The following is a 55,050-nucleotide window of genomic DNA, read 5'->3' as shown; positions in this document are numbered from 1 at the left end:
CTTTCACAACTCGCGCAACAGGGAAACCAAACACTGTTTTGAAAGCAGAAGTTGTAGTATTTGGTGGTATTAAAGATAGTACAGTGGATAACTTCGTGAGAATTCGTCCAAATGATCAAGAAGTAGTCACGCCAACGACCGAAGGCTTCATCAGTGTGCCAACCTTCGACTTCGGCCAAGTGGGCGTTGCAGGAAGTAAGCAACAACACAACTTGAAAAAAGCCGCGGATTACTACGGTAACGGTACACGGAATCCGTATGTCCGAATCAAGAAAACGCAACCGAATTGGAGCCTAACGGCGCAACTGTCGCAACCGAAATCAGCGACAGACAGCTTGCCTACAGCGACCCGCTTATTATTAGGGGCGGCACCTGTCTCTAGCTTCACCAATTACAATCAACCAACCGAGTTGAAAAATGCGGTCGGTACCACGAGTGCCATTAGCTTAACAGCCAACAACACGGCGACAAGTATTATTGCCAACAAGCAATTCACAGGTAGTAATGTTTATCAGTTGGACTTCACCTTCAATAATGTCAAACTTGAAGTGCCAGCCAATCAAGGTGTTAAAGGGCAACAATACAAGGCCGCGGTTACGTGGAATCTTGTGACTGGACCTTAACAAGAATACGTGAATAAAAGCTAAACCGCCCTCAAAAAGTCTAACTTTTTGAGGGCGGTTTATTATTTTTATGGAAAGCCAATTTTATCTAACGGATAATAACGAAAAGTCAAAACACCTTCCACACTCTCTTGTTTAACAAAGCCAAAGTAACGACTGTCATCTGAGCGCGGGCGATTATCCCCCAAGACAAAATACATGCCTTCTGGAACGGTCAGGGATTGGGTGGCTTCTAAGGTCTCTAGCGTAAAATCTTGGGTATAATTTTCATTTTTAGAGACATTTCGTTTAGCACTTGCTAAGTAATCTTCACTGAGTGATACACCATTAATATAAAGGGTATCATCGCGATACTCGACTGTTTCGCCAGGTAAACCAATTAAACGTTTGGCTACTCGTTGGCCGTTGCGAGGACTAGGGAAAGCGATAATATCAAAGCGCTGTGGCTTTTTAATCGAGGTCACCCATAAACGGTCGTTGTTATGAAGTGTTGGTTCCATTGAAGAGCCGTTCACCGCAGCAGGGGAGAAAACATAGTGTCGAATCAGCAAGACAGCGCCGACTAACAAAACCAACTGAACCAATCGTTTTAATAATGAGGACATGGACTTCACTCCTTTGTCCTTTTAGTGTACTACAGACAAGGAAAAGAAAAAAGTTTTCCCCTTAAGAAAGGTGCGCTAAAAAACGTTTCATAAAGCGTTGGCGAATTAAAATACCAACATAAGCAGCTGCGACAGCCTTGATGATACCAGGAATAATAAACGGAGCAAACCCGCCTGCGAAAGCATTTGGCCACGGCAGATTTGCGGAATATTTCAACCAAATCATGCCAAAAACCAAGGTAACTAAGGCGCCGGCAATATTTGCGATAATGGCCCAAGTATAGTTAAAGGTTGTTTTTTCTAAAATATAACCAGTTAATAAGCCGTTGAAGATAAAGCCGATTAAATAGCCGCCAGTTGGTCCAAAGAGTACACCGAACCCGCTAGACATCCCAGCGTAAACGGGTAAACCAATTAATCCTAATAAGAAGTAAATTAAAATAGCGTAGGTCCCTGTTCGTTTGCCCAAAACGGTAGCGGTTAAGCCGATGGCAAATGTTTGTCCAGTTAAGGGGACAATCCCCAATGGAATTGTAAATTGTGAAAGTACAGCAATAATCACAGCGAACTCTGCTGCTAAAATTAAAGAGCGTAACGATGCTTTATTCATAAGAAGCCTCACTTTCTATTGTTAACCAATTATTTTTATTTGGTTAACAATAGTTTAGCGGAAGTAAACAATTTTGTAAAGAGGGCAAAGAAAAAAACCTTGCCAAGAAAGGCAAGGTTTTGAAAGAAGGTAAGAACCGTAGTTCGACCTTTTGAAATCTTAAAGTTTTTGGTTGTAGTATTCAACGACAAGTGCTTCGTCGATTTCTGGGTAAAGTTCATCACGTTCTGGTAAACGAGTGAAGCTACCTTCTAATTTTTCAGTGTCAAAGCTTACGAATGCTGGACGTCCAACAGTTGCTTCAACCGCTTCTTTAATTGTTGAGATGTTTTGAGATTTTTCACGAACACCGATCACTTGACCAACTTCAACGTGGTATGATGGAATATCAACACGTTTGCCGTCTACAGTGATGTGGCCATGGTTAACTAATTGACGTGCTTGACGACGAGTAGTTGCAAGACCTAAACGGTAAACAACGTTATCTAAGCGTTGTTCTAGTAAAACCATGAAGTTAACACCGTGTTTACCTTCTTTGATTTTGCTTGCTTTAATGAACAACGTACGGAATTGACGTTCGTTCATGCCATACATATGACGTAATTTTTGTTTTTCAGTTAATTGCATTCCGTATTCAGAAACTTTACCACGGCTGTTAGGTCCGTGTTGTCCTGGTTTGTAAGGGCGACGAGCTAGTTCTTTACCAGTACCTGATAAAGAGATACCTAGACGACGAGATACTTTCCATGATGGTCCAGTATAACGAGACATTAAAAATTCCTCCAATAAATAAATGTTTTTTTGGAGTAAAATAATTAGATGAAAAATTCATATTCGTTCAGTTCATTCTTCAACCTTCGCCTTTGCAGCCGCGGTTACGCAGTTGAACCAAGTTTGGCAATGAACTGTTGACGAGTTATTATTCTTCTGCTGCAATTATTTTACACAAAATCTAGTATACTTAATAGGATAGGAAACGTCAAGGTTTTAAAGTGAAATATGAAAAAAAGGTAGACAAAAACACTTTTCCTCATTAGAATAAGGGGAGATGTTTTGAAAATATAAGTTGAAAACGGAATGAAAGGGAGTTTACAATGAAGTCTGGTTCACCATTGTTTGAACAAATTGATAAATCCATCGACAAGAAAGTGAATTTATTCTCAAACAGCTTTTCCCGCTACGCTGTTCGTGCAATGCTTGCTTGTCTATTTTTAACGTTGGGAACAGCCGTTGCTTTTGCAATCGCAATTAAAGGAGAAGGAATTTCTCATGGTTTAGGGAAAATGCTTTACGCCTTCATGTTCAGTTGGTCACTTGTGATGATTTTATATATGAATGCCGAACTTGGTACCTCGAATATGTTGTACATGACTGTTGGGGTCTATCGTAAAAAAGTCAACTTTTCCTTAGCTGCAAAAATTTTATTTACCTGTATCTTATTCAATTTAATTGGTGGCGTCTTGTTTGGTTTCTTGGTATCACTTACGGTGCCGTTCCAAGATTTGCCAAAAGATAGTTTCTTCTTTACATCGATTGCTGGAAAATTAGAAAAAACCACCCTGCAAATTTTAGTTGAAGCTATGTTCGCCAATATTGTAGTTAATACAGCCGTATTAGTGAGTATGCGAATGAAAGATGACGCCGGCAAAGTCGCGGCCATTATTTTCATTATCTTTATCTTTGCTTTCCTTGGTTTTGAACACGTGATTGCCAACTTCCCAGCCTTCAGTTTAGCTTACTTTGCTTCAAACGGCGCAATTGAAGCTTTCACAGCTGGTAATGTTGTTCATAATCTGTTCTGGGCCTTTATCGGTAACTTTATCGGTGGTGGCTTAATTATGGGTCTCGGCTATGCCTGGTTAGATAAAGACAACAAAAACTTAACGTATTTTGATTAATTGATCAACCAACTATACTAAAACATGGTACACTGTTTTAGTATAGTTTTTTTTATTATAAGGAGCGAAGGAATGGACACACTTCAATTTCAGAAGAACCCAGAAACAGCAGCAAAAATGTCTGCTTATATGAAACACCAATTTGTTTTTGCAGGCATCCCCGCCCCAGAACGTCAAGCGTTAAGTAAACAACTTTTAAAAGAAAGTCATACGTGGCCAAAGGAAAAATTATGCCAAGAGATTGAGGCTTATTATCAAAAAACAGAACGAGAATATCAGTATGTCGCTATTGATTTAGCCCTTCAAAATGTTCGGAGATTTTCATTAGAAGAGGTCGTAGCGTTTAAAGCTTATGTTCCACAAAAAGCGTGGTGGGACAGTGTGGATGCTTGGCGAAAATTTTTTGGGTCGTGGGTGGCGTTGCATCTGACTGAATTGCTAACGATTTTTGCCCTTTTTTATGGCGCTGAAAATTTCTGGAATCGGCGTGTTGCGCTGAATTTACAGTTGATGTTGAAAGAAAAGACCAATCAGGACCTGTTGAAAAAGGCGATTATTTATGATAGAACTACAGAGGAGTTCTTCATTCAAAAAGCGATTGGCTGGTCATTACGCCAATATAGTAAAACGAATCCGCAATGGGTCGAGGAATTGATGAAAGAATTAGTGTTGAGTCCTTTGGCACAACGAGAAGGCAGTAAATATTTAGCGAAAGCGAGCGAATAAGGAGAAATGATGGAAAGAAAACTTTTTGCATTTGATATTGATGGGACGTTGTTAAATTCGGAGAAGAAAGCATTGGATAGCACGAGAGAAGCGCTAGCAAAATTGCGAGAGCAAGGACACTTAGTTACGCTGGCAACTGGCAGAAGTCGTTATATGGCGCAAGAGGTGATTTGGGATTTAGATTTTACCAATTACGTATTATGTAATGGCGCCGCGGCTTTTGTGGATCATGAGCAATATTATCAAAATTTATTGCACGCTGAAGCGTTGGAACGTTTGGCACAAGACAGTGATCAACGCGGCTTAGGATTTGCTTGTGTGGGCTTAGATGATATTAAGAAGAGCAACCAGCACCGTGCTGAAAAAATGGAAATTGCGATGAACTCTTTTCATTTTCATTCACCTGCTTATGATGAACACTTTTATCGTCAAAATGATATTTACCAAGCGCTGGCTTTTTATGACGCAGAAGATCAGTGTACGTTTGAAGAAGAATACCCAGAATTTCGCTTTATTCGCTGGCATCAACATAGCGTAGATGTTGTGCCTAAAGATGGCTCAAAATCAGCTACGTTAACGTATTTAGCCAAACGTGTGGGCATTGATGCAAAAAATATCATTGCCTTTGGGGATGGCGAAAATGACCGAGAAATGTTAAGTCATGCAGGAATTGGCGTTGCAATGGGCAATGCGAGTCCTTCCATTCAAAAAGTGGCTACGATGGTCACAGATACAAATGATAATGATGGGATTTGGAAAGCCTTAAAAGAAATGAAGGCCATTTAAAAAAAACTGCGCCGTTTGTCTGAAAACAAACGGCGCAGTTTTTTTCTTTATTCGATGACTAAAACGCCCTCTTTTAAAGCAAATGGATTTTCTTTGTTAATATGATCGTAGAACATAATGCCATTAATATGATCAATTTCATGTTGAACCACAATCGCTTCGTAGTTTTTTAAACGAACTTTGTGTTTTTCGCCAGCCATGTCAAAATAACTGACGGTAATTTTGTTATGGCGAACGACATACCCAGGTACATCCCGATCGACAGATAAACAGCCTTCCCCTTCACCTAAACATACATCTTGCACAGAATGGCTCAAAATTTTAGGGTTGTACATCACCGTACTTAATGAAGGCGTTTCGTTTTCTGGGTCGTTGCTAGGAACATGGACAGCAATAATTCGTTTAGAAATGTCTAATTGTGGTGCAGCTAAACCAACGCCACCACGTAATTGTAATTCTTCAGCTTTGACTGGATCTTGACTATTTTTTAAGAAAGTCAACATGTCTTCGCCTAATTGTCGGTCTTCCTCAGTGATAGGGACAGGCACTTCTTCTGCCACAGCACGAAGTGTGGGATTCCCTTCACGAATAATATCTTTCATTGTAATCATTCAATGGTTCCTCCTTTGAAACATAAAAAAATTCTTCTTTTATTTATTCATGCGCTGAAATAATCAGTTGTTTACCACCATTTAGTGTATCACAAAATCACCAAAAAAGGGGCTAGATTGTTTAAAAAAACTATCGAATAATAGAGATTAAGCTTGCATTTTAGCGGTGTTTCCTGTAAAGTAAGCTTGTGTGGAAACACACCATCTATCACTTGGTTTAGCGAGTCACCAACGCTTCACTCAGTGATCAGACGAATAATAGAGAAAGAGGTGGAACAAATGGCAATTTCACAAGAAAGAAAAAACGAAATCATTAAAGAATACGCACGTCATGAAGGAGATACTGGTTCTCCAGAAGTACAAATTGCTGTCTTAACTGAAGACATTAACCAATTGAACGAACATGCGCGTACACACAAAAAAGATCACCATTCTTACCGTGGTTTAATGAAAAAAATCGGTCACCGTCGTAACTTGTTAGCTTACTTACGTAAAACTGACATCCAACGTTACCGCGAATTGATCCAACGTTTAGGATTACGTCGTTAATCATTACGTATAAAGCGAGGTTCAATCAGAATCTCGCTTTTTATCTTATTGTCACTATTGAAGGTCCTCTTTGGAAAGTTTTTAGGAACTACTAACCAAATGAAAGAGCAGCAACGACTTGTTACTTTTTCATTTGTTTAGTAGCCGTCTGACTTTTCCAAAGAGCAAGAGTAAAGGAGAAGAATTATGACAGAAAAACAAGTCTTTAAAACAACTTGGGGCGGCCGCCCACTAGAAGTAGAAATCGGCCAATTAGCCAAACAAGCCAATGGAGCTGTCTTAGTACGTTACGGCGATACGGTCGTTTTAAGTGCTGCTGTTGCCTCTAAAGAAGCAAAAGATGTAGACTTTTTCCCATTAACTGTAAACTATGAAGAAAAAATGTATGCGGTAGGAAAAATTCCTGGCGGCTTCATTAAACGTGAAGGTCGTCCAAGTGAACGTGCGACATTAACCGCTCGTTTAATCGATCGTCCCATTCGTCCAATGTTCTCAGAAGGCTTCCGTAACGAAGTCCAAATCACAAACATCGTTATGAGTGTGGATCAAGATTGTACACCAGAAATGGCTGCAATGTTTGGGTCTTCCTTAGCGTTAGCAATTTCAGATATTCCGTTTGATGGACCAATTGCTGGTGTTGACGTTGGTCGTATTAATGGCGAATATGTTTTAAACCCAACGGTAGAACAAGCGGAACAAACAGATATTGAATTAACTGTTGCTGGAACAAAAGAAGCCATCAACATGGTTGAAAGTGGTGCTAAAGAAGTATCAGAAGAAGATATGTTAGGTGCCTTACTTTTCGGTTTTGATGCCATTAAAGAACTAGTGGCGTTCCAAGAAGAAATCGTTGCCGCTGTAGGTAAACCAAAAATGGACGTGGACTTATTACAAGTGGACGCTGATCTTAAAAAAGAAATTTTTGATGCGTACTACAATACAATGAAAACAGCCGTAATGACGGAAGAAAAATTAGCACGTGAAGTTGAAATTGACAAAGTAAAAGATACAGTCAAAGAAGTTTACGCTGAAAAATTTGCGGAACACGAAGAAGAAGCGCAATTACTAAAAGAAGTGAAACAAATTGCGGAAGATCTTGAAAAAGATGTCGTACGTGAGTTAATCACGATCGATAAGATTCGCCCGGATGGCCGTAAATTAGACGAAATTCGTCATTTATCATCAGAAGTAAGTATTTTACCACGTGTGCATGGTTCTGGCTTATTTACTCGGGGTCAAACACAAGCTTTATCCGTTTGTACATTAGCGCCTTTAGGGGAACATCAAATTATCGATGGGTTGGGTGTCCAAGATAGCAAACGTTTCATCCATCATTATAACTTCCCACAATTCTCTGTTGGTTCAACAGGACGCGCGGGCTCACCAGGTCGTCGTGAAATCGGTCACGGTGCGTTAGGTGAACGTGCCTTAGCACAAATTATTCCATCAGAAGAAGACTTCCCTTACACAATCCGCTTAGTAGCAGAAGTGTTAGAATCAAATGGTTCTTCTTCACAAGCAAGTATTTGCGCGGGAACATTAGCATTAATGGATGCGGGTGTGCCAATTAAAGCACCAGTTGCAGGTATTGCAATGGGTCTTGTTAGTGATGGTGAAAACTATACAATCTTAACAGATATTCAAGGTTTAGAAGACCACCTTGGCGATATGGACTTTAAAGTAGCGGGAACGAAAGACGGAATCACTGCTTTACAAATGGACATCAAAATCCAAGGAATTACAGAACAAATTTTAACGGAAGCATTAGACCAAGCGAAGAAAGCACGGATGGAAATTCTAGAAGAATTAACAACAACGATTGCTGCTCCTCGTGAAGAATTAAGTCAATATGCACCGAAAATTGAAATGATTCAAATTAAACCAGCGAAAATTAAAGATGTCATTGGTAAAGGTGGCGAAACAATCAACAGCATTATTGATGAAACCGGCGTTAAGATTGATATCGATCAAGACGGTAACGTAAGTATTGCTTCATCAGATGCTGAAATGATTAAAAAAGCCATCAAGATTATTGAAGAATTAACCAAAGAAGTTGAAGTCGGTCAAGTTTACTTAGCAAAAGTTGTCCGCATTGAAAAATTTGGTGCGTTTGTTAACCTAATTAAAGGCAAAGATGGCTTGATCCATATTTCTCAATTAGCAAACGAACGTGTGAACAACGTTGAAGATGTCGTGAAATTAGGCGACGAAGTCCTTGTCAAAGTAACTGAAATTGACAAACAAGGCCGTGTCAACGTGTCAAGAAAAGCATTATTAAACGAAGAAAACAAAGAAAAATAATTTCTTTTTAAACCAACGAAAACCAAGGAAGCTTCCTTTCTTTTCGTTGGTTTTTTCGTTGAAAACAAGCCCTAAAAAAGAAATGATAAAAAAAGCTAAAGACGATCGCCAACTCTTTTGTTTATAGTCAATTAGTGGTAAAATTAATACTATCAGTCTGAAGAATATCTGGGGTGTCTTTGTGAAAAAATTTAATCCAAATAAAAATATAATCATTACCTTAATTTTAGTCATTATTTTAGTAACCATTATTAGTTTAACTGCTGCGCAACGTTCTGAAAAAGGCAAAACCAATGTCGTTCAAGGTGGCGTCAATAATAGCGTTAGTATGGTGGATCGTGTGATTTCTTTTCCAGCTCGTGTGGTGGAAAACGGCTTGTCTTCAATGGGCAATTTAATTAACACGTTTAAAGAAAACGAACGTCTAAAAGAAAAAATTGATAGCTATAATGAATTAGCTGTCCAAAACAATAACTATAAACGTGAAATTGATAGTTTAAAACAAGAATTGAATCTGAACGAAACGTTGGCCAACTATGAAAAAGTAACTGCGAATGTCATTACGCGTTCGCCGGATACTTGGCAAGACTTATTAATTATCGATAAAGGAACCAATGACGGCATTGAAGCGGGCATGGCGGTCATGGCGCAAAAAGGGTTAGTGGGGCGTGTCATTGAAGTCAATGCAACGACTGCAAAAGTGGAACTACTAACGTCTAAAAATGTCAACTCGAACCATTTCCCTGTGCGAGTAACTTCCGCAAATGGCGAATCGTTTGGTTTACTTAAAAATTACGACAATAAGACAAATGCATTAATTGTGTCACAATTAACTGGCGATGCCACTCTGAAAGAAGGCGATGTCGTTCAGACTTCTGGCTTAGGTGGTAATTCCCCAGCCGATTTAGCGGTAGGGACAGTTATTAAAGTGAAACCAGATAGTTTTGGTTTAGATCGTGAAGTGTATGTGAAACCTTATGCGGATGTCTATGGTATCTCTGTTGTGACGGTCGTGAAAAGATCGGCAGGGGAAAGCGAATGATTCGGAAAGAGTATTTAAAATACGTCACACCTATTCTCTTGTTTTTCTTAATGTTAATTGATGCTCATTTAACAAAGTCTTTTGAAACGTGGACAAGTAATGTTTACTTTGCCAGTTCTCATCTGTTATTACTTGCGTTTATGTTTGCCGTTCCTAATTTTTCTAAACGTTATTTATTAATTACTTCGTTAATTTTAGGCTTCATTTGCGATAGCTACTACATTGGCATTATCGGGATTTATACAGTTGCACTGACGCTTTCGGTTATGTTGATGTATACATTTAAAGAAGTAATTCAAACAAATTTACTAACTGGTTTTTTTGGGATCGTCATTTTTACCACGTTGTATGAACTGATTGCGGTACTGATTCAAGTGGCCTTTCATTTAGCAGATGTCAGCCCGATTTTATTTATTACGCGTGTGTTGGGCCCTACATTGCTATTGAACATGGTGTGGTATGTTATTTTATCTTATCCACTGAAAAAACTGTTTTCCGTAAAATAAAAATTGAAAATTTTGTTCGTTTGCGAAAAATGCTCATTTGTTAGCATTTTTCGCTTTTTTTATTTTCTTTAAATAACAAAACGATGAGAAGCTTACCCTGGAGACTTGAAGAAAGTTGTGAAAAAAGTGAAGCTTTTTTTTGTCATTTACAAGAAGAAAATTGAAATATTACTGTAACATCCATATTATCTCAGTGACATACAGCTATGCTACAATTGCTCTATCGTTGAAAAAGAGAAATTTATTCAAATTTTAATAAATAATAAAAAAGCTTAACAAAAAAGGATTTTCGGAGGACAACAGATTGAAGAAAAGTGTATTATCGGCTCTAATGGTATGTTCCATTACCTTAACAAGCGTAGCGTTGCCATCCGCAGCATTTGCAGATGAATACGATACAAAGATTCAACAACAAGATCAAAAAATTAATGCGTTAACTAGCCAAATGTCAGATGCAGAAGCAAAAGTTGCCGCGATTGAAAATGATATGGTTGAAACGGCCAAACAAATCGATACATTAACAGCTAAAAAGAACAAGCTATCATCAGAAGTATCTAAATTATATAGTGAAATTTCTGATTTGAATGTCCGTATTCAAAAACGTGAAGTACAAATGACAAAACAAGCACGCGATGTCCAAGTGAATGGTCAAAGTGATTCAATTATTGATGCTGTCTTAGATGCAGATTCAGTAGCAGATGCAATTGGTCGCGTTCAAGCGGTCTCAACAATGATGAGCGCCAATAATGAATTACTAGAACAACAAAAAGAAGATAAAGCGACTGTTGAAAAGAAAACAAAGAATGTTGAAAAACAAATTGCTGAATTAGAAGCAGCAACAAAAGAATTAAATGATAAAACAGAATCATTAAAAACATTGAAGATTCAACAAGAAGTGGCTAAAAATGATTTAGAAGCACAACGTTCTGAAGAACAAGGGAAAAAAGACGGCTTCATTAAACAGAAAAAAGAAGCGGAAAAACGTTTAGCAGAAGAACAAGCACGCCAACGTGCAGCTGCTAAAAAAGCAGAAGAACAAGCGGCAGCGCAAGCACAAGCCGCAGCACAAAAAGCGGCAGCAGAGCAAGCGAAAGCAACAAAAGCAGCCAATGAGGCAGCAGCATCTGCTGCTGAAGAAAAAGCCGCAACACCAGCAGTAGAATCATCAACAACTACTGAAAGTACCACAACGCAAGAAACAACAACTTCAAGTACTGAAACAGAAAGTGTTGTAACAACACCTGCAGCAGCACCTGAAAAAGAAAAAGAAGTTCCTGTAACTAACCCAACAACTCCTGAAAAAGGTAATGAAGCAAAACCAGGGAATGGTGGCGTGACTTCAGGAAAACAAGCCGCAATTAATGCAGCTTTAGCAGATGTTGGTAATTCTTATGCAACAGGTTGGAATCAACCAGGTGAATGTTTAGTATCTGTTCGTCGCTGGCTAGCGGCAGGCGGTATTAACTTCGGTTATGGTGGTCCAAACAGTGGCTATGTTGCTTCTGGCGCAACACAAGTTAGCTGGAGTAACGTGCAACCAGGCGATGTTGTTCAATATGAAAGTGCCTATAGTCCAGATAGCTGGATTGGTGGCGTGCATACTGTCTTAGTTACAGGTGTAAGTGGTGGAAGTGTCCAAATCGTTGAAGCGAACAACCCAGGAGGTTCTGGTTATGTTTCTTCTAACTCTAACTGGTCACCAGCACCACCAGCAGGATTCCGCGCTGTTGTATGGCGTTTTCCAGGCTAAATAGTCATCTATTAATAATTGATAACAAGGAGTGGTAACTAACAAAAATCGTTAGTTGCCGCTTTTTTTATTCATTTAATTTTAAATATATGCATAAAATGTATCTGAAAATATTGTAATCTGGCCATTTTTTTGCAATTATAGAGGTATATACATATTAGGAGCGGAGGAATCAGCATGAGCGGAACGCACGATACAAAACAAGCAATCGCTTCAGCTTTAATAGAATTATGTGAACAAAAGGATTTTCGTAAAATAAGTGTCCAAGATATTACCAAAAAAGTGGGCTTGAATCGCCAAACATTTTATTATCACTTTACAGATAAATATGATTTATTACGTTGGATTTATCGTCACGATGCATTGATTTACTTGGAAACAGATATTTGTTTGGAAAACTGGGAGGAACAAGCCCTGAAGTTATTAAAAGCGATTAAAGAGAAGAGTCATTTTTACTATACAACGGTGACCTCAGATTCAGAAGTTCTTCTTAATGTTTTTTCCGCTTCGACCAATCGCTTATTTATTTCATTATTTGAACAAGTCGATGTTGAGAACCATTTAACAGATAAAGATAAACAATTTTATGCGAATTTCTTTTCTTATGGATGTAGCGGCGTCTTAACGAAATGGATTCTTGAGGAATATCCTCAGACTCCTTTGGAAATGGCGACGCAATTATTCCGTTTAGCGAAAGATACAGAATTTATGGCTTATCATTTGTATGAACAAGAAGCCAATGAGTAATGTGTGAAGGATAAAAAGTTTTATGAAGGAGTGAAACGTTGTGGTAACTGTGTTATTTGTTTGTTTAGGCAATATTTGTCGCTCGCCAATGGCAGAAGCGATTTTTCGTCAGAAAGTCCAACAAGCCGGTTTAGAATCGACTATTCAAGTGTTTTCAGCAGCTACTAGCCACTGGGAAGTTGGCAGTCAGCCACATAAGGGAACCAGAAAAATTTTGGAGCAACAAGGAATTTCCTATCAAGGAATGCGGGCGACACAAATCCAGCCAAGTGATTTTAAAAAATATGATTATATCATTGGGATGGATGCGAATAATGTGGCCGATTTAAAAGCATTAGCTCCTCAAGAAGAGCAACCGCGGATTCATTTATTTATGGAAGTTGTGGCTGGTAAAGAAACCATGGACGTACCTGATCCTTATTATACTGGAGATTTTGAGGAAACTTACCGCTTAGTGGAAGCAGGTACCTCAGAATGGTTGAAAAAAATAAAAGCACAGCTGAAAGATTAGGACTATAGTCCGATAGTACTTTCTGTTTCCCCTTGGTACAATAGTGTTAACAAATTGTTCAGGGAAAAAGAGACAGGAGGGAAGTAAGATGAACAGTAGTTATTTATCCTATGTTTTTGAATTGAGTTTGTATTATTTATTGTTGATAATGAGTCTGCCGCTAGTGTATGCTGTCACGTATCATTTATCTTTTAGTAGTATGTATACAAGTGAATGGTTAATGATCTCTGTTTTCTTATCTCCGTTAGTTTTATTATTTGCAGGTATTCGTTATGGTTTTGCTCGTTTGAAACAGCAAGAACGCCAAGCGATAAAATAAAGCAAAAAATCCTTGAAAAGTGTCAAAACTTTTCAAGGATTTTTTTATTAAGCCACCCAATCGGCTAAAGTTTTTTGCTCCAATTGGAAAGCCTTCAACATATCGTCGTTGGCGTCTTTAATAGGCGTCGTTGCTGCTAATGTTCCTTGAACAGCAATTCGCGTCGTTGCTTGTAAATCGCCACAGGTAATTAAGGTAATCATATTTTGACCAGGAACGTCATCAATTAACTCAACACGGGTTGGTTCGATTTTTTCTACAGAAGTTATTTTGTATGTATAAACAGTAGATAAATCAGTGATATAAATGAGTTCGTCTTTTTTGGTTCTTTCTAAAGGTGAAAATAAGGAAACGCCATCTTCCGTTCGATGACTAGCCAAGGCATAATTGTTTTTCCCCATGACTTGATCTTCTTTCATGGTCCCGGCACCAGTTAATAAAGCGACATTTGACAATCCTTTAAAAATGGGCAAATTAATTTCGACACTTGGTATCGCAATGGCACCAATCACAGGTAAGTTTTTGTTTTCAAATTGGGCTTTCATCACCGCTTCTGTGCTCAAGGACTCAACTGAATCAAAGTCAAACGTTGTTTCACGAGCCATATTTTTCTTCACATCAGCTGGTTTCAACTTGCTAACGGCGTACGAGCGGCTATTTTGTTGAACCACCCAACTACGTATCTGATTGTTAAAAATTAAGGCTAAGCCAATGATAAATAGTAAAACTAATAAACTGTTGATTAACCAATTTTTTCCTCTTTTTTTCTCTTTTGGGCGCATATTCTCCCTCCTTTTAATGTATCAAGTTTACCACAATTTATTTGAAAAACCTATTTATTTTCTTTGGGGAATAGGTAAGCTGGCCGGACCTTGATTTAATAAAAAACAACTGAATCGATTGATTTTTCAAAAAAATCCTCATTTTGTAATGGAATTTTAAAGTAAAAGAAACAAGCTTTTCTTTTGAAAATATTGTAAAATGGTAAGGAGGCTAGTAGAGGGGAGATGGGAATTTGCTTGATTTAATTTATGTACATATAGATGTAACCAGCAACGCGGTTTTATCTAAAGGAATTACCCATTCCGATTTTGTTCGTTCAATTGTGCATCATCCACAGAACTTACTATTATTAGATCCTTCTGCCGAAGCTGGCGAATACGATATGCATTCAGGCTTGAAAATTATTCGCGGAGAAGAAAGCGTCAATCGCTATTTTCAATCGCTACAACGTCGTTGGATGACTGAAGAGATTAAATGGATTGACTTTTCCGATGTGACGATGCTAAAAGAGCTAACGCCATTAGAAATTTCGGAACTTCTTTATTTTGGACACATGAAGAATAGTTTGCATTCGCCTTTCTTTTATAAGCTACAAAATGATTTTGTCTTTTTTGAATTTGCAGATCAGATGACGCGTGTCTATTATCGTTATATTGATGAATTTTATCGAATCTTTGCTGATAAAATTACACGTGTTGTTTTAGAGAAAGTGAATCAGAAAAAGGCCTTCTTTAAACGAAATACGCCTGTCGAAAAATTAAGTCCTGAATTACTTAAAAATATGAAAGGTATCTTGCAAGAAGGTGTTATTTTTTGCTTCCAACAAACGGAAGTGGATAAAGAAGAATATCGGATTCCTATTTACTTGGTGGAAGATTCACTTAGCAAGATGAAAAATACCTCTTACCAAAAAGAAGAAATTTTGGCAACGCTTGTCTATAATAGTGAAAAACGCATTTGGCACATTGAACAAGAGAATGATTTCGGTGAAATTTTTATGTTGGCCCATGAAGGCTGAGAGAGCTCTAACTTTATCAACTAAAGTAGGGCTCTTTTTGTAGCTATGATTTGGATGAGAAATCAAGTATAATAAAATGATAAAAAGGAAAGAAGGTTGTTTAATGAAAAAAATACTTTATGGCGCTCTGACTGGCTTGGCACTCTTTTTGGTAGCTGGCTGTACACCCAAAACGCCTACTACTGTTTCATCAACAAATGAGCAAAAAGAAACAGCAATATCAACTAGTGAAACAAGTACAACCGTACAACAAGAAGCAACGACGACATCAGAGAAGGCAACTGCGGTAGCTGTCTCTTTAGAAAAAGTAACGACAGCATTTGAGAAAAAATATCCAGAAGCTAAAATAACAAGTCTGCAGTTAGATACAGATTTTGGACGTTATTTTTATGAAATAGAAGGCGTGGATCAGCAAAAAGAATATCAAGTTGAAGTGAACGCAGAAACAGGCGAATTCACAAAAGAAAAAGTCGAAACCTTGGATGCCGATGAACAAAATGGCGTTAAAATGCAAGAAGAGGCACTTGATTTAACAAATATCATTTCCAGAGAACAAGCCACAACCTTGGCTGAAAAAGAAGCGAAAGTCGGCCAGGCAACAGATTGGAAGTTAGAGAAAGAATTAGGAATCACCTATTGGGAAGTGAAAGTGAAAGAGGGCCAACAAAAAATAGAGGTAAAAATCGATGCTCATTCTGGTAAAATTTTGACAACTGAGCGGGACGATTAATGGATAAAAAGTAGCTGGCATGCGTTTGAGTAGGAGTTGATTCCCTTAAATGCTGATCAGCTATTTTTTTGCTTGTTCGACAAACGTGTTTTTCTAAAGTCCCTATGGTAAAATAACGATGTATTAGTGGTTGAGAGCGTCAGAACATAGGAGGAAATTTGTTTGGTTAAAAAAATGGATTTACGTATTTGGGTAGAAGGAACAGTCGTCGCAGCAATGGCAATGGCCCTCTCTTTTTTACCGATTGAATTTGCCAATAGTGGCTTGGACCTATCGTTGGGAATGGTCCCATTAGTTCTTTATTCGTTTCGTCGTGGGTTGCTTCCTGGAGTTGCAGCAGGCTTTGTTTGGGGCATGTTAAATATTATTCTCGGTACAGCCATGAAAAATTTTTTGTCCGTTCCACAGATTATTTTTGAATATCCCTTTGCTTTTGCGTTTGGGGGAATGGGGGGCGTATTCGCTAGAAAAATTCAACTGTATTTTCAAGCGAATCGCTTAAAATCAGCCATTCGTACAATTATTTTAGGAAGTGTTGTCGCAGTCTTCGCCCGTTGGTTTTGGCATTTTTGGGCGGGCGTATTGGTTTGGGGCATGTATGCACCAGAAGGGATGAGCCCATACCTCTATTCCTTTGTTCTAAACGGTACAAGTACCGTCGTCAATTGTTTGTATGTGAGTCTAGTTCTAGGCTTATTGGCAAAAGTAGCACCGCAATTATTTGTTCCTAAGAAATAAGTTGAGTCCTAAGTCAGAAGTTTCATGGGATTTTGACTAAAGTCATAAATAAAAGAAACCACCAACCTGCAATCGCCATGGTTGGTGGTTTCCATTTATTTTATAAAGACTTCAATATTCTAGTGAATTTGACGTTGGTGACGATTAGCTAACGTGCTGACTTTCATGACAGAAGCAACAGGAATCATGCGCAACTGTTGTTCATCCGTTTGTAAACGAACGACGATATTGTCCGAAATATTTTTTGAGACAATCCAGCCGATCACCGTTTCGAATTTATGCGCTGTAGGGACTTCTTTCAATTGTAAGACCACTAAGGATTTTTGGGCGGCAGCGACTTGGAGCTCTTGTAAAAGCGCACTGCGTTCCTTTTCTTTATTCTTTTGATCTTGAGAATCTTCTAAAAATGCCGAAAAGAAATGTTGGGAAGAGAGCGTAATCAGTTTAGAAATGCTCTTGATGGTAGCTTTATGTTGATCCATTCTTCTGCCTCCTTTACGAATAAAATAGAATAAAACTCAAATGACTAATTACCTGTATTTTACCTAATTTTGTGATAAAATTCAAGAAAATATGTTCGCCTTCAATAATTATGAGAATTTACCAACGTTTCTGTTTTTCGAAAAAGAAAGTAGTATAATGTGTGAGCATATAAGAAATACATAAGATTATCGGATGTAGTCAATAGATAGAAAAGGATGAATAGTATGTCAAAAAAACCATCAGGTTACCAAAAAAAAGTTCTCACGGTGTTGTTGGTATCGTTTGGCTTTGGCGGGTTGTTAGCGCAGTTTTCGCCGATGAAATCAGGTGGGTTTTCAAGTTGGTTTGATGATTCATATGTCAAAGCTAGTGCTGAATCAAGTAAAACAAAAGAACCAGCACCAGTTAAAATTGAGAAAAAAGTCAAACCTTTAAGCTATGGACAACAGGTCAATCAAGAAATTGAAAAGAAGCAATATGATGGACATCTGGATTTGCCGTTAGAATTGCAGACAGATGCTAAATGGAAAGACACCGCATACGGATTTGGCAATGTGGATAAGCCGAATACAATCGAAATTAATGGCTGTGCGATTGTGTCGCTTGCAATGGTTGGTTCATACATGGATCACCAAGAAGTTACCCCTCTGGATGTGTTAGCTTGGGCAAAAAATGACTTCTTTATGGAAGGACAAGGAACGGCGTGGTCTATTTTTAGTGCATATGCTGAAATGAAAGGCTATAACTGTCAAGAAATTGGGGATATTGAAACAGTGTCAGCTTTCTTGAAGGAAGGTCATCCAGTCATTATTTCTGTAAAACCGGGCTATTTCACTACAACTGGTCACATTATGGTGATGAGTGGTGTGGATGAAAAAGGCGATTTCTGGATTAATGATCCAAACGATTCAGAAGAAAAGGGCCATTCAAAACGGACATTTACAGCCGAAGAAGTGATGAATGAAGCGTTAAACTTCTGGGCATTTTATTAGGAATAAGAAAAGGTGTGGAACAACAGGCAGTACCCTTTGTTCGCATCTTTTTTAGCAAATAAAAGGAGGCAGGACAATGGATCGATGTACTTGGGCAACGAATACAACTGAAGAGATGCAAGCCTATCATGATGATGAATGGGGACGTCCAGTTCATGAAGAGCAACAGTTATTTGAGTTATTGACCTTGGAAAGTATGCAAGCAGGCTTAAGCTGGGCGATTATTTTGAATAAACGAGAAACGCTTAGAGCAGCTTATGATGCGTTTGATTATCGGAAAATTGCGCGATATGATGAGGAAAAAATTTTAGCTTTACTAGCAAATCCTGGTGTGATTCGTCATCGTTTAAAAATTCAAGCGACCATCACGAATGCGCAAGTTTTTCAAGAAGTTCAGGCAGAATTTGGGTCCTTTGATCGCTACCTCTGGAACTTTGTCGATCAGCAACCAATCGTTAATCACTGGCAGCACCCAGAAGAGGTTCCTGCCTCCACGGAATTATCGCAAGAGATTAGTCGAGTGTTAAAAAAACGAGGATTTAAATTTTTAGGTGCCACGACAGTCTATTCCTTTTTACAGGCGGCGGGATTGGTGAATGATCATTTAGAAACGTGTCATTATAAATAATAAAGGTCTCCTTCCAAAATTGAAGGAGACCTTTATTTTATTCTTTATACGCCCACTTGAAGTCGTATTTAGCACCTGTTGGATGATAAATAATTTCTTTCACGTTTGGTGCACGTAAGTGTGATTCTGCTTTTTGGTAAATTGGCACAACACCCATATCAGCAATTACTGTTTTTTCAGCGTTGATTAGATCTTCCCAGCGTTTTTCAGGATCGTTAACATCTGTGGTTTTGGACGCAGCAATGAATTTATCGTATTCAGGATTGCTGTAACGTCCACGGTTATTAGAAGTTGAGCTTTCTAATAAATCTAAGAAGTTAATTGGGTCTGAATAGTCGGCACTCCAACCACGAATAGCGATTTGGAAATCCCCTTTTAAGGTACGATCTAAACGAACGGCCATAGGGACAGGTGTCACAGTTACTTTTAAGCCTTCCAAAGTATCAGATAGTGATCCTTGAAGATATTCGCCCATTTTTTTAGCGCCTTCAGAGTCGTCTACCATTAAATCAACCGTTAAGTTGGAAACACCAAGTTCTTGTTTCGCTTTGTTCCAGTATTCCACAGCTTTTTTCTTGTCGTATTTGACTAATTTGTCGCTGCCGGCTTCTTTAACAAAGTCTTCACCCGTTTTTGGTGATTTCGCGACATCAACAGGGACGAAGCCTTGTGAAGGAAGAGAGCCATTAGCTAAAATATTTTTAGCTAATGAATCGCGATCGATGGCATAAGACATAGCACGACGTAAGTTTGCATTAGTCAATGGTGATTTTTCATCTGCTTGATTCATTTCTAAATAGAAAGAAGAAGCGGCTTTTAATTGGACCAAGTCAGGAGAGTTTTGCATTTGTTGAGCCAGTTCGCCAGATAAATACGTATCATCCACTTCACCAGTTTCATAAAGATTTAAGGCAGTTGGGGCTTCTTTCACCACGTTGATAGCGACTTTATCTAACTTGACAGTCTCTTTGTCCCAATATTCTTCATTTTTAGTTAGAGACCATTTAGTATCTGTTCCGGGACCATCAAACTCAGTTAGCGTAAAGGGACCATTGTAGACTGCTTTATCGCTACTCTTTGTATAATCTTTACCAAAACGTTCAACGATATCTTGACGTTGCGGCAAGAAAGAAGGGAAAGCCAATAAATCATCAAAATATGGTGTTGCTGTTTCTAAAGTGATTTCCAATTCATGATCATTGATTGCTTTAATGCCCAATTCTTCTTTAGGTAGTTCCCCTTTAGAAATTTTTTCAGCATTTTTTACTGGTTCAAACATGTAGGCATATTCTGAAGCAGTGACAGGATCCACTGTTCGTTGCCAACCGTAAACGTAATCTGCAGCAGTAACTGGTTTGCCATCAGACCATTTTGATTCTTCACGTAATTTAACTTTGTAAACTAAACCGTCTTCTGAAACAGTTGCTTTTTCGGCTGCACCAGCAGGCGCGGGTTTATTGTCTTTATCTAAACGATAGATTCCTTCGTAGACATTATTTAAAGTGGTAAAACTCACTTCATCTGTTGCAAGGGACGGATCGGCACTAGGCATTTCTTGGGATTCAACCATTGTGTATACTTGGTTGTCGCTGCCGCCGTTGCTTGCTCCTTTATCGTCACTGCCACCGCCGCAGGCCGCTAAAGCTAAGCTTGATAATACAAGTAATGAAGTAAATAAAACAGATTTCTTCATTTGACACGCTCCTTTTCATTTTTAGCAATACTCTCAGTATAATGTAAAAATGAAAAGGAGAAATTAAAAAATCGTTAGAAATGATTATTCTTTTATCAATTTTTAAAAAATGTCTAATCTTTTTTATGAAAAAAGTGGACAAACGTTGATAAGTAAAGATTTAAGCTGATTTCCATGCAGAAAGCATTCGATTTTAGAGTATTTATTCATCATTGATTTGATTTTTTTGACATAAAATAAACATCCCTTTTACAAAAAACAAATGAGAAGAAAAAAAGATTGTTACAAAAGCAAATAAGTGCTTTTGTAACAATCTTTTTAATCTTTTAATCGTTGGATGTCAATGACAGTTCCTGTGTAGGCATCTGCAGTGAATTCGTATTGAACAATGCCGTCGTCTTCAATGCGGCAAATTCCTCCAGTATATGTTTTGGAGTGGATGGCGAATTTCCGCAAGGGCTTTTTCTCAAACTCAATCCACGAACCTTCAATCGGTCCTTCTTTTAAAAAAGCAGCTTTTACATTTTCTAAGACGAGATCAGCGGAGATTGTTTTTTTCTTATGGTAGAACAAGGTTGAGGCAATGCCGCCTACTAAACCAAGACCAACGCCTAGCGCTAAGCCGCCTTTAAAGTATGTCAACTCATTTTCTTCGTTCATTTGTATGACCTCCCTTGGTCGGTTTCTGCTTACTATTACTTTTGTCAGTATCACTCTTATTTTACCATAGAGAAGGGGCCGCTGAGAAATAAAAAAAGTTTTTCAATCATTCTTTTAGGGCATTCTCATTGTCACGTTTAAAAAGAGAAAGCGATGTGCATTTTCTAGTATTTGCGTTATAATAAGAGTGAAATCATATGAAAGGAGTACCTATTTTTATCGACAGGATAAAGTGACTTTTTAGAGAAAAAGTGACGCTTGGTTGGCGTAATTTCCAACAAATCAAAAGCAATAGGACATACATCTATGGAAGAAAAAACATTTCAACGAATCAAGGAATTAACTGAATTACAAGGAACCAGCGGATTTGAAGACGACATTCGCGCGTACATGAAAGAACATATCACCCCGTTAGTGGACGATGTTCAATATGATGGTTTAGGTGGTATTTTTGGGATTAAACGTTCAAAAGTGGAAGCAGCGCCACGCGTAATGGTAGCAGCCCACATGGACGAAGTTGGCTTCATGTTAACTCAAATTAACGATAATGGTTTATTCCAAGTGGTTCCTTTAGGTGGCTGGAATCCCTATGTTGTTTCAGCACAACGTTTTACGTTAAAAACAAGTAAAGGGAACTATCCATGTATTTCTTCATCTATTCCGCCACACTTGTTGCGTGGTACGAGTGGTCAAAAACAATTAGAAGTCTCTGATGTGTTATTTGATGCAGGATTCTCTTCAAAAGAAGAAGCTGAAAGCTTTGGCGTTCGTCCAGGGGATTCCATTGTTCCACAAACAGAAACGATTAAAACAGCTAATGGCAAAAATATTATCAGTAAATCATGGGATAACCGCTATGGTTGTACGTTGGTATTAGATGCATTGGAAACGTTACAAAATGAAGAATTAGGCCACACATTAATTGCTGGGGCAAACGTACAAGAAGAAGTCGGGTTACGTGGTTCTAAACCATCTGTTCATAAATTTAATCCAGATATCTTCTTTGCGGTGGATTGTTCAGCGGCAGATGATATTCACACGAAAAAAGGAACGTATGGTCATTTAGGTGAAGGGACGTTATTACGGATTTTCGACCCAGGTTTAATCACATTGCCTCGCTTACGTGAATATTTATTGGATACAGCAGCGACACACAATATTCCGTATCAATATTTTGTTTCTAAAGGCGGAACGGATGCTGGGGCAGCGCACACAACTAATAACGGTGTACCAAGTACAGTCATCGGCGTTTGTGGTCGTTACATCCATACGCATCAAACAATGTTTAGTATTGCGGATTATGAAGCAGCGCGGGAAATGTTGTTACAAGCATTACGTGGCTTGGATAAATCAACAGTTAATACAATTGTTTACGGAAAGTAGAGGATGTTTAAATGATTTATCCCAATTCATTAGAAGAACTAGCAACTTATGTTGAAAAAGGTAAAAATGTTTTCTTCTTTACTGCTGATTGGTGCGGAGACTGTCGTTTCATTAAACCAGTCATGCCTGAAATTGAAGAAGCATTTCCAGCTTTTCAATTTATCGAAGTCGACCGCGATCAGTTTATTGACGTGGCTGCCGAGTGGAATATTTTTGGTATTCCGAGTTTTGTCGTAATTGAAAACGGTCAAGAGTTAGGACGCTTAGTAAACAAAGACCGAAAAACAAAAGAAGAAATCAGTGCATTTTTAACTAGCTTAGGCTAATTTTCATGAACCAGAGGAACCATTAAATTAAGAGAGAATCAGCTGGACAAAAGGGCGTTCTGCGCAAGGGTCCTAAATTCATTTTTGACTCTAGTTTCTTAGTCAAAGAAGCCTTTTAGATCAGCCTCCATCGGGAAGGTGACGAAAATGGAAGAACAAATGTATAAAAATATTCTTGTCGGCGTAGACGGTAGTGATCAAGCCAATTTAGCTTATGAACGTGCAATTGAGGTTGCTCGTCGAAACGGAAGCCGAGTCATTGTTGCAAATATTTTAGAAAATCAAGTGTATACAATGATGGGGTATTCGACGTTAAATGATCAATTAATTGATCAAGAAACAGCCGCTGCGGAAGAATTAATGGCCGATTGTAAAAAGTATGCTGAAAGCGTTGATTTTCATAATGTTGAAACAGTTACCATGTTTGGTTCACCCAAAGAAGTCATGAGTCATGAATTACCTGAAAAATACAATGTTGATTTAATTATGGTGGGACAATCAGGATTAAACGCAGTCGAACGTGTGGTCATGGGAAGCGTCAGTAGCTACATTATTCGTCAAGCCCCTTGCGATGTCTTAATTGTTCACTCTGAAGAAAAATAAGCAAAAAAAGTTATTGATTGAATAGAGAGTTGACCCTACGTTTCTTTTGTTTTTTCAAAGGATCAGCGGCTTGTCACTCAAAATTGAGGACTTGGAGAATAAGTCGTAGCGACATATTTTCCAAGTCTTTTAGTTTTTCGACAAAAAAGTATGCACAATGGGTCAATTTTTGATAAGATAAGACAGGAAAACGACAGAGGAGGAACAGAAATGATTTTTGCATATAACAAAGAACACGTTGGCGATGTCTTACTTGTCATCGTTGCGGACGATCAAGGTGCGGAAAACCAAGTAAAACGTGTCGGCGATGTGGCACGTGTAAGTTTAGTTGAGGCGCCAGAAACAGTGGTAGCTTGGAATATTTTCAATGCTTCAGCGCTTCTAGGTGACATTAATGGCACTGGCCAAGTGACTTTAACAGACGAACAAATCAAAAAAGTCAATACAGCGATTAAAGATGCGGGATTTTCAGAAACCCTTGAAAAAGACGACACCCCTAAAATTGTGGTTGGCTTTGTCAAATCATGTAAAAAACACCCAGATTCAGATCATTTATCTATCACACAAACAGAAGTAGACAACGGCGAAATCTTACAAATTGTTTGTGGCGCACCGAACATCAAAGCAGGACAAAAAGTGGTTGTGGCCAAGCCAGGCGCAATGATGCCTGATGGTTTAATGATTTGGCCAGGGGTTTTACGTGGTGAAGAAAGTTTTGGAATGATTTGTTCAGCAAAAGAATTACGTTTACCAAATGCACCTGCTAAAAAAGGAATCTTAGAATTGCCTTTTGATGCAGAAGTTGGTTCTGCATTTGCGGTAGGAGAATAAAAGAAAGAAACGACCTGTTGTTCAAACAACAGGTCGTTTCTTTCTTTTATTGATTGCTGCGATTATTTTGTTGTGTTAAAGCTGATTTATCAATGGTTAAATCGATGGTTGCTTTCATTTCTTTAGAACCACGATAATAAGTCACTTCCATTTTGTCGCCAACTTTTTTCTTGTAAAGCGCGCTTTGTAAATCTGTAGTAGAGCTTACGTCTTGGCCGTCAACTTTCGTGATAACATCGTATTTTTCCAATCCAGCCTTTTCAGCAGGGGTCGCTGCTTCAACACCACGAACCACTACGCCAGTTTTTACAGAAGCTGGAATTTTTAAAATTTGTTCTTGTTGTTGTGAAGAGATACCTGTTAAATCAGACATCGTAATCCCGAGAGCTGGCCGTGTCACTTTACCATCTTTTTCTAATTGGTTGATAATGTTGACTACGTCATTACTTGGAATGGCAAAGCCCATCCCTTCAACGCTCACTTGACTAGTTGATTGCACAATTTTTACTGAGTTAATTCCAATGACTTGCCCTTCAATATTGATTAGTGGACCACCGGAGTTTCCTGGATTGATGGCAGCATCGGTTTGAATGGCATTAATATTGATGGTTTCACCAGACTCGTTTTTATTGGTAATATTTCTATTCACAGAAGAGATGATTCCTTGTGTGACAGAGTTAGCATAATCAGAGCCTAGAGGGGAACCAATCGCAATAGCAGGCTCACCGACTGTGATTTTACTAGAATTCCCAAACTCAGCGACTTGATCAACTTTGTCGGAAGAAATTTTAATCACGGCTAAATCCGTATAAGCATCGGTTCCGACTAATTCGCCTTTCACTTTGGTGCCATCAGATAAAACAACTTCCAATCCTTGCGCTTTATCTACGACGTGGTTATTTGTCACGACATAAGCCGTTTTACCATCTTTCTTATAAATAACCCCACTACCTTCACTGGCTGCTTCTAAATCGTTACCATTGTTGCCGGAAGAGTCTTGAGTACCTTCATTCCCACCGAACAATCCCCCAAAAGGATCATCTGCCGAAGAATTGTTGCTAGCACTTTGCATATTAATGACAGAAACCACAGAATTTTGAACTTTTTTCACGGCTTTTGTGACATCGCTAGAAACATTGTAACTCACATTGCTGACTTTTGTGTCGCCGTGATTAGTGGACGTCGTCGTCGCCGCATTATTTCCGCCGTTGGGTGTGGGAATAATCCCAGAATAAGCGCCTCCTAGAATAAGGGCGCCACCAAGTAAGCCGCCAGCTAAACCAATCCCAAATTTTTGCAATAAACTTTTTTTATCTGAATTAGGTGTAACATCTTTTCGTTGCATAAAATAACCTCCCAATAAGTGCATCTGAATTTTCTATATTAAGTATATCTGTTTCCTACTCCTTTAGTCTATCGAATAGCTTTGAATTTTTTATGAACAACTTAGGGAAAAATTACAGAAAAAATACGAATGAAAAAGTTATACACAGAAAAATGTGAACAAATCGGGAATAACTCTGTGTACAGTTTTTAGAAAAGTTATCCACAGAATGTGGATAATGTGGACAAATCAGTGGCGAATATGTGTTTGTATTGAAAAAGCTGTTAAATAAAGTAATTTTTTAGTTTGTTCTGTGGATAACTCTGTGTATATGTGTATAAGTATGTGGAAACGTTGTGGAAAGTAGCCAAACTTCGTGCTAAAATAAGAAAGAAGAGAAAACGAGAAAGTAGTGGAATAGGTGAAAATTAAACTAGTAACAGTCGGAAAATTGAAAGAAAAATACCTGATTCAAGGCATTAATGAATATCTGAAACGTTTAAATAGCTATGCCAAGATGGAAATCATTGAAGTACCAGATGAAAAAGCCCCAGAAAAACTCAGTGACGCTGAAATGCTTCAAGTCAAAGAAAAAGAAGGCCAACGTATTTTGGGGAAAATTAATGACAACGAATACGTCTTTGTTTTAGCCATTAATGGCAAACAATTATCTAGTGAAGAATTTTCAAAAGAAATTGAACAATTAGGGATTAGTGGTAAAAGTAATCTAACCTTTGTCATTGGTGGCTCCTTAGGTCTCAGTGATTCAGTCCTTCAGCGAAGTAACCAACAAATTTCTTTTGGCCGCTTAACTTATCCACATCAGTTAATGCGTTTGGTATTAGTGGAACAAATTTATCGCGGTTTTCGGATTATGAAAGGGGAACCGTATCATAAATAGGAAGTAGGCTGGTTGCTCAGTAATTTCTATAAATCAAGTCATTGCTTGAAAAATATATGAAGTAAAATATCTTTAGTCTGTTTGTCTGATAGAAAATAAAAAAATTCAATCAAACTGGATTGAGAGAAACGCTACCGTTCAAACAATAAATAAAAATGAGAGGAATGGCAAAAAACAATGGTCATTCCTCTTGTTTTTTCAAAAAAAATGTCCGATTGTTGTGCCTCAGAAACAGGTTCAGCACCCATGATTATTATTTTAAAATGAGAAAAAATTAAGGGATTATCATAAAAATCAATATTTTTAACGTGAAAAGTTGAATAAGCTCTTCAATGAAGAAAACACTATTGACAGTAATTAAAAATTACCTTAAAGTGAAAGCGTAAACATGTATAATATTTCATGTGACTAGGGAAAACTAGGCATGAAAAGTCTGTCTGAAGTAATTACTTTAGGTTGTCTTTTCATGCCTAATTTTTATATAGAATACTTAGTAGAGGAGGAAGTTGATTAAATTATCAGAAAAAAGTGTTTGGAAAAGTCGGATTGGTTGCTTAAAAATAGAAAGATATGGGGAAAAATATGATTAAAAAAATAATAGTCGTTGTTGCTTTCATGCTTACAGGCTTCTCGCTAACTGCGATGAGTGCATCTGCAGAAGAAATAACTGATTTATTTTTACAAAAAGAAGTGACATATTCTGGTGTAGAAGGAGGAAAAATTGGAGAGAATTGGAAATACCCACAATTTGTTGGCGAAAAAGCTGTCGATGGCGATGAAACAACACGCTGGTCCGCTGATAAGCAAGATGAACAATGGTTAATTGTTGATTTGGGTGAAGTAAAAAACATTGGCGAACTCGTTTTACAGTTGCATGCAGAAAGTCCTGTGTATGAAATCTTAGTTTCAACAGATGGTGAAAGCTATCAATCTATCTTTAAAGAAGAGAATGGGCAAAGTGGCCAACCTACCAAAAAATATATTGATGGCAATAATGTACAAGCACGTTTTGTAAAATATCAGCAGATGAAAATGTGGCAACACACAAATAAGCAATTTTACAGTTCAAGTATTATTTCGTTTGAAGCATATGAAAAAAAACGACTGCCAGAAGCGATTAAACTTTTAACAGAGAACCTGACTATTAGTGAAAAAAGAAAGCAACAGCTAGCCTTTGAAGTGTCACCAGCTGGAGTAGACATCACAGAGGATCAGATTGAGTGGTCGAGTAGTGATCCTACCATTGTGACGGTTGATCAAACGGGTAATTTAACAGCAGTTAAGAGTGGTGAAGCGAAGGTAACAGTCAAAATTAAAGGAACAGAAATTAGTGATACAATTCCTGTGACTGTTGTAGCAGAAAATAAACAATATGCGGAAATGCGAGCAAAATGGAAAATGCGATTGTTGGGTACAACGCAGTATGATAACGATGCAGATGTGCAACAGTATCGTGCCCAGATTGCTACGGAGAGTTTAGCATTATGGCAAACGCTTAATCAAGCAGCAGATCGTGGGTATCTGTGGGAACGAAAACCATCGGATACAGTGTCTGCTGATTACACGACTCAATTTACCAATATTAAAAAATTAGCGTTAGGCTACTATGAACCATCAAGTGAGCTTTTTGAAAAACCGGAAGTTTATGATGCGATTGTTAAAGGCATTGAATTTATGATTGATACAAAAAAATACAATGGAACGTATTACACAGGTAACTGGTGGGATTGGCAAATTGGTTCCGCGCAGCCGCTAACAGATACATTGATTTTATTACATGATGAACTATTGAATACAGATGCAGAAAAATTAAATAAATTTACTGCTCCGCTGATGCTGTATGCAAAAGATCCAAACATACAATGGCCAATTTATCGTGCAACAGGGGCTAACTTAACAGATATTTCAATCACCGTTTTAGGTACTGGACTTTTGTTAGAAGATAATCAACGCCTAGTACAAGTACAAGAAGCTGTTCCGTCCGTTTTAAAAAGTGTTTCCTCAGGTGATGGCTTATATCCTGATGGTTCCTTGATTCAACATGGTTATTTTCCGTACAACGGCAGTTACGGGAATGAGTTGCTAAAAGGGTTTGGACGAATTCAGACTATTTTACAAGGTTCCGATTGGGAGATGAATGACCCTAACATTAGTAATTTATTTAATGTTGTTGATAAAGGTTACTAACAATTGATGGTAAATGGAAAAATGCCATCGATGGTTTCTGGTAGAAGTATTTCCAGAGCGCCAGAAACGAATCCTTTTACTACAGAGTTTGAATCGGGTAAAGAAACAATAGCTAATTTAACCTTAATTGCAAAATTTGCACCAGAAAATTTAAGAAATGACATTTATACATCTATCCAAACGTGGCTTCAACAAAGTGGGTCATACTATCATTTCTTTAAAAAACCAAGAGATTTTGAAGCGTTAATTGACTTGAAAAATGTGGTGAATAGTGCGTTACCTGCCCAAGCGACACCAATGCAATCTTTAAATGTATATGGTTCGATGGATCGAGTCCTACAGAAAAATAACGAATATGCGGTGGGTATTAGTATGTATTCACAACGTGTCGGAAACTATGAATTTGGGAATACGGAAAATAAAAAAGGCTGGCATACAGCAGACGGCATGCTTTATTTATACAATCAAGACTTTGCTCAGTTTGATGAAGGATACTGGGCAACGATCGATCCATATCGATTACCAGGAACGACAGTTGACACAAGAGAATTGGCAAATGGTGCTTATACAGGGAAACGCAGTCCCCAGTCATGGGTAGGTGGCTCAAATAATGGACAGGTTGCCTCTATAGGAATGTTTTTAGATAAAAGTAATGAAGGAATGAACTTAGTTGCTAAAAAATCTTGGTTCCTATTAGATGGTCAAATCATTAATTTGGGAAGTGGCATTACTGGTACGACAGATGCTTCGATTGAAACAATCCTCGATAATCGGATGATTCATCCACAGGAAGTGAAGCTTAACCAAGGTTCAGACAAAGATAATTCTTGGATTAGTTTAAGCGCAGCGAATCCATTGAATAACATTGGCTATGTTTTTCCTAATTCAATGAATACGCTTGATGTTCAAATAGAAGAACGCTCTGGTCGCTACGGAGATATTAACGAATACTTTGTTAATGATAAAACCTATACAAATACATTTGCTAAAATTAGTAAAAATTATGGCAAGGCTGTTGAAAATGGTACTTACGAATATTTAACAGTGGTTGGGAAAACGAATGAAGAAATCGCAGCTCTTTCTAAAAACAAAGGCTATACTGTTCTAGAAAATACAGCAAGCTTACAAGCCATTGAAGCAGGTCATTATGTCATGATGAATACATGGAATAATGACCAAGAAATTGCAGGACTGTATGCGTATGATCCAATGTCGGTTATTTCAGAAAAAATTGATAACGGTGTTTATCGCTTAACTCTTGCGAATCCTTTACAAAATAATGCATCCGTTTCTATTGAATTTGATAAGGGCATTCTTGAAGTAGTCGCAGCGGACCCAGAAATTTCTGTTGACCAAAATATTATCACTTTAAATAGTGCGGGGTTAAATGGCAGCTCGCGTTCAATCACAGTTAAAACAACTCCTGAAGTAACGAAAGAAGCGTTAGAAAAATTAATTCAGGAACAAAAAGAACACCAAGAAAAAGACTACACCGCAAGCAGCTGGAAAGTCTACAGCGAAGCATTGCAACAAGCACAAACTGTGGCAGATCAAACAACAGCGACGCAAGCAGAAGTAGACCAAGCAGAAGCAAAACTACGCTCGGCAGTGAAGCAATTGGCAAAAGTACCAACCAAAGAAGTAGATAAAACCAACTTGTTGAAAATCATCAAAGAAAACGAGAAACATCAAGAAAAAGACTACACCGCAAGCAGCTGGAAAGTCTACAGCGAAGCGTTGAAACAAGCACAAACTGTGGCAGATCAAACAACAGCAACGCAAGCAGAAGTAGACCAAGCAGAAGAAAAACTACGTTCGGCGGTGAAGCAATTAACATTGAAAAATAGTGGGGAAAATAAAAAGGAGCAAAAAAATGGGGGGAATAATGGACACTTAAATACTAGTACAGGAGTTGATCAAACTGGTACGAAACAAGTTAAGCCATCAAGCCAAGGTGGTTTCAGAAAAGCTAGCCAATTTTTACCGAGCACAGGAGAAAAGAAATCGATCGCGCTTGTGATTATTGGCCTTCTAGTTATCGCCAGTGGGTGTCTTCTAGTTTTTCGTGAAAGTAAATCGAAGAAGTAAAAAATTACGGAGTCACTAAAAACATAAGAAAAAGCAGACTTCCATACAAGAAGTCTGCTTTTTCATTAATTACTCCGCTTCTGCATTTTGCAAGTCAGCGACATCAGTCAGATAAGTGGCTTCATCCAACAAATCTTCCGAATGTGCGACATAAATCGCAGTGGCGCTATCACCAACCACGTTTAGGCTAGTAACGAGCATTTCGATTGGACGATTAATGGCTAAAATCAATGAATACGTCGCAATCGCAATCTCATTGTTATAGTTTAAACCAGTTAAAATAGTGAAAAGGATAATCCCGCCAGCGCCAGGTGCCGCCGGTGTACCAATGGATGACATTAAAGCTAAAATGGCAATCAAGGCAATATTAGCTGGTGTCACTTCATAACCAGCTACGCCCGCCACAAAAATAGCCGCAATTACTTGCATAATCGCTGTGCCGTTCATATTAATAGTCATTCCTAACGGCAAGACAAAGGCGGCAACATCGCTGTCGACACCTAACTCTTCAACCGTTGTTTTTGTATTTAACGGTAAAGTGGCTGCCGAAGAAGAAGTAGAAAATCCAAAGACCACAACTTTCATAATCTTTTTAATAAAAGGAACAGGATTTAATTTTGTCGCAAATAAGATAAATAATGGGTAACCGATCATCAAAAAGGCTAAGAGCGTCGCTGTCGTGGTTACGACGTAGACTAACGCTGGTTTTAAATAATCAATCCCGTAAGAAGCAAACGTCCGAACTAACAACATAAAGACGGCGATAGGAGCAAATTTAGTAATTACAAACGTTAAAAATAACGTGACCATCGCATTGACTTCTTCAATTAATCTTTTGAAAACACGAATTTTATCCCCTAATGCATTAATACATAAACCAGTAATCACTGCCAACACAACAACGGCTAAAATTGCACCATTGTCGCTAAATGCAGAACCGATATTTTTCGTGACAGCATTGACAATCACCATTAATGGGTTGCCGCTCGTACTTACTTCGACAGGAGCTAGCGTTTCAGATAACGACACATTAAAAGCACCAGTTAAATATACGCTATAGCCCACAATTCCAGCCGTTAATAGAGCAATCAGTGACATCGATAAAAAGCCAAAAATTGTTTTATAAGAAATTCGTCCTAATTTTTGCGTATCGGTAATATGACAAATGGCTAAAGTAATTGAAGTAAAGACCATCGGCACAATCACTAATTGTAGGCCGTTGATAAATAGTTGACCAATAATATAGAAAAGCCCAATCGCAGATTGTCCTTTTTCAGGATCTGAAATATCTTGGAAAAGAATCTGATTGATTGTCTGCCACACAGCGCCTTGATTGCTGCGAATAAGGTGCTCTCTTAAAAATAAAAAGCCGAGCCCAACGATTAATCCTCCCACCAATGAAATCACCATTTTTTTGGTAAATGAGATACCTTTCACTTCACGTTTTTTCTTTTCCACTTTGTTGCCTCCCAAATAAATTGATTAAGCACCGCGCAAAAAAAGCCTTGCACACAAAAAAAGGGCAAGACATCTCGTATCATTCACTATACAAAAATACAGAATTTTACAGAACTTTGCCTTGTTAGCCTCTCGGACTATCTTAAAGGTACTTTTCCACATACTAAGGGAAACTACGAGAATTGTCAATTCTTTTTTACTTAGGGGGGTGTTATTTTTGAAGAAAGAAAGTGATCTTTACCCTTTCCGCAGATACCGCAGCCAAAAAAGAACTACAACGGATTCTTTTGCAGTATAATAGAAAATAGAAACGAAAGAACAGGCACCAACACAAAGGAGGTATTTTTATGAAAGTCACTCAACTTTCTAGTGAAACCCTTGACCGAGCGCACGAACGTTTTGAAGAAACACTTGCGCAAATGACCGTTGCCGAAGCAAACACGATGCCCGCACCATTAATCAAGTCTGTTACTTGGCTGATGTGGCACACAGCCAGAGAATTAGACCTACAAATTTCCGCACTTAATCATAGTGAACCGTTATGGCTTAGCCAACACTGGACAGAAAAATTTGCCTTGGATTTGCCAGATGAGACAGAAGACTGGCATCACACACCAGAAGAAGCGGCGAAAGTCGTGGTGGCAGAAAAGCAATTGCTTAGTGACTATTTGGCTGCCAGTGTGGCACTTACCAAAAGTTATTTAGACCAAATCAAAGAAGAACAATTGTCAGACGTGATTGATAAAAATTGGACCCCGCCGGTGACTAGACAAGTCCGTTTAGTTTCAGCGATTGATGATGCAGTGATGCATTCTGGGCAAGCCGTTTATACACGAAGATTAGTCATTGGAAAATGATAAATAAGCAAAAACAAAAATGCTTCTGCTTAAGCAGGAGCATTTTTTATTGAGAGAAAAATACATAAAAATAATGAACGAAGAACTGTCCACTTTTTCCCTAGTTGAAACGTTGTATAAGTGAAAGGAGAAATCAGATGAAAAAGGAGGCAAATTTTGACGAAGTACTATTTTCTTTGGGGCAAGAAGTCATCCAAGTCTTGATTCGCCGAGGAGCAAGTCTTGAAGATGCACAAGATGCAGTGTCGCAAACGTATACAACGATTTTTTCAATATTACCTGAAATTACATCAGAAAATCTACGCCCGTGGTTTTTCCGAGTAACATTTAATTACTACATTACGATGTATCGAAAAAAGAAACGAGAACGCACTTTTGTGGCAAACAGCCATCCTGTGAAATCAATAGAAAAAATGGAAGGGCAAGAGTTATTATTATTGATCGATTCCTTAAAAGATGAGGAACAAGAACTATTACTTTTGAAATATTATTATCAATTATCGTATGCCGAGATTGCGTTGATTTTAGAATTATCTGTTGAAAATGTTCGCAAAAAATTGTATCGCACACGTCAAAAATTAAAAAAAGAACTGGAGGAATAGAAGTGGATTTAAAAAAAAGTATTCGTAAAGCGAAAAGAAAACAATTTATCGTGATTGGTGCCATAACCGTTGTTAGTTTTGCCGTATTGTTTGTCGGTTTTTTTGTGGGAATGGATAAACTTTCGACGAAAAACTATCATACCCTACTAGAAGTAATTAATGATCAAGAAATGATTGCTTCACCAAACACTCAATTAGATTCCCAAGTAATTGCTAATAGTTCGCCTTTTGGGGGCGAAGTTGTGACCAATCGTTCAAAAAATATTGATGGTTACACGGTGGAGTGGAGTAATTTACGTAGCAGATATAGCTTTTTCAGAAATTCGATTGACTGGAATGAAGTCTATCCTGGTAGCTATTATTCTTCTAAGAATTTTTATGAATACAACCGACAAACCAAGCAGAAAGTAGCATCTTTTTATAACCCAGCGATTACCAATTACTATGGTGGTATCAAAAACGAATTAACTGAATTAGATAAAATGGAAAACCAAGTAGCGGAAGTGGCGATTTCTTTTGATAAACCTTATCCATATGAAGAAGTCCGCAAAATGTTACCGAGCAATGTCAACTTAGTTTGGCTCTATGTTTACTCCGAAACGGTTAATGAAAAAGAGGGGCCTTCTGGTACTCTGCCTTATGGTTTTCAATTAAGCATGGACGATCAAAATGAAATATTTGATCCTGAAAACGACAAGCAACACTTTTTTGAAACCTTAGAAAAATCCCCCATGTTTGCTGACAACCAAGAAGGCCAAAAGTTTATCCAACAAAATAAAAATAAAAAAGTCGAAAAATTACCTATTTGGGGAGTCATGCTCACCGGACAAACTAAAAATTTCAAAGCCTTACAAAATGAACCTTTTGTTCGTGGCGCTTCAATTGGCGTGACCGCACCTATCGTTCCTTATATTCAGCCAGAGAAATAAACGTTCTTCAAAACTCTAAGCCTTCCGACTGATTTTGCTTCAACGATATTGTCAGTAAAAATAGAAAACGTTATAATAGAATGGATCACAGGAAGTGCTTCTACAATGCGTGGGAGCACTTTTTTTACTTATCTATGAGGAGGGCAAGTGAATGTTTTTTAATTTTATTGGGTTAACGTTATTTTTTGGTATCGGGATCTTAGTTGCGAATGGCGCCAAAATTGTAGCGAATAAAGGGAAAAAGAGTAAGGGGACCATTCTGTTAATGGCGATGGAATTGCTCTTGTTAGGTATCTTTTTATTTGTGACTTTGCCAAGTAAAAATCTTTCAACCGTGTTGTGGATTAATTTGATTGGCGCAGTGATTGCTAGTGGGGTGTTATTAAGTACACGCTTAGCTAGTAAAGTCGAAGTTCCTGGTATCCAAAAGGGCCGCAAAGAAGTAGGCAAGAATACCAACAAAACGGCTAACAAAGACTGGTCTGGCAAAATTTTGGGTGTTGCCGTTTTGGCAATGATTTTGTTGACCATTGTCAGTAGTATTACCAGAATTTCTTCTATTGATGAAATTTATCAAACGATTCCTTTAAAAACGGAAGAAAAAGCTGAAGTTTTAACTTCGGCGAAAGAAACACCCATTGCGATTGCACCACAAACGGCGAAACGAAAAATGTTACAGAAATTTTCCGTCATTCCCAATTCCAATATGTTTACTTTGGATGGTATAACAGCACAAGTTGTCAATGGCGAGTATGTTTATGTAGCAACAGTCGAATTTAATGGCTTCTTTAAATGGCTAAAACTGGGGGAAGTACCTGGCTATTTCATCATTAGTGCGACAGATATCAACGCACAGCCAGAATTTGTAGAAAAACCAATCGTTTACACTCCTTCAGCTTACTTTGGCAAAGATGCCGCACGAAAAATTTATTCCGCTTATCCAGGTTATGCAGCAACTGGCACAATCAATTTAGAGCTGGACGACCAAGGGAATCCTTACTATATTCAAACGCTTTACAAAGAGTATGGGGTTTCTGGTCGCATGCACTATAATGAATTTAAAACGGCGGTATTAAATGCTACAACAGGAGAAGTTAACGTTTATGACAGTCAAAAAGCCCCAAGTTTCGTTGATGCGCCGATTACTAGCTCAGCGGCGAATAGCTTAAATGAATTCTTTGGTCGTTACAGTCAAGGCTGGTGGAACCAGACAATGTTTGGTGCCAAAAAAGATGTTAAAATTCCAACTGAAAATGGTATTTATGCATCAGGACAAATTACGCCGATGATGAACAAGGAAGGGAACCAGTTGCTTTATTTTACGGACTTTACAAGTAGTGAAAAAGACCAAGATTCCGCTTTAGGTTACTCCTTAATCAATGCCCGAACAGGCCAAGTTACGTATTATCGTGATACTAAAGTCGGCATTATGGATAGTGATGGCGCCATTTCTATCGCCTCAAAAATTTATCCAGAAAAGAAATGGAAAGCTAGTATGCCAGTCCTTTATAACATTGATGGCGTGCCAACGTGGATTGTTTCGTTAATGGACAGTAAAGGGATTTTCAAAAAATATGTCTATATAAACGCCGTAGATAATGATATTGTGATTGATGCAGACACGGCACAAGGCGCATTAGACGCTTATCGAATTGAGTTAGTAACCAAAGGAAGTAACAATGAAAATACAGACAAAGCCAACTTGAAAACGATGCAAGGGAAAGTAGCTCGTGTCTCAGTAGTAGCTGGGGAAGCGCAAACGGTAGTTTCATTTTTACTAGAAGATGAAAAAACCATTTTTAGCGTAACGACTAATAACAGTCCGCTGGCGCTATTCTTAAAAGAGGGCGACCAAGTGACATTTAAAGCCGTAGTGACTGAAAATGCTAAAGCAGCGAATGTTGAAGAATTGAAAATTGCAGGATTAAACTAAATAAAACACCTCTTTTCTATAGAAAAGAGGTGTTTTATTCTTGGAAAAGAAGAAAAATCCACTTATTTCTGCTATGATAAGAGAGAAAAAGAATACGAAGGAGCTTCGCCCATGCGCAACATAAAATTAACCATTGAATATGATGGTAAAAGATACTCAGGTTGGCAACGACTAGGCAATTCAGAGAAAACGATTCAAGGGAAAATTGAAAGTATTTTAACACAAATGACGGGTGAACCGATTGAAATTATTGGCTCAGGCAGAACGGATGCCGGCACACATGCACGTGGTCAAGTAGCGAATTTTAAAACGACTAGTTCACTAACAACAACCGAAATGTTATCCTTTTTAAATCGATATTTACCTGGCGATATTGTTGTTAAAGAAGTTACAGAAATGCCTGAACGTTTTCATGCACGGTATAACGCCACAGGCAAACAATACAGCTACTATGTTTGGAATAGCCCAATTCCTAATGCCTTTGAACGGTATCATAGTTTTCACTTTCCCAAAGCGTTGGATCAAGAAAAAATGGAACAAGCTTGCCAAAAATTAATAGGGACCCATGATTTTATTGGCTTTTCAGCATTGAAAAAAACCAAAAAATCGACTACTCGAACGATTGAAAAGATTACGATTGAAAGAAACGGCGAAATGTTACAGTTCACTTTTGTGGGCAATGGTTTCTTGCATAAAATGGTCCGCATCCTCGTTGGGACACTTTTAGAAATTGGTGCAGGCACCAAAGAATTAGCGATAATTGATGAATTGTTCGCAACAAAAGTCCGAGAAGGCGCAGGTGAAACGGCTCCTGCACAAGGATTGTTTTTAGATGAAGTGTATTATAAATAAACAACTTTAGAGGTGGGGGAAAAGTGAATAAAGATTGGAAAAAACTAAAAGCGTCTAATGAAGGTATTCCAACATTTGAATCATTAATGCCATATACTTTAGAAGTTTTGAAAGATGGAGATGTACTGAACAGAAAGATCATTTTAAAGCGTATTATTCAGTTCTTAGATATTCCGGATGAAATTGCCTCAATGATGTATCCAAACTACCCTCAAGGAGATGGGATTTTAGCAAATCGTTTCAGCTTTGCTATCAGCGATTTGTATAAAGCTAGAGCTGTTGAACGGATTAAACGAGGTATGTATCAAATAACAGAACTAGGTTTGGATTTATTAAATAATTATGGTGAAAAAATCAATAGAAAACTTTTGGAACAACAACCTGCATATCAAAAATATATGCAAGAATTAGTCGAACGGAATAATCGTGTTGGAACGACTACTATCGAAGCAAGCGCACCAATTGAAAGTGCTAAAATAGACATTGAGGATATGATCAACAATCAAAATAATCAAATTGCGATTGAACTATTAAACAAAGTTCGACAAGTGGAGCCAGTATTTTTTGAAAAGTTAGTTATACATTTATTGGAGACAATGGGATATAGTGGAAAACACGGAACGGCAGTTGTTACATCCAAATCAAATGATGGTGGAATAGATGGCATCATCAATCAGGATCCATTAGGAACTAGTACTGTTTATGTTCAAGCAAAGCGATATCACGAAACTAATACCATTGGTCGCCCTGCTATACAAGGATTTTATGGCGCTTTAGCTGCTGTAAATGCAGATAGAGGAGTTTTTATAACAACTTCTAGTTTTAGTGCTAATGCGCACGAATTTGCCAAAAATCAAGGGATAGTTTTAATAGATGGTATTAAATTAACAGAGCTCATGTTAGAGTTTGGTGTTGGTGTAGAAATAGCCAAGACGTACAAGCTATTTAGAATTGATAATGATTACTTTGAAGATGAGCTTTAGCTTATTATAAATAACAAAAAAATAAATTTTCTTTAACCACACCAATTAAAAAGTTGAACTTCATCTAAAAAGTGCTAACGTTAAGAAGAGATTAACAATAGAAAGAGGTCATTTTTTTGCTATCTTTACTTATTTCTGTCAAAAAATTATTTTCATCTTTTTTAGGTATCTTAAAAAAAGAAGACACTCGTGCCTTGTTCTTTTTACTGGCAACCACGTTGTTGAGTGGGACTATTTTTTATTCAACAGTGGAAAAATTGTCGCCATTAGATTCGTTATATTTAAGTTTCATGACGTTAACCACGATTGGTTATGGAGATGTGCATCCAGTTACTGACTTGGGAAAAATTTTCACCATGATTTATGCTACAGTAGGCTTGGGGATTATGGCTATGTTTATTTCGGTCGTAGCAAAATCCTACTTGTATTCTAAACAAAGTCATCACCACCATCACCATAAAAACAAAGAACATTCAGCGGAAAAGTCTTCAGAAAAATAGACGAAATTGATGAGTTGACCAAGTGTTTCTCGAAAAATGAAAGTTTTTTGAGAAACACTCTTTTTTTATCTTAATAATTATGGTAGTATGTCCCAAACTGTATTTTATTTTAAAGGAGCGTGAAGTGAATGGTCAAAGCGATTCGGAAATTATCGTTAATTCAAAAAATCATGATAGGGATTGTGATTGGAACCACCTTGGGTTTCTTGGTGCCGGAATGGACCTTCATCAGCGTTCTTGGTGAATTGTTTGTGGGCGCCTTAAAAGCAATTGCGCCGATTTTAGTTTTTGTCTTAATTATTGCGTCGCTAGCCCAACAAAAGGCTGGGGCGAAAACATATGTTGGATCAATTTTAGTTGTGTATCTGTTAGCGACATTTTTGGCAGCTGTTGTTGCCGTGACGGCAAGCTATCTGTTTCCCGTTAAGATTGTCTTGGAGGCGGCGCAGGAAGCGCAAGCAGCCCCAACGCAACTTAGTGATGTTTTAAGCAATGTGTTAACAAGCGTTGTCCAAAATCCGATTCAAGCGATGATTGAAGGCAATTATTTATCTGTTTTATTTTGGTCCTCATTAATCGGTATTGGGTTACGTCAAAGTTCGGTCGCTACCAAGGATGTGATTGCCAATCTTTCAACAGGGATTACCACGGTCGTTCAAATGATTATCGGCATTGCGCCAATTGGAATTCTAGGTTTGGTGTTTCATTCGGTGACAACAACAGGCATTGCAGGGTTAGCCAAGTATGGTCAGTTACTATTATTGTTAATTGGTACGATGGCCGTGGTTGCTTTAGTCGTTTATCCAGCGATTGTTTTTTGGAATATTCGGCAAAATCCGTATCCGTTAGTCTTTTTTGTATTAAAGGAAAGTGCGATTCCCGCATTCTTTACACGCAGTTCTGCGGCCAATATTCCCATTAATATGGAATTGGCGAAAGCAATGGATTTAAATGAAGAATCTTATGCGGTCTCTATTCCGCTAGGCGCAACGATTAATATGGGCGGCGCAGCCATTACGATTACCATTATGACATTGGCGGCAGTCCACACATTAGGCATGTCCGTACCAATCTATTTAGCATTATTGTTGAGCATCATCGCCGCTGTTTCTGCTTGTGGGGCTTCAGGAATTGCTGGCGGCTCCTTGTTGTTAATTCCGCTTGCATGTAGTTTGTTTGGCATTTCCAATGACATTGCCATGCAAGTCGTCGGCGTTGGCTTTATCGTCGGCGTAGTCCAAGATTCCATTGAAACAGCGTTGAACTCTTCTAGTGACTTGTTGTTTACCACCTCAGTTGAGTTAGCAGACCGACGTAAAAATGGTGAAATTATTGATGTCAAAGCATTAATTGGCAAAAGTCAATTGGTGGTCGAACAAGAAAATATTTAAAAGAAAGGAACAACCCGCTAAAATGCTGGTTGTTCTTTTCTTTAATAATCTCGGCCCCATTTTTTTCAGGGGCCACTGAAATTATCGACCATTTTGTGAAGAAAATCCTCTCTATAATAAAGGTATCAAGTAAATAGGAGGTACACGAAATGAAATGGTATCAACTTTCCTCAACAAAAGTAATCGAGCAGACTAAGACGAAGCAAACGGGTCTTTCTAGCGAAGAACGTCAGCAACGTTTACAAACGAATGGTCCAAATAAAATTGAAGAAAAACAACAACTGAAAACGTGGCAAAAGCTAGCCAAACATTTTACAGATTTACTAATGATGGTCTTACTCGCTGCCGCAATTCTAAAATTTGCCACAGGCGAAGTGGTCGAAGGAAGTATCATTTTTCTAGTGGTGCTTGTCAATGGCTTTGTCGGTTATTGGCAAGAGCGTAAAGCAGAAGAATCATTAGACGGCCTTAAACAGATGATGGGCCAAGAGGCAGTCGTTCTAATTGATGGACAAAAAACAACCGTTTCTTCTGAAACATTGGTTCTGGGAGATGTAGTCACGTTACAAGCTGGTGATGTAGTCCCAGCAGATTTGCGCTTATATGATGTTCATAATCTGATGATTGAAGAATCAATTTTGACAGGCGAATCAGAAGCCGTGGAGAAAATTACCGGTTCCTTGAATGAAGAATTGCCAACAGGCGATCAAAAGAATTTGGCTTTTTCAGGAACACTTGTCCAAGCGGGCTCAGCCTTAGGCGTTGTAGTAGAAACAGGAGATTCCACTGAAGTTGGAAAAATTAATCACGCGTTGCAGTCAGTAGATCAAAAAACAACGCCTCTCGTGCGGAAAATGCACCAATTAAACAAGCAAATTTTCCAAGGGATTATGGTCTTGATCGTGTTTCTGATTTTCTTTACCACTTTTCGTCATGGCATGGAATGGAGCCTCTTATTTTCTGCGATGATTGCATTAATTGTAGCAATGATTCCAGAAGGCTTACCTGCTGTGTTAACGATGATTTTATCGATGGGTGTTCATGAGATGGCTAGAGAAAATGCGATTATTAAAGGCATGCCTTCCGTTGAAACATTAGGTTCAATGACAGTTATCTGTTCAGACAAAACAGGAACGCTAACTAAAAATGAAATGACGGTAATGGATGTAGTGACTGAAGAAATGACCATTGTCAAAGAGATTATGGCCAACTGTCAAGAATTGAAATTACAAGACCAACAAAAAATTGCCGACTTACAAGGGAATCCTACCGAGTTAGCTTTATTACAATATGTTGATCAGGATCAACTGTCTTTACGCCCTGTAGAAAAGAAAATTCCGTTTAGTTCAAGTTACAAATACATGGCCACTCGCCATCCGCAAGCAGAAGGTTCAATTATTTATGTCAAAGGTGCGCCAGAAGTATTGTTACAACTTTCTACGTTATCTGATAATCAAAAAGGTGCTTGGCAAGCACAAGCTGCGCAATTAGCGCAAAAAGGACAACGGGTATTAGGTTTCGCTTATAAGACAGTTACGTCACAACAGGAACTGACACATGAAACATTGTCAGGATTGACGTTTGCTGGACTGGCAGGCATCATCGATCCGCCAAAAGAAAGTGCCATTCAAGCCGTCAAAGAATCTCAAGAAGCAGGTATTTCCGTCAAAATGATTACCGGAGACCATAAAGATACAGCGCAAGCCATTGGCGAGCAGGTTGGTTTAAAGCATACGAAAAAAGTCCTTGAAGGATTAGAAATTGATGTTATGTCAGATGAAGAATTAGCTCAGCACGTTCAAAAAGTCGATGTATTTGCACGAACGACGCCAGAACATAAATTACGAATTGTCACGGCGTTACAAAACAATGGCGAAATTGTCGGAATGACCGGCGATGGTGTAAACGATGCGCCAGCACTAAAGAAAGCCGATGTCGGAATTGCCATGGGAATTAAAGGAAGTGAAGTAACCAAACAAGCCGCAGATATGGTTTTGGCAGATGATAATTTCCATACGATTGCTAAAGCCGTGAAAGAAGGACGCCGCATTTTTGATAACTTGAAAAAGACGATTACTTTCTTCTTGCCAACTTCTTTGGCACAAGGTTTAATTGTTGTCTGGGCGCTTTTAATGAATCATCCTCTACCGTTGACACCTGTCCAGATATTATGGGTAAACATGGTAACTACGATTACTTTGTCTTATGCATTAGGTTTTGAAAAAGCGAGTGCTGATACCATGAAACGACCACCAAGAGATGTCAACGAAGGCATTTTAACAAAGTACAGTATTTTTAGAATCGTCTATGTGTCGGTACTCATTATGGTGCCAGGTTACCTCATGGCGTTACAATTTGAGGGCCAAGCCTTACAGCAAACGTTCCTCTTACAAAGTATCGTCTTAGCGCAAGCAGCGTATATGATCAACTGTCGTAAGTTGGTTGATCCGTCGTTAAGCACAGGGTTTTTCCAAAATAAAGTGTTGTTTGCTTCATTAGGAATCCTCTTTTTACTACAAGCGCTAGTAGTTTACTGGCCAGTAGCGCAGCAATTAATTGGCACAACTTCTTTAAATGGCCTTCAATTAGCAATGATTTTCGTCCATGTTGTGAGTCTGTTTTTCCTTGTTGAAGGGGAAAAATATATAACCAAACGATTCATGACGAAAGAAAGCCAAAAAACTAGCGAATGTCCTCGCTAGTTTCTTTAAAAATAAGAATGAAGAGTGAGCTCTGCTAGTCGGCGGAGTTCATTTTTTGTTGGAATTAAAGAGAGATAAAAGACAGGAAGATCAAGATGATCCAAGGGGAAATTGGAAATAATTATGTCGGCTTCATTTAACGTCAACTGGCTTAGTTCCACATATTCAATAGCTTGTAATTTCACACGAGTACCTAAATAAGCAGCTAATTCTTGTTGTAAAAAAGCTTTCCAAGCAGGTTCCCCTTGAAAGAGGAAATAGGCAGTCATCGTTTGCGCCTGAATGGAATAACTGGCTTGTTTTTCTAACAAAGAAGCCAAACTAAGAAAATAAGTCGGTTCTTCAATCGTGGTGTAGCGAGATAAAATCTCCAAAAGTTCTTGGTTGCTCTTTGATAACGCAAGGTCCTCTGCGGCTTGTTCGGTCATTAATTCTTGATATTCCAATTGAAATTGCTCAGAAAGTGTTGGGGACTCGGTATATTTAATGAATAACAATAACAGATTATCCAATAAATTTGTTTGGATTAAATCAGGCCGGGCTTCTTCAGTGGACAAATTAGTGACAAACTGTTGTAACGACTTTCGCAGCTGACTGTAATGAGTGTGGAGCGCAGAAGCCAACGTTTCGCCATAGACATTATCGTAATTCCAACTTTCTAAGAAACAAAAGAAGGCGAAAAAACTTTCTTCTCCTTGCAAATAGATGCCTTCAGAAGCATAAAGCTTTGCCAAGGACGGTTGATAAAGTTGAAACAAGACATCTTTTGAATCAAAAGAAAATTGACTCACTCGGCAATTGGCTTTGTTGCGAATCGTGTTAATGAAAAACCAACAAGCACCAAAAATTTCTTCCGTTTCCACCGTCAACTCACTACTGTAAACTTGTTTCAAAAATTGGAAATAATGCTCCTCATGAATAGAATAATCGTCAAAAAAATAATTATTATGAGTAAAAGGCACCAACAAGCGATGATAAAAAATCCGAATATTGCTTTCTTCCCCGATCAGCTGAATGGTGGTTGTAGTTAGCTGAATCATTAAATGAAAATCCCGTAAGGCCTGATTCATTTTCTTGATATGTCGCTTCAAAGTTTCATAAGAAACACCACTAGTGCTCAAAAAAGAAGTTGTCACTAACTCTTTCGTAAATAGTAGCTCTTTTAATAGCTGAATACTAATGGATTGAGGTAAAAATAATGACCAAAGCTCATTGGTTTGCGCATTCCCCTGATTACGTAACCGAATACCACTGCTATCGGTTTCAATGGACCAGTCGGCGGGTAATTGACTGCGAATATACTGTAAATCCGAAAAAACGGTTCGCTCTGTCGTTTGGATTTGCGTGGCTAAACGCTTGGCTGTCAGCTGGGGAACATTTAACAACTGTTCCAACAAACGAATTTGCCGAAGCAAATCTTTTTCCGTTATCACACGTTTTAACATGGAGTACATGGCAAAACCTCCTTTTGCTTAAGAATACGGATAAAAAGGGGATTGGTCAATAAAAAAAAAGCCTGGAACAAAAATCACTTTGAATTTTTGTTCCAGGTTCAAAACCTGATAAACGGTTCTGTCCCGACCTTTTTATTCACTATACAAAAATATCAAATGTATGCAAAACGGCTGACAATAAAATGGTTACAACAGCCATTCCTGATACAAAGCCGACAGCACCAGGAACAAACGGAGGTAATCGTTTAGCAATATAGCTACCGACAGGGGCCGCACTGATTCCTGCTAAAACAGCGATGGTCAGGGAAAGCCAAAAGCCACCACCCATCATTAAAATCACACCAGGAACAATACTGACCAGTGGCATAAACGTTGGATACCAACCTTCTTCAGCGAAATGTTTTCGATAAAGAAAAACACCAACAGCCGAAGCAATCATTTGTCCCATTAAAATGTCAGGAACCAAGCCAGAACCATTTGTAATATGATTAATATTGACAAACCAATCTGTTAAAACGCCTAGAATTACCAAACCTCCAACTAACTCATTTCCATAAAACCAAGCTTCGGAGAAGTCAGCAAAAGTGCGTCGTATTGACCATTGAAAGGTTTGCGTATTTTCAATTTTAGGTTGTTTTTGCCGCTTCTGAGCGATTGGTGCAACAGAAGGAACCATCCAAGGAAGTTGATGACAGATGGCTGAAACAATCCAGCCAACAAAAGCCATTGTGGTAACGTTGGAAACTGTCCCAGGTACATTTAAAAGGGGCATCAATTGCGCATTCAGCCAATTGGCAAACGGAAAGGTGAAAAGCGCACTCAACAGAGAAATCGTTCCTAATTTTTTCCAGCCAGGACCATAAACGAGCGTTAAAGCTGGCGGCGTGCCGACCACCACAATAAACGTTGGTAACCACAACACTTCTTTTGTAAAAAAGCGTGTAAAATCAAAAACATAAATAGTTAAAAAGAGGGAAAGTAGCTGAGAAGCAAGTACCCAAGGCCAAGCACCAGAGCCACCAGCAATTGCAAATCCCTGCCATTTTGAATTTTTCCGATAAAGTTGCCAAGCAATCAGACCGCCGATTAGTAAGAAAAGCGTTGTAAAAAGTCCACCGTAAAATTCCCCTTCCGTGAAGTTCATAACAAAATAGATAAATTTGTAAAATCCCTGCTGATTCACTTTGGTAACTACGTCATTGTAAGGAAAAAAGTTAGACACATGTCGAAAGCCATTCATGATCCAATACAGGAACATTCCCAAAAAAATTTTTACAACAAGAGCTAAAACGGCTTCGTAATTGATCGATTTATTTTTCATATGATCGCTCCAAAAAAATGACATTTTACTAAGTTTTTGAAATTAGTTTATTTTAGCTACTAAAGCTTTTAGTGCCTCGTTAAAGACATTTGCTGGCGGATTAGTCAATCCAGCGCCAATCATACCAATCCCCGGTTCTTTATGAGCAATAGCAGTATTAATGACAGGCAGCATCCCTGTTTCTAAGACTTTTAAGACATCGATGCCTGAAGGAATCCCCATAAAATCTAAAACAGGAATCGTGACATTGGGATTTTCTTTCGTAGTAATTTCCAGCATTTCTTTTGAATAATTCAATGCTTCTGCCACTGTTCCGCCAACTAATGGGACAATTGCTGGTGCAGCTGCCATAGCAAATCCGCCAACACCATACGTTTCTGTAATAGCACTATCGCCCATATCCAAACCAGCATCTTCTTGTGTGTAACCAGCAAACATCGGACCAATCACCCGTTGGGCAGGCCCCGTAAACCAGTGATTTCCACCAATCCCACTGACACGAATTCCAAATTCGACCCCATTGCGACACATGGTGGTGACAATTGTACTATTCTCTACATTATGCCCAGCATCTAACGCACATTTAGCGGCGCCCATCCAAGTTGGACCAGAAAAATAGTCAGAACTGCCAAGAAATTCAAATACTTCTTTTAATTGTTCACGAGAAAAATCAGTTTGAACCATGTAAGGAGTTAATGCTTGGACTAACAACGTACTTCCGGCTACATTGCGATTATGACACTCATCGCCCATATGCAAGGCTTGCGAAAGCATTAAGCGTAAATCAATGCCTTCTGGACAAAAAGTCATGGCATCATGAAGTAATGGACCTAAAACATCGCGCATCCAAATCAGGCGATCCACGACGGATTGATCATTTGCACCAAATCGTAAAACTTTTGCCAATTGTTCACTTAAATTAGTAAAAGCCGTGTTGCCGTACGTTTCATTTTTGATAATATGAACGTACATATTCGGAGAAGTCACGCCAGCCATAGAACCAACGGCATCATGTTCATGACAAGGGGAAAACGTAATCGCGCCAGAACGAGCAACCCGATCGGCATCAGCTAGATCTTTTGCTAATCCTTCAAAAACAAGCGCTCCTTGAACGGCACCTTTCATCGGTCCGCACATATTTTCATAAGTAATGGGTGGCCCAGCATGTAAAATGGTCGTTTCAGTCATATCGGGCATGACATTAATTGCTTTATCAAATCCCACTAAAATAGGTTTTGATTGAATAATGCGGGTAACCGCTTCTTCGTTGGCTTGTTGGATTTTTTCATAAAGTGTTGGATTTTTTAATTGATCCAATAATTTCAATAGCTCTGGGTCACCATTGGCTGGCGGTGCCCAATTTACTTGATGTGAAGGAATCCCTTGTTTTTTCATATCTTCATGTATAAAGTCAATGCCTACATTGATCGTATCTAAAGGCTGCTTAAAAAGATCATTTCTGCTCATGTTCGTTCGCTCCTTTTACAAAAGTTTTGGTGGCTTCGCAAAGTTGATGACTGCTGTCGACAACGAGAATCTCTAAATCTTCTAAAATTTTCCGCTGTTCATGAATATCTTGTGGATCTTCTTCGGTCCCTAAAACATAGCCAATAATGGCTAACTCACGACCATCTGCTTTCGCTATTGCTTTGGCTTCTTTTAACGCCTCTGCTAACACGCCAACAGGATTTTCGTGAGAACCATAACCTAATTCAAAATCTAACGCTAAAACTGCCACTTCAGGATCTTTGGCTTCTTGAAGAATGCGAGTAATCCGAGAAGTCGGATCGATCATTGGATGTGGGCGGCCTTCTGTGAAACGATCATCACCAAAATCAATCAATGTATGTGCTTGGCTGTGGTCAGGATTTGCTAATTGTCGTTCAGGAATTTTATGAATATTACTATAAACATCATCAGAGACTTCTGTTAAAGCATATAAAAGTTCATCACAAAGAGTGCCACCACAGAACAACCCACGAACAAATTTTTGAGAAGGGGCTTGTTGCTGTTGGATGGCTGTTAACGTTGCGCCTGTCGGATTTTGATAGAGGCTGGTTTCCGCTTCCTGTGTTTGACTAAATTGAATCACCTTTTGAACTGCATCCAGAGAAGAAGTAGCAAAAGTGACGTTGTCTATTTTTCGTTCCGTTTGTTCACTGCCGATAAAATAAATAACAACTGGTTTAGTTGAAACAGCTAATTTTTTTAAAATTTTCTCTGTTACTTCTGGAGCAGGCGGTTTAGAAATAAGCAAAATTGCCTTAGTTTGTTCGTCAACCATTAAAGCATCCAGCCCGTCAAGCATCATCAGCCCACCAATTTCAGCAGACAAATCACGGCCGCCAGTACCAATTAATTGTGAAATCCCATAACCATATTTATGGATTTGGACACTAACTTCTTGGCTACCTGTACCAGAAGCGCCGACAATTCCAATATCTCCTGAACGTACCTCGTTAGCAAAACATAACCCGATGCCATTAATAATCGCTGTTCCACAATCAGGGCCCATCACAAACAGTTCTTTTTCGTGTGCTTTTTGTTTTAACGCTAATTCCTCGTCAACCGTCACGTTATCACTAAAGAGCATGACGTGTTTTTGCTGATCTAAAGCTTTATGCGCTTCTCGTGCGGCAAATTTTCCATTGACAGAAATTACAACTAAGTTGGCATCAGGCTCTTCATGAAGGGCTGAATCTAACGTCTTATAGGTTACTTCAGAAGAAGCGGTTTTCTTTTTCTTCGTAAATAACTCGTCGACTTGCTGTAAAATTTCTTCTGAGTTCGCTTGGTCATCAAGATCTAAAACAATTAATAAATCGCCCGTTGTAACATGATCCAAGGCGGGTGTATATAAACCAACATTCCGAATCACTTCAAGATTCATGTCGGTTCCCATCCCAATCATTGCGGTTTTAACTCCAGCCAGTTCATTGGCTCGTGTTGAAATGGTCATTAAAGTAACTGAATCAAAATAGGCGTTCTCTTTAATTACTGTTTGAATTGTCATGATTATTCTCCTCACAAAATAGTTTTAAACCAAAAATAATGCCGCAAAGTATGTCGCTTCCTGAAGTTGAGCCCACCTCCTCTAAAGCTGAAACCGCTTGAGCCATTTCGTTTGTATTTCCACTTTCAATTGATAAAAAAACACGCTGAACTAGCTGAGAAAATCGTTCGTTCACTGCTTCATGGATTTCCGCATAACTGACCGCATTCGTTCGTTCCTTGGCTAGCACAGCCAGCTGTTGGAAATTCGAGGGAAGTTGCTGTAATGCAGAAAAACTAGCAAGTAATCCTGTGATAAAATCATCGCCAGTGGGAGTTAAACCAATCCCCAATCCCAAAATCTTCGTTAAACAATCAAGAGCTATTTTAAAAGATTTTTGCGCCCAAGCCTGTTGAAAATGAATCATTTCTTTTTGAATCTGGGTCCGACTATAAGAATCAAAAAGAAAGGTTGACGACGAAGCAGGAAAAAGCGTTTGCCAAGGATTGAAACGAGTTTGCTGAATATACGTTAAAAAAATAGCTATTTTTGTTTTACTGGGTGTTAAATAAAGTGGCGTTGGTTGCCAAATTTGGGCATCGGCTAGGGTTAAGTGTCGTCGGCCTAACCGGATAAACAGGGGCTCAATTTGGACAGGTAAATCAGCGAAATGGCTAAGTTTTTTTTCATCGAGTATAATCGTGTTAGGTGCTATATGTTCGGGATGCGTTGAAATGGTCAAGAGAATTTCTTGGGTGTCTACATGACCATAATTAATAGCGTGCGTAAAACATTGCAAACTAGTCAATGTTTGATGAGGGAGTTTCGATAAAATCGTTTGGTCATAAGCTAAAATTTTTGTCATTCCAACGACCTCCTTTTTAATAGCGCTTTCACGACTTCATAATAAAAGAATCTAGCACGCTAAACAATTGCTAAAAATGACATTGATTTACAAGTTTGAATGGACAATTTGTACATTGGGAGGATAAATGATGTTAAAAGTGAGTGATTTATTAACGTTAGAAGAATTGCCTGGCATTACCTTAGTGGCAGGACATAAAAATCAGGACCAACCGATTTTAAAAGTCAATATTTTAGAAAATCCTGATATTTTAGATTGGTTAACAGCAGGTGAGCTGCTGTTAACGACAGGGTACATATTTAAAGATGATCGGAAATTACAGAAAAATTTTTTGAAAGAACTAGCCAAACACCATTGTGCTGCCTTAGGATTTAAAACCCAACGTTATTTTGAAGAAGTTCCACCAGACCTAATCAAATTAGCAGATGAAATGAACGTTCCTATTTTAGCAATTCCTTACAATTACACCTTTTCGCAAATTGCTGACGTGTTGAAAAGTCGTGTCACGTTAGAACAATTTGACATGAATGCGCAAGAAACCGCATTGCATAATAAAATTTATCAAATCTTAGAAACGGGAAGTAGCAGTTTTCATTTGCTGCAGGATCTAGCAGAAACCATTCAAAATCCTGTCTTGTTATTGAATGACCACTTTGAAGGAGTTAATTTTTTTGACTTGCCTAAAAATCCAATTCGTATTTCTAGCATTTTAGAAGATAGACAAGAAACCTCAGAGTTCCAAAAACAATTACTGGAACAAAGTCATCCATTATTACGCTTTTATCAAGAACCGATTCATTTACAGTTGAAACTCCAGAACCAAGTGGTGCCAATTGAAATTTATCCAATTAAAAAGAAAAATGTTATTTTATATTATTTGCTCGTCTGGAACACCTTGGCCCCATTACGACCAGTCGACGTGGCTCATTTTAAAATCACAGCTCATTACTTACTTTTACAATTGCAATTGGAATACTCACGGAAATTTGAAGAATACCAACAACGAAACGAATTATTTTTTAAGCTGATTGCGCATGAAAAGAGGGATCAAGCTGTTTTCCAACAATTTCAACAGTATTATCGCTTGGCAATAGATAAGCCCTATGCAATTTTGCTAATTTCATTAACCTTAAATGAACGCCAAAGGCAAGAAAGAATGTCTATTTTAGGTAACCAGTTAAACCAAGTTATCTTAGGGGACAAACAAAAAATTGTTTGTATTGAAATTGACAGTTCCTTTGTCTTATTAGTTGAAGATCCACCTGAAAAAGAAGGCGATTATCTGAAAATGATGCAACGCCTAGCGCAAAGTAGCATAAATCAGTTAATGAAAGTACAAGAAGATGTGGAACTTTTCCTAACAATAGGACCTAAGATTCAAGGTCTGACCCAGATTCATGAATCTTATCAACAAGCGATTGACATTTTAGCCTTTCAACGTCAATTCGTTGCAGAAGAACCTGAAATGAGGATTGCTTCCTACGCGAATTTTCATTTTAGACAGACACTACAACGTTATTTTTTAGAAGAAGGACAAGCAACCCTCAGAAAAAAATATCTTCAACCATTGCAGAAAAGTGATCAACAGCAACATACCGACTTTGTCCATACACTGAATGTCTATTTTCAATCAAAACGAAACTTGTCTCAAACAGCCAAAAAGCTCTTTATTCATCGTAATACTTTGTTACAACGATTGGAGAAAATTGAACAGCTAGTGCTGTTGGATTTTGATAAGGAAGTGGACTTGTTGGCGCTGGAAGTGGCGTTGTTTTTGAAAGATAAAAGGAGTACACTGTAAGAGAATTTATGCGTAAAAATAGGAGGCCTACAGTTGGAAGAAGAAGTATTAGCGTTGAAAGTAGTGAATGAGTCGTTAAAATTACCTGGTGTCAAAGTGAATCGAAATGCTTTTTTGACAAAAATGTTTCAAGATAAAGTGGACAATGTACAAGAATTATTTGATGACGGACCAGAAAAAGTCTTATCAAAAAAAGAACTAGACCGAGCCGCCCAAAAATGTATTAACCAAGCAGTTATGCAGTCGAGCGCAATTTCATTTGCGACAGGAATTCCAGGTGGTCTGGCTATGGCAGCTACCATTCCCGCAGATATTGCGCAATTCTATGGCTATTCTTTGAAATTAGCGCAAGAAATTTCTTATATTTATGGCTACCATGATTTATGGAACAATCAAGATGAATTGACAGAAGAAGCCAAAAATACACTGATTTTATACTTGGGAATCATGTTAGGGGTAACGTCAGCTGGTTCGGTCGTTCGGATTTTGTCTAATAGGTTGTCTATTCAAGCGCTAAAACGTCTACCACAAAAAGCTTTGACAAAAACGTTTCTCTTCCCAATATTGAAAAAAATATTAGCTGTTTTTGGGACGAAATTAACAAAAGCAACTTTTGCGAAAGGTGTTTCTAAAGCAATTCCCGTTTTAGGCGGCGTTGTTTCCGGCGGCATTAATTATGCCTCTATGAAACCAATGGCTATGAGGTTAAAGGATGAATTAAGTAAAAACATAGGCTATACTCAAGAAGATGCAGAAAAAGATTTAGAAATTTTAGAAGCCGATTTTGAAGTTATTTCAGAACAACCTGAAACAGAAACAACTAAACATGCGGACGATATTTTTAGTAAACTAGAGCGAGCACATGCCTTATTTGAGAAAAAGATTTTGACAGAAGCCGAATATATAAAGCTAAAAGAAACGATTATACAAGAAGGATAATTTAATCAATAAAAAATGGAATCTTTTCAATAAAGATTCCATTTTTTATTGAAAAAGTTGGGGTAATTCATTACACTTACACTGAGGTACTGTGTAAGTTCAAAATTTCTATCTTTGGAAATCAATCTTCACAGAAAATTCAGACAATTAGAAAAGAGGATAATATCTTGGGAGCAGAATTAAATCAACGGTTATTCAGCGCTGCAGACAATCTTAGAAGTAAAATGGATGCGTCTGAGTACAAGAACTACTTATTAGGATTAATCTTTTATAAATATTTATCTGATAAATTATTACAAACAGTAGTGACATTAGCAGATGAGTCGCTAGAAGAATATGATACGCCGACAAAACAAACAGAGCTGTATAAAGAATTGCTAGAAGATGAGGACTCTCGTCAAGACTTAGTTGACACCTTAGTCGATACATTAAGTTATGATATTGAGCCAGATTATTTATTTAGCAGTTTAGCAGAACAAGCAAAACAAAATGTTTTCCAATTAGATGACTTGAAAAAAGCCTTTGTTTATTTATCTTCAAATTATAAACAATTTAATGGCTTATTTGATGATGTTGATTTACAATCGAAAAAATTAGGTTCCGATGACCAACAACGAAATGTAACAATTACGGAAGTATTAAAAAAATTAAATGATATTGATGTCACTGCCCATGAAGGCGATGTGATTGGTGATGCGTATGAGTTCCTGATTTCGCAATTTGCGTCTGAAGCTGGAAAAAAAGCAGGGGAATTTTACACTCCGCATCAAGTTTCGGATATGATGGCGCGGATTGTAGCGTTGGGTCAGGAAGATAAAAAGTTGTTTAGTGTTTTTGACCCAACGATGGGTTCGGGCTCGTTAATGCTGAATGTCCGTAACTACTTGAATTATCCAAAAAGTGTCAAGTATCATGGACAAGAGCTGAATACGACTACTTTCAATCTTGCAAAAATGAACCTAATTTTGCATGGTGTGGAAGCAGAAGATATGAACTTACGAAATGGAGATACGCTCAATAAAGATTGGCCAACCGATGAGCCGTACACCTTCGATTCAGTAGTAATGAACCCTCCATATTCGGCAAAATGGTCGGCAGATGCCTCATTTTTAGATGATTCACGCTTTAACCGTTATGGCAAATTAGCACCGAAATCGAAAGCAGATTTCGCCTTTTTACTGCATGGTTATTATCATTTAAAAGATTCAGGAACTATGGCGATTGTCTTGCCACATGGAGTTCTTTTCCGTGGTGCTGCCGAAGGTGTTATTCGTAAAAAATTATTAGAAGATGGTAGTATTTACGCAGTTATTGGCATGCCTGCCAACTTATTCTTTGGTACATCAATCCCGACTACGGTTATTATTCTTAAGAAAAATCGTGACAATCGAGATGTTTTATTTATTGATGCAAGTAAAGAATTTACAAAAGGGAAAAACCAAAATAAATTAGCACCCGAACATATTGATAAAATTGTTTCAACTTATATTGAACGTCAAGATGTAGAAAAATATGCGCATGTGGCGACTTTTGAAGAAATTGTTGAAAATGATTATAACTTGAATATCCCACGCTACGTGGATACATTCGAGGAGGAACCGCCTGTGGATTTGGTGGCATTAAATAATGAAATCAAATCCACAAACCAGGAAATAAAAAAAGTAGAAGCTGAGTTATTAGCTATGCTTGATGACCTGGTGGTAACGGAGGAAACTCAAGCACTAATTGATGCCACGAAAGAGGTGTTTGGAGGATGAGGGACGAGATGAAAAAAGTCCCTCGGCTCCGGTTTCGTGGGTTTAGTGAAGATTGGGAACTGTGTAAGTTGAAAGAAATAACTGAACGTGTAAAAGGCAATGACGGAAGAATGGATTTGCCGACCCTAACTATATCTGCCAGTCAAGGATGGCTAAATCAAAAAGATAGATTTTCTGGCAACATCGCTGGAAAAGAACAAAAAAATTATACATTACTATTGAAGAATGAACTTTCTTACAATCATGGCAATTCTAAACTGGCTAAATATGGAGCCGTTTTTTCACTTAAAACTTATGAAGAAGCATTAGTGCCCCGAGTATATCATAGTTTCAAATCCACAAAAAATTCAGATCCTGACTTTTTAGAATATATATTTGCCACAAAAAAACCTGATAAGGAATTAGGAAAATTGGTTTCATCAGGTGCACGCATGGACGGTTTACTCAATATTAATTATGACGATTTTTCAAATATAAAAATAAATATTCCACATGTTCATGAACAGAAAAAAATTAGTAATTTGTTACGTAAAATCGATGACATCATCACACTTCATCAGCGTAAGTTAGATCAGTTGAAAGAGTTGAAGAAGGCTTATTTACAGCTGATGTTCGTTTCAATGAATACTAAAAATAACAAAGTTCCTAAGTTAAGATTTGCTGACTTTGAAGGAGATTGGAAACAGCGTAAGCTAGGAGATTTTTTGGAAGATTTTAGTAAAAAATCAACAATTGAGAATGAATATATTATTTTATCAAGTA

General features: G+C 38.1%; 50 protein-coding genes and 1 pseudogene. 36 read left to right on the top strand and 15 right to left on the bottom strand.

Annotated features, from left to right (window positions below; genetic code table 11):
* The coding region (locus KQI94_RS08390) for a WxL domain-containing protein (protein WP_216454360.1) at positions 1 to 623 on the top strand (623 nt) is incomplete at its 5' end.
* Between the two features lie 68 nt (positions 624 to 691).
* On the opposite strand, the gene lepB is transcribed toward KQI94_RS08390, so the two are convergent.
* From lepB to rpsD, 3 genes are all read right to left on the bottom strand, one after another.
* On the bottom strand, positions 692 to 1,228 hold the full coding sequence (gene lepB / locus KQI94_RS08385; protein ID WP_002383266.1) for a signal peptidase I: 537 nt from the start codon (positions 1,226 to 1,228) through the stop codon (positions 692 to 694).
* 61 nt (positions 1,229 to 1,289) lie between these two features.
* Positions 1,290 to 1,838 carry a biotin transporter BioY gene (locus KQI94_RS08380; protein WP_002354975.1) on the bottom strand — a complete coding sequence of 183 codons (549 nt, stop codon included), beginning with the start codon at positions 1,836 to 1,838 and terminating at the stop codon, positions 1,290 to 1,292.
* Positions 1,839 to 1,997: 159 nt separating this feature from the next.
* Positions 1,998 to 2,609 carry a 30S ribosomal protein S4 gene (gene rpsD / locus KQI94_RS08375; protein WP_002365342.1) on the bottom strand — a complete coding sequence of 204 codons (612 nt, stop codon included), beginning with the start codon at positions 2,607 to 2,609 and terminating at the stop codon, positions 1,998 to 2,000.
* Between the two features lie 323 nt (positions 2,610 to 2,932).
* On the opposite strand from rpsD, the gene KQI94_RS08370 reads away from it, so the two are divergent.
* The 3 genes from KQI94_RS08370 (at position 2,933) to KQI94_RS08360 (ending at position 5,248) form a co-directional block, all read left to right on the top strand.
* The gene (locus tag KQI94_RS08370; protein WP_002365340.1) at positions 2,933 to 3,736 is read left to right on the top strand and encodes a formate/nitrite transporter family protein; all 804 of its coding nucleotides are present in this window, start codon (positions 2,933 to 2,935) and stop codon (positions 3,734 to 3,736) included.
* Positions 3,737 to 3,808: 72 nt separating this feature from the next.
* Positions 3,809 to 4,462 (top strand): DNA alkylation repair protein, encoded by a 654-nt coding sequence (locus KQI94_RS08365; RefSeq protein ID WP_002368418.1) that lies wholly within the window; start codon positions 3,809 to 3,811, stop codon positions 4,460 to 4,462.
* A gap of 9 nt (positions 4,463 to 4,471) precedes the next feature.
* A complete protein-coding gene (locus KQI94_RS08360; protein ID WP_002361040.1) occupies positions 4,472 to 5,248 on the top strand; it encodes a Cof-type HAD-IIB family hydrolase in 777 nt (258 codons plus the stop codon).
* A gap of 47 nt (positions 5,249 to 5,295) precedes the next feature.
* Here KQI94_RS08360 and def read toward each other — a convergent pair whose 3' ends face one another.
* Positions 5,296 to 5,859 (bottom strand): peptide deformylase, encoded by a 564-nt coding sequence (gene def, locus KQI94_RS08355; RefSeq protein ID WP_002354981.1) that lies wholly within the window; start codon positions 5,857 to 5,859, stop codon positions 5,296 to 5,298.
* 279 nt (positions 5,860 to 6,138) lie between these two features.
* Between def and rpsO the strand changes: the two genes are divergently transcribed.
* The 8 genes from rpsO to KQI94_RS08315 all read left to right on the top strand — a co-directional run bounded on the left by rpsO (position 6,139) and on the right by KQI94_RS08315 (position 13,584).
* Complete coding sequence (rpsO, locus tag KQI94_RS08350) at positions 6,139 to 6,408, top strand: 30S ribosomal protein S15 (RefSeq protein ID WP_002354983.1); 270 nt, start codon at positions 6,139 to 6,141, stop codon at positions 6,406 to 6,408.
* A gap of 186 nt (positions 6,409 to 6,594) precedes the next feature.
* Positions 6,595 to 8,709, top strand: a complete 2,115-nt coding sequence (gene pnp, locus KQI94_RS08345; RefSeq protein ID WP_002367402.1) for a polyribonucleotide nucleotidyltransferase — start codon at positions 6,595 to 6,597, stop codon at positions 8,707 to 8,709.
* Between the two features lie 181 nt (positions 8,710 to 8,890).
* Positions 8,891 to 9,751: a rod shape-determining protein MreC gene (gene mreC, locus KQI94_RS08340; protein ID WP_002383273.1), complete on the top strand. Its 861-nt coding sequence runs from the start codon at positions 8,891 to 8,893 to the stop codon at positions 9,749 to 9,751.
* Positions 9,748 to 10,257 (top strand): rod shape-determining protein MreD, encoded by a 510-nt coding sequence (mreD, locus tag KQI94_RS08335; RefSeq protein ID WP_002354987.1) that lies wholly within the window; start codon positions 9,748 to 9,750, stop codon positions 10,255 to 10,257. The genes mreC and mreD overlap by 4 nt, the downstream gene beginning before the upstream one ends.
* 331 nt (positions 10,258 to 10,588) lie before the next feature.
* Positions 10,589 to 12,007, top strand: coding sequence for a CHAP domain-containing protein (locus tag KQI94_RS08330; RefSeq protein ID WP_002390314.1), 1,419 nt, complete (start codon positions 10,589 to 10,591; stop codon positions 12,005 to 12,007).
* Positions 12,008 to 12,184: 177 nt separating this feature from the next.
* A complete protein-coding gene (locus tag KQI94_RS08325) occupies positions 12,185 to 12,754 on the top strand; it encodes a TetR/AcrR family transcriptional regulator (protein WP_002354991.1) in 570 nt (189 codons plus the stop codon).
* A 40-nt stretch (positions 12,755 to 12,794) separates the two neighbouring features.
* On the top strand, positions 12,795 to 13,265 hold the full coding sequence (locus KQI94_RS08320) for a low molecular weight protein-tyrosine-phosphatase (RefSeq protein WP_002368415.1): 471 nt from the start codon (positions 12,795 to 12,797) through the stop codon (positions 13,263 to 13,265).
* A gap of 88 nt (positions 13,266 to 13,353) precedes the next feature.
* Positions 13,354 to 13,584 carry a hypothetical protein gene (locus KQI94_RS08315; protein WP_002390312.1) on the top strand — a complete coding sequence of 77 codons (231 nt, stop codon included), beginning with the start codon at positions 13,354 to 13,356 and terminating at the stop codon, positions 13,582 to 13,584.
* 47 nt (positions 13,585 to 13,631) lie between these two features.
* On the opposite strand, the gene KQI94_RS08310 is transcribed toward KQI94_RS08315, so the two are convergent.
* Complete coding sequence (locus KQI94_RS08310; protein WP_002354994.1) at positions 13,632 to 14,366, bottom strand: class A sortase; 735 nt, start codon at positions 14,364 to 14,366, stop codon at positions 13,632 to 13,634.
* A gap of 233 nt (positions 14,367 to 14,599) precedes the next feature.
* Here KQI94_RS08310 and KQI94_RS08305 point away from each other — a divergent pair, with 233 nt between their 5' ends.
* The 3 genes from KQI94_RS08305 to thiT all read left to right on the top strand — a co-directional run bounded on the left by KQI94_RS08305 (position 14,600) and on the right by thiT (position 16,853).
* Positions 14,600 to 15,385 carry a hypothetical protein gene (locus KQI94_RS08305; RefSeq protein ID WP_002354996.1) on the top strand — a complete coding sequence of 262 codons (786 nt, stop codon included), beginning with the start codon at positions 14,600 to 14,602 and terminating at the stop codon, positions 15,383 to 15,385.
* 76 nt (positions 15,386 to 15,461) lie between these two features.
* Positions 15,462 to 16,115 (top strand): PepSY domain-containing protein, encoded by a 654-nt coding sequence (locus tag KQI94_RS08300; RefSeq protein ID WP_002390311.1) that lies wholly within the window; start codon positions 15,462 to 15,464, stop codon positions 16,113 to 16,115.
* 162 nt (positions 16,116 to 16,277) lie between these two features.
* Complete coding sequence (gene thiT, locus KQI94_RS08295; protein WP_002368412.1) at positions 16,278 to 16,853, top strand: energy-coupled thiamine transporter ThiT; 576 nt, start codon at positions 16,278 to 16,280, stop codon at positions 16,851 to 16,853.
* A gap of 119 nt (positions 16,854 to 16,972) precedes the next feature.
* Here the strand turns inward: thiT and KQI94_RS08290 are convergent, their stop codons facing one another.
* Complete coding sequence (locus tag KQI94_RS08290) at positions 16,973 to 17,335, bottom strand: hypothetical protein (RefSeq protein WP_002354999.1); 363 nt, start codon at positions 17,333 to 17,335, stop codon at positions 16,973 to 16,975.
* Between the two features lie 216 nt (positions 17,336 to 17,551).
* On the opposite strand from KQI94_RS08290, the gene KQI94_RS08285 reads away from it, so the two are divergent.
* Together KQI94_RS08285 and KQI94_RS08280 are read left to right on the top strand one after the other, a co-directional pair.
* Complete coding sequence (locus KQI94_RS08285) at positions 17,552 to 18,328, top strand: peptidase C39 family protein (RefSeq protein WP_002368410.1); 777 nt, start codon at positions 17,552 to 17,554, stop codon at positions 18,326 to 18,328.
* Positions 18,329 to 18,404: 76 nt separating this feature from the next.
* Positions 18,405 to 18,956 (top strand): DNA-3-methyladenine glycosylase I, encoded by a 552-nt coding sequence (locus tag KQI94_RS08280; protein WP_002368409.1) that lies wholly within the window; start codon positions 18,405 to 18,407, stop codon positions 18,954 to 18,956.
* A gap of 37 nt (positions 18,957 to 18,993) precedes the next feature.
* Here KQI94_RS08280 and KQI94_RS08275 read toward each other — a convergent pair whose 3' ends face one another.
* Both KQI94_RS08275 and KQI94_RS08270 read right to left on the bottom strand, forming a co-directional pair.
* A complete protein-coding gene (locus KQI94_RS08275; protein ID WP_002368408.1) occupies positions 18,994 to 20,649 on the bottom strand; it encodes a peptide ABC transporter substrate-binding protein in 1,656 nt (551 codons plus the stop codon).
* 318 nt (positions 20,650 to 20,967) lie between these two features.
* Positions 20,968 to 21,309 carry a PepSY domain-containing protein gene (locus KQI94_RS08270; RefSeq protein ID WP_002355012.1) on the bottom strand — a complete coding sequence of 114 codons (342 nt, stop codon included), beginning with the start codon at positions 21,307 to 21,309 and terminating at the stop codon, positions 20,968 to 20,970.
* A 306-nt stretch (positions 21,310 to 21,615) separates the two neighbouring features.
* Between KQI94_RS08270 and pepA the strand changes: the two genes are divergently transcribed.
* The 4 genes from pepA to ytpR all read left to right on the top strand — a co-directional run bounded on the left by pepA (position 21,616) and on the right by ytpR (position 24,452).
* On the top strand, positions 21,616 to 22,692 hold the full coding sequence (gene pepA, locus KQI94_RS08265) for a glutamyl aminopeptidase (RefSeq protein ID WP_002355013.1): 1,077 nt from the start codon (positions 21,616 to 21,618) through the stop codon (positions 22,690 to 22,692).
* 11 nt (positions 22,693 to 22,703) lie between these two features.
* Entirely contained in the window at positions 22,704 to 23,018 is a 315-nt protein-coding gene (locus KQI94_RS08260) for a thioredoxin family protein (protein WP_002355015.1), read from the top strand.
* A 147-nt stretch (positions 23,019 to 23,165) separates the two neighbouring features.
* Positions 23,166 to 23,621 carry a universal stress protein gene (locus tag KQI94_RS08255; RefSeq protein ID WP_002385249.1) on the top strand — a complete coding sequence of 152 codons (456 nt, stop codon included), beginning with the start codon at positions 23,166 to 23,168 and terminating at the stop codon, positions 23,619 to 23,621.
* A 210-nt stretch (positions 23,622 to 23,831) separates the two neighbouring features.
* On the top strand, positions 23,832 to 24,452 hold the full coding sequence (gene ytpR / locus KQI94_RS08250) for a YtpR family tRNA-binding protein (protein ID WP_002368407.1): 621 nt from the start codon (positions 23,832 to 23,834) through the stop codon (positions 24,450 to 24,452).
* A 46-nt stretch (positions 24,453 to 24,498) separates the two neighbouring features.
* Here the strand turns inward: ytpR and KQI94_RS08245 are convergent, their stop codons facing one another.
* A complete protein-coding gene (locus KQI94_RS08245; RefSeq protein ID WP_002368406.1) occupies positions 24,499 to 25,797 on the bottom strand; it encodes a trypsin-like peptidase domain-containing protein in 1,299 nt (432 codons plus the stop codon).
* A 400-nt stretch (positions 25,798 to 26,197) separates the two neighbouring features.
* On the opposite strand from KQI94_RS08245, the gene rlmH reads away from it, so the two are divergent.
* Together rlmH and KQI94_RS08235 are read left to right on the top strand one after the other, a co-directional pair.
* Positions 26,198 to 26,677: a 23S rRNA (pseudouridine(1915)-N(3))-methyltransferase RlmH gene (rlmH, locus tag KQI94_RS08240; protein ID WP_002355021.1), complete on the top strand. Its 480-nt coding sequence runs from the start codon at positions 26,198 to 26,200 to the stop codon at positions 26,675 to 26,677.
* A gap of 582 nt (positions 26,678 to 27,259) precedes the next feature.
* A pseudogene (locus KQI94_RS08235) lies at positions 27,260 to 30,952 on the top strand (polysaccharide lyase family 8 super-sandwich domain-containing protein).
* 69 nt (positions 30,953 to 31,021) lie between these two features.
* Here the strand turns inward: KQI94_RS08235 and KQI94_RS08230 are convergent.
* Entirely contained in the window at positions 31,022 to 32,425 is a 1,404-nt protein-coding gene (locus KQI94_RS08230; RefSeq protein WP_002390447.1) for a dicarboxylate/amino acid:cation symporter, read from the bottom strand.
* Between the two features lie 332 nt (positions 32,426 to 32,757).
* Between KQI94_RS08230 and gst the strand changes: the two genes are divergently transcribed.
* The 9 genes from gst (at position 32,758) to KQI94_RS08185 (ending at position 43,159) form a co-directional block, all read left to right on the top strand.
* On the top strand, positions 32,758 to 33,267 hold the full coding sequence (gst, locus tag KQI94_RS08225; protein ID WP_002361063.1) for a DinB family glutathione transferase: 510 nt from the start codon (positions 32,758 to 32,760) through the stop codon (positions 33,265 to 33,267).
* 137 nt (positions 33,268 to 33,404) lie between these two features.
* Positions 33,405 to 33,869 (top strand): sigma-70 family RNA polymerase sigma factor, encoded by a 465-nt coding sequence (locus KQI94_RS08220; RefSeq protein ID WP_002390448.1) that lies wholly within the window; start codon positions 33,405 to 33,407, stop codon positions 33,867 to 33,869.
* A gap of 2 nt (positions 33,870 to 33,871) precedes the next feature.
* Positions 33,872 to 34,798 carry an anti-sigma factor gene (locus KQI94_RS08215; protein WP_002368394.1) on the top strand — a complete coding sequence of 309 codons (927 nt, stop codon included), beginning with the start codon at positions 33,872 to 33,874 and terminating at the stop codon, positions 34,796 to 34,798.
* 151 nt (positions 34,799 to 34,949) lie between these two features.
* Positions 34,950 to 36,731 (top strand): hypothetical protein, encoded by a 1,782-nt coding sequence (locus KQI94_RS08210; protein ID WP_002386294.1) that lies wholly within the window; start codon positions 34,950 to 34,952, stop codon positions 36,729 to 36,731.
* Between the two features lie 111 nt (positions 36,732 to 36,842).
* On the top strand, positions 36,843 to 37,583 hold the full coding sequence (gene truA, locus KQI94_RS08205; RefSeq protein ID WP_002355033.1) for a tRNA pseudouridine(38-40) synthase TruA: 741 nt from the start codon (positions 36,843 to 36,845) through the stop codon (positions 37,581 to 37,583).
* A 23-nt stretch (positions 37,584 to 37,606) separates the two neighbouring features.
* On the top strand, positions 37,607 to 38,566 hold the full coding sequence (locus tag KQI94_RS08200) for a restriction endonuclease (RefSeq protein WP_002368392.1): 960 nt from the start codon (positions 37,607 to 37,609) through the stop codon (positions 38,564 to 38,566).
* Positions 38,567 to 38,682: 116 nt separating this feature from the next.
* Positions 38,683 to 39,066: a potassium channel family protein gene (locus KQI94_RS08195; RefSeq protein ID WP_002367385.1), complete on the top strand. Its 384-nt coding sequence runs from the start codon at positions 38,683 to 38,685 to the stop codon at positions 39,064 to 39,066.
* Positions 39,067 to 39,194: 128 nt separating this feature from the next.
* Positions 39,195 to 40,457, top strand: coding sequence for a serine/threonine transporter SstT (sstT, locus tag KQI94_RS08190; RefSeq protein ID WP_002368391.1), 1,263 nt, complete (start codon positions 39,195 to 39,197; stop codon positions 40,455 to 40,457).
* Between the two features lie 149 nt (positions 40,458 to 40,606).
* Positions 40,607 to 43,159, top strand: a complete 2,553-nt coding sequence (locus KQI94_RS08185; RefSeq protein WP_002368390.1) for a cation-transporting P-type ATPase — start codon at positions 40,607 to 40,609, stop codon at positions 43,157 to 43,159.
* Positions 43,160 to 43,164: 5 nt separating this feature from the next.
* On the opposite strand, the gene KQI94_RS08180 is transcribed toward KQI94_RS08185, so the two are convergent.
* From KQI94_RS08180 to KQI94_RS08160, 5 genes are all read right to left on the bottom strand, one after another.
* Positions 43,165 to 44,604 (bottom strand): helix-turn-helix domain-containing protein, encoded by a 1,440-nt coding sequence (locus KQI94_RS08180; protein ID WP_002390992.1) that lies wholly within the window; start codon positions 44,602 to 44,604, stop codon positions 43,165 to 43,167.
* A 148-nt stretch (positions 44,605 to 44,752) separates the two neighbouring features.
* Entirely contained in the window at positions 44,753 to 45,934 is a 1,182-nt protein-coding gene (locus KQI94_RS08175) for a hypothetical protein (protein ID WP_002359110.1), read from the bottom strand.
* 42 nt (positions 45,935 to 45,976) lie between these two features.
* Positions 45,977 to 47,401, bottom strand: a complete 1,425-nt coding sequence (locus tag KQI94_RS08170; RefSeq protein WP_002355045.1) for a DUF1116 domain-containing protein — start codon at positions 47,399 to 47,401, stop codon at positions 45,977 to 45,979.
* Positions 47,388 to 48,947, bottom strand: a complete 1,560-nt coding sequence (gene fdrA, locus KQI94_RS08165) for an acyl-CoA synthetase FdrA (protein ID WP_216454358.1) — start codon at positions 48,945 to 48,947, stop codon at positions 47,388 to 47,390. Before fdrA ends, KQI94_RS08170 begins: the two co-directional genes overlap by 14 nt.
* Positions 48,925 to 49,791 (bottom strand): DUF2877 domain-containing protein, encoded by an 867-nt coding sequence (locus KQI94_RS08160; protein WP_002368383.1) that lies wholly within the window; start codon positions 49,789 to 49,791, stop codon positions 48,925 to 48,927. The genes fdrA and KQI94_RS08160 overlap by 23 nt, the downstream gene beginning before the upstream one ends.
* Positions 49,792 to 49,918: 127 nt before the next feature.
* Between KQI94_RS08160 and KQI94_RS08155 the strand changes: the two genes are divergently transcribed.
* The 4 genes from KQI94_RS08155 to KQI94_RS08140 form a co-directional block, all read left to right on the top strand.
* Positions 49,919 to 51,592 carry a PucR family transcriptional regulator gene (locus tag KQI94_RS08155; RefSeq protein ID WP_002368382.1) on the top strand — a complete coding sequence of 558 codons (1,674 nt, stop codon included), beginning with the start codon at positions 49,919 to 49,921 and terminating at the stop codon, positions 51,590 to 51,592.
* A 33-nt stretch (positions 51,593 to 51,625) separates the two neighbouring features.
* The gene (locus KQI94_RS08150; RefSeq protein WP_002390988.1) at positions 51,626 to 52,531 is read left to right on the top strand and encodes an EcsC family protein; all 906 of its coding nucleotides are present in this window, start codon (positions 51,626 to 51,628) and stop codon (positions 52,529 to 52,531) included.
* 167 nt (positions 52,532 to 52,698) lie between these two features.
* Positions 52,699 to 54,288 carry a type I restriction-modification system subunit M gene (locus KQI94_RS08145; protein WP_002368379.1) on the top strand — a complete coding sequence of 530 codons (1,590 nt, stop codon included), beginning with the start codon at positions 52,699 to 52,701 and terminating at the stop codon, positions 54,286 to 54,288.
* Positions 54,285 to 55,050 (top strand): restriction endonuclease subunit S (locus KQI94_RS08140; RefSeq protein WP_216454356.1); only part of this gene is annotated, 766 nt, incomplete at its 3' end. The genes KQI94_RS08145 and KQI94_RS08140, both read left to right, overlap by 4 nt.

This window comes from Enterococcus sp. S183_ASV_20 (genome assembly GCF_018919685.1).
Lineage (GTDB): Bacteria > Bacillota > Bacilli > Lactobacillales > Enterococcaceae > Enterococcus > Enterococcus faecalis.
Note: the sequence above shows the minus strand (reverse complement) of the source record. Positions and strands in the feature narration are given on the sequence as shown.

Bases quoted from the DNA above. Each gene is read 5' to 3' on its own strand.
- lepB (WP_002383266.1), bottom strand. From the start codon at position 1,228: ATGTCCTCATTATTAAAACGATTGGTTCAGTTGGTTTTGTTAGTCGGC.
- KQI94_RS08380 (WP_002354975.1), bottom strand. From the start codon at position 1,838: ATGAATAAAGCATCGTTACGCTCTTTAATTTTAGCAGCAGAGTTCGCT.
- rpsD (WP_002365342.1), bottom strand. From the start codon at position 2,609: ATGTCTCGTTATACTGGACCATCATGGAAAGTATCTCGTCGTCTAGGT.
- KQI94_RS08370 (WP_002365340.1), top strand. From the start codon at position 2,933: ATGAAGTCTGGTTCACCATTGTTTGAACAAATTGATAAATCCATCGAC.
- KQI94_RS08365 (WP_002368418.1), top strand. From the start codon at position 3,809: ATGGACACACTTCAATTTCAGAAGAACCCAGAAACAGCAGCAAAAATG.
- KQI94_RS08360 (WP_002361040.1), top strand. From the start codon at position 4,472: ATGGAAAGAAAACTTTTTGCATTTGATATTGATGGGACGTTGTTAAAT.
- def (WP_002354981.1), bottom strand. From the start codon at position 5,859: ATGATTACAATGAAAGATATTATTCGTGAAGGGAATCCCACACTTCGT.
- rpsO (WP_002354983.1), top strand. From the start codon at position 6,139: ATGGCAATTTCACAAGAAAGAAAAAACGAAATCATTAAAGAATACGCA.
- pnp (WP_002367402.1), top strand. From the start codon at position 6,595: ATGACAGAAAAACAAGTCTTTAAAACAACTTGGGGCGGCCGCCCACTA.
- mreD (WP_002354987.1), top strand. From the start codon at position 9,748: ATGATTCGGAAAGAGTATTTAAAATACGTCACACCTATTCTCTTGTTT.
- KQI94_RS08330 (WP_002390314.1), top strand. From the start codon at position 10,589: ATGGTATGTTCCATTACCTTAACAAGCGTAGCGTTGCCATCCGCAGCA.
- KQI94_RS08325 (WP_002354991.1), top strand. From the start codon at position 12,185: ATGAGCGGAACGCACGATACAAAACAAGCAATCGCTTCAGCTTTAATA.
- KQI94_RS08315 (WP_002390312.1), top strand. From the start codon at position 13,354: ATGAACAGTAGTTATTTATCCTATGTTTTTGAATTGAGTTTGTATTAT.
- KQI94_RS08310 (WP_002354994.1), bottom strand. From the start codon at position 14,366: ATGCGCCCAAAAGAGAAAAAAAGAGGAAAAAATTGGTTAATCAACAGT.
- KQI94_RS08300 (WP_002390311.1), top strand. From the start codon at position 15,462: ATGATAAAAAGGAAAGAAGGTTGTTTAATGAAAAAAATACTTTATGGC.
- KQI94_RS08290 (WP_002354999.1), bottom strand. From the start codon at position 17,335: ATGGATCAACATAAAGCTACCATCAAGAGCATTTCTAAACTGATTACG.
- KQI94_RS08285 (WP_002368410.1), top strand. From the start codon at position 17,552: ATGAATAGTATGTCAAAAAAACCATCAGGTTACCAAAAAAAAGTTCTC.
- KQI94_RS08280 (WP_002368409.1), top strand. From the start codon at position 18,405: ATGGATCGATGTACTTGGGCAACGAATACAACTGAAGAGATGCAAGCC.
- KQI94_RS08275 (WP_002368408.1), bottom strand. From the start codon at position 20,649: ATGAAGAAATCTGTTTTATTTACTTCATTACTTGTATTATCAAGCTTA.
- KQI94_RS08270 (WP_002355012.1), bottom strand. From the start codon at position 21,309: ATGAACGAAGAAAATGAGTTGACATACTTTAAAGGCGGCTTAGCGCTA.
- pepA (WP_002355013.1), top strand. From the start codon at position 21,616: ATGGAAGAAAAAACATTTCAACGAATCAAGGAATTAACTGAATTACAA.
- KQI94_RS08260 (WP_002355015.1), top strand. From the start codon at position 22,704: ATGATTTATCCCAATTCATTAGAAGAACTAGCAACTTATGTTGAAAAA.
- KQI94_RS08255 (WP_002385249.1), top strand. From the start codon at position 23,166: ATGGAAGAACAAATGTATAAAAATATTCTTGTCGGCGTAGACGGTAGT.
- ytpR (WP_002368407.1), top strand. From the start codon at position 23,832: ATGATTTTTGCATATAACAAAGAACACGTTGGCGATGTCTTACTTGTC.
- KQI94_RS08245 (WP_002368406.1), bottom strand. From the start codon at position 25,797: ATGCAACGAAAAGATGTTACACCTAATTCAGATAAAAAAAGTTTATTG.
- gst (WP_002361063.1), top strand. From the start codon at position 32,758: ATGAAAGTCACTCAACTTTCTAGTGAAACCCTTGACCGAGCGCACGAA.
- KQI94_RS08220 (WP_002390448.1), top strand. From the start codon at position 33,405: ATGAAAAAGGAGGCAAATTTTGACGAAGTACTATTTTCTTTGGGGCAA.
- KQI94_RS08210 (WP_002386294.1), top strand. From the start codon at position 34,950: ATGTTTTTTAATTTTATTGGGTTAACGTTATTTTTTGGTATCGGGATC.
- truA (WP_002355033.1), top strand. From the start codon at position 36,843: ATGCGCAACATAAAATTAACCATTGAATATGATGGTAAAAGATACTCA.
- sstT (WP_002368391.1), top strand. From the start codon at position 39,195: ATGGTCAAAGCGATTCGGAAATTATCGTTAATTCAAAAAATCATGATA.
- KQI94_RS08185 (WP_002368390.1), top strand. From the start codon at position 40,607: ATGAAATGGTATCAACTTTCCTCAACAAAAGTAATCGAGCAGACTAAG.
- KQI94_RS08180 (WP_002390992.1), bottom strand. From the start codon at position 44,604: ATGTTAAAACGTGTGATAACGGAAAAAGATTTGCTTCGGCAAATTCGT.
- KQI94_RS08175 (WP_002359110.1), bottom strand. From the start codon at position 45,934: ATGAAAAATAAATCGATCAATTACGAAGCCGTTTTAGCTCTTGTTGTA.
- KQI94_RS08170 (WP_002355045.1), bottom strand. From the start codon at position 47,401: ATGAGCAGAAATGATCTTTTTAAGCAGCCTTTAGATACGATCAATGTA.
- fdrA (WP_216454358.1), bottom strand. From the start codon at position 48,947: ATGACAATTCAAACAGTAATTAAAGAGAACGCCTATTTTGATTCAGTT.
- KQI94_RS08160 (WP_002368383.1), bottom strand. From the start codon at position 49,791: ATGACAAAAATTTTAGCTTATGACCAAACGATTTTATCGAAACTCCCT.
- KQI94_RS08155 (WP_002368382.1), top strand. From the start codon at position 49,919: ATGATGTTAAAAGTGAGTGATTTATTAACGTTAGAAGAATTGCCTGGC.